Source organism: Bacillus sp. Au-Bac7 (assembly GCF_021341655.1).
Classification (GTDB): Bacteria; Bacillota; Bacilli; order Bacillales; family Cytobacillaceae; genus Niallia.
On the sequence record NZ_JAJTTG010000007.1, the window covers coordinates 57672 to 115342 of the forward strand.

The 57671-nt window shown below is 38.5% G+C and carries 54 protein-coding genes (2 of these 54 cut by a window edge); 40 read left to right on the forward strand and 14 right to left on the reverse strand.

Annotation, left to right across the window (positions count from 1 at the left end; genetic code table 11):
• From tuaE to LXM54_RS19250, 5 genes are all read left to right on the forward strand, one after another.
• On the forward strand, positions 1 to 277 hold the 3' portion of the coding sequence (gene tuaE, locus LXM54_RS19230; RefSeq protein ID WP_233316861.1) for a teichuronic acid biosynthesis protein TuaE. Its footprint begins 1190 nt before the window's first position; only the last 277 of its 1467 coding nucleotides appear in the window; its start codon lies off the left edge, out of view; the stop codon is at positions 275 to 277.
• Complete coding sequence (locus LXM54_RS19235; protein ID WP_233316862.1) at positions 267 to 938, forward strand: hypothetical protein; 672 nt, start codon at positions 267 to 269, stop codon at positions 936 to 938. The genes tuaE and LXM54_RS19235 overlap by 11 nt, the downstream gene beginning before the upstream one ends.
• A gap of 1 nt (position 939) precedes the next feature.
• Complete coding sequence (tuaG, locus tag LXM54_RS19240; protein WP_233316863.1) at positions 940 to 1698, forward strand: teichuronic acid biosynthesis protein TuaG; 759 nt, start codon at positions 940 to 942, stop codon at positions 1696 to 1698.
• 11 nt (positions 1699 to 1709) lie between these two features.
• A complete protein-coding gene (tuaH, locus tag LXM54_RS19245; protein WP_233316864.1) occupies positions 1710 to 2867 on the forward strand; it encodes a teichuronic acid biosynthesis protein TuaH in 1158 nt (385 codons plus the stop codon).
• A gap of 213 nt (positions 2868 to 3080) precedes the next feature.
• Entirely contained in the window at positions 3081 to 4469 is a 1389-nt protein-coding gene (locus LXM54_RS19250) for a protoporphyrinogen oxidase (protein WP_233316865.1), read from the forward strand.
• A 31-nt stretch (positions 4470 to 4500) separates the two neighbouring features.
• On the opposite strand, the gene LXM54_RS19255 is transcribed toward LXM54_RS19250, so the two are convergent.
• Positions 4501 to 5217 (reverse strand): tryptophan-rich sensory protein, encoded by a 717-nt coding sequence (locus LXM54_RS19255; protein ID WP_233316866.1) that lies wholly within the window; start codon positions 5215 to 5217, stop codon positions 4501 to 4503.
• Between the two features lie 234 nt (positions 5218 to 5451).
• On the opposite strand from LXM54_RS19255, the gene LXM54_RS19260 reads away from it, so the two are divergent.
• From LXM54_RS19260 to murB, 3 genes are all read left to right on the forward strand, one after another.
• Complete coding sequence (locus LXM54_RS19260) at positions 5452 to 7041, forward strand: histidine kinase N-terminal 7TM domain-containing diguanylate cyclase (protein WP_233316867.1); 1590 nt, start codon at positions 5452 to 5454, stop codon at positions 7039 to 7041.
• Positions 7042 to 7091: 50 nt separating this feature from the next.
• Entirely contained in the window at positions 7092 to 7913 is an 822-nt protein-coding gene (locus LXM54_RS19265; RefSeq protein WP_233316868.1) for an ABC transporter ATP-binding protein, read from the forward strand.
• A 147-nt stretch (positions 7914 to 8060) separates the two neighbouring features.
• Positions 8061 to 8975 carry a UDP-N-acetylmuramate dehydrogenase gene (gene murB / locus LXM54_RS19270; RefSeq protein ID WP_233316869.1) on the forward strand — a complete coding sequence of 305 codons (915 nt, stop codon included), beginning with the start codon at positions 8061 to 8063 and terminating at the stop codon, positions 8973 to 8975.
• A gap of 30 nt (positions 8976 to 9005) precedes the next feature.
• Here murB and LXM54_RS19275 read toward each other — a convergent pair whose 3' ends face one another.
• Positions 9006 to 9638 (reverse strand): VanZ family protein, encoded by a 633-nt coding sequence (locus tag LXM54_RS19275; RefSeq protein WP_233316936.1) that lies wholly within the window; start codon positions 9636 to 9638, stop codon positions 9006 to 9008.
• A gap of 240 nt (positions 9639 to 9878) precedes the next feature.
• Here LXM54_RS19275 and LXM54_RS19280 point away from each other — a divergent pair, with 240 nt between their 5' ends.
• Positions 9879 to 10778 (forward strand): aldo/keto reductase, encoded by a 900-nt coding sequence (locus tag LXM54_RS19280; RefSeq protein ID WP_233316937.1) that lies wholly within the window; start codon positions 9879 to 9881, stop codon positions 10776 to 10778.
• 293 nt (positions 10779 to 11071) lie between these two features.
• Complete coding sequence (gene ilvD, locus LXM54_RS19285; RefSeq protein ID WP_233316870.1) at positions 11072 to 12748, forward strand: dihydroxy-acid dehydratase; 1677 nt, start codon at positions 11072 to 11074, stop codon at positions 12746 to 12748.
• Positions 12749 to 12783: 35 nt separating this feature from the next.
• Here the strand turns inward: ilvD and LXM54_RS19290 are convergent, their stop codons facing one another.
• The 4 genes from LXM54_RS19290 to LXM54_RS19305 form a co-directional block, all read right to left on the reverse strand.
• Positions 12784 to 13797 (reverse strand): AI-2E family transporter, encoded by a 1014-nt coding sequence (locus LXM54_RS19290; RefSeq protein ID WP_233316871.1) that lies wholly within the window; start codon positions 13795 to 13797, stop codon positions 12784 to 12786.
• Between the two features lie 77 nt (positions 13798 to 13874).
• Complete coding sequence (locus LXM54_RS19295; RefSeq protein ID WP_233316872.1) at positions 13875 to 15101, reverse strand: cation:proton antiporter; 1227 nt, start codon at positions 15099 to 15101, stop codon at positions 13875 to 13877.
• The gene (locus LXM54_RS19300) at positions 15101 to 15607 is read right to left on the reverse strand and encodes a cation:proton antiporter regulatory subunit (RefSeq protein ID WP_233316873.1); all 507 of its coding nucleotides are present in this window, start codon (positions 15605 to 15607) and stop codon (positions 15101 to 15103) included. The genes LXM54_RS19295 and LXM54_RS19300 overlap by 1 nt, the downstream gene beginning before the upstream one ends.
• 21 nt (positions 15608 to 15628) lie before the next feature.
• Positions 15629 to 16192 carry a tyrosine-type recombinase/integrase gene (locus tag LXM54_RS19305; protein ID WP_233316874.1) on the reverse strand — a complete coding sequence of 188 codons (564 nt, stop codon included), beginning with the start codon at positions 16190 to 16192 and terminating at the stop codon, positions 15629 to 15631.
• 616 nt (positions 16193 to 16808) lie between these two features.
• Between LXM54_RS19305 and LXM54_RS19310 the strand changes: the two genes are divergently transcribed.
• The 6 genes from LXM54_RS19310 to LXM54_RS19335 all read left to right on the forward strand — a co-directional run bounded on the left by LXM54_RS19310 (position 16809) and on the right by LXM54_RS19335 (position 24687).
• On the forward strand, positions 16809 to 18116 hold the full coding sequence (locus LXM54_RS19310; RefSeq protein ID WP_233316875.1) for a hemolysin family protein: 1308 nt from the start codon (positions 16809 to 16811) through the stop codon (positions 18114 to 18116).
• A gap of 248 nt (positions 18117 to 18364) precedes the next feature.
• Positions 18365 to 19825, forward strand: a complete 1461-nt coding sequence (locus LXM54_RS19315; protein ID WP_233316876.1) for a PTS mannitol transporter subunit IICB — start codon at positions 18365 to 18367, stop codon at positions 19823 to 19825.
• A gap of 207 nt (positions 19826 to 20032) precedes the next feature.
• A complete protein-coding gene (locus tag LXM54_RS19320) occupies positions 20033 to 22147 on the forward strand; it encodes a BglG family transcription antiterminator (protein ID WP_233316877.1) in 2115 nt (704 codons plus the stop codon).
• Entirely contained in the window at positions 22135 to 22566 is a 432-nt protein-coding gene (locus tag LXM54_RS19325; RefSeq protein WP_233316878.1) for a PTS sugar transporter subunit IIA, read from the forward strand. The genes LXM54_RS19320 and LXM54_RS19325 overlap by 13 nt, the downstream gene beginning before the upstream one ends.
• Position 22567: 1 nt before the next feature.
• Entirely contained in the window at positions 22568 to 23716 is a 1149-nt protein-coding gene (locus tag LXM54_RS19330) for a mannitol-1-phosphate 5-dehydrogenase (protein WP_233316879.1), read from the forward strand.
• Positions 23717 to 23829: 113 nt separating this feature from the next.
• Positions 23830 to 24687: a glycosyltransferase family 8 protein gene (locus tag LXM54_RS19335; RefSeq protein WP_233316880.1), complete on the forward strand. Its 858-nt coding sequence runs from the start codon at positions 23830 to 23832 to the stop codon at positions 24685 to 24687.
• An 81-nt stretch (positions 24688 to 24768) separates the two neighbouring features.
• On the opposite strand, the gene LXM54_RS19340 is transcribed toward LXM54_RS19335, so the two are convergent.
• Complete coding sequence (locus LXM54_RS19340; protein ID WP_233316881.1) at positions 24769 to 24894, reverse strand: hypothetical protein; 126 nt, start codon at positions 24892 to 24894, stop codon at positions 24769 to 24771.
• A gap of 209 nt (positions 24895 to 25103) precedes the next feature.
• Between LXM54_RS19340 and LXM54_RS19345 the strand changes: the two genes are divergently transcribed.
• The 11 genes from LXM54_RS19345 (at position 25104) to LXM54_RS19395 (ending at position 37669) form a co-directional block, all read left to right on the forward strand.
• Positions 25104 to 27200 carry a transglycosylase domain-containing protein gene (locus LXM54_RS19345; RefSeq protein ID WP_233316938.1) on the forward strand — a complete coding sequence of 699 codons (2097 nt, stop codon included), beginning with the start codon at positions 25104 to 25106 and terminating at the stop codon, positions 27198 to 27200.
• Positions 27201 to 27623: 423 nt separating this feature from the next.
• The gene (gene qoxA / locus LXM54_RS19350) at positions 27624 to 28568 is read left to right on the forward strand and encodes a cytochrome aa3 quinol oxidase subunit II (RefSeq protein WP_233316882.1); all 945 of its coding nucleotides are present in this window, start codon (positions 27624 to 27626) and stop codon (positions 28566 to 28568) included.
• A complete protein-coding gene (gene qoxB / locus LXM54_RS19355; protein WP_233316883.1) occupies positions 28568 to 30523 on the forward strand; it encodes a cytochrome aa3 quinol oxidase subunit I in 1956 nt (651 codons plus the stop codon). Before qoxA ends, qoxB begins: the two co-directional genes overlap by 1 nt.
• Complete coding sequence (qoxC, locus tag LXM54_RS19360; RefSeq protein ID WP_245399827.1) at positions 30523 to 31122, forward strand: cytochrome aa3 quinol oxidase subunit III; 600 nt, start codon at positions 30523 to 30525, stop codon at positions 31120 to 31122. The genes qoxB and qoxC overlap by 1 nt, the downstream gene beginning before the upstream one ends.
• A gap of 3 nt (positions 31123 to 31125) precedes the next feature.
• Complete coding sequence (gene qoxD / locus LXM54_RS19365; RefSeq protein ID WP_233316884.1) at positions 31126 to 31425, forward strand: cytochrome aa3 quinol oxidase subunit IV; 300 nt, start codon at positions 31126 to 31128, stop codon at positions 31423 to 31425.
• A gap of 248 nt (positions 31426 to 31673) precedes the next feature.
• Positions 31674 to 32630, forward strand: a complete 957-nt coding sequence (locus LXM54_RS19370) for an ABC transporter permease (protein ID WP_233316885.1) — start codon at positions 31674 to 31676, stop codon at positions 32628 to 32630.
• Positions 32617 to 33573, forward strand: coding sequence for an iron chelate uptake ABC transporter family permease subunit (locus tag LXM54_RS19375; protein WP_233316886.1), 957 nt, complete (start codon positions 32617 to 32619; stop codon positions 33571 to 33573). The genes LXM54_RS19370 and LXM54_RS19375 overlap by 14 nt, the downstream gene beginning before the upstream one ends.
• Positions 33567 to 34325, forward strand: coding sequence for an iron ABC transporter ATP-binding protein (locus LXM54_RS19380; protein WP_233316887.1), 759 nt, complete (start codon positions 33567 to 33569; stop codon positions 34323 to 34325). Before LXM54_RS19375 ends, LXM54_RS19380 begins: the two co-directional genes overlap by 7 nt.
• A gap of 270 nt (positions 34326 to 34595) precedes the next feature.
• A complete protein-coding gene (locus LXM54_RS19385; protein ID WP_282581412.1) occupies positions 34596 to 35543 on the forward strand; it encodes a siderophore ABC transporter substrate-binding protein in 948 nt (315 codons plus the stop codon).
• A gap of 153 nt (positions 35544 to 35696) precedes the next feature.
• Positions 35697 to 36686 carry a Gfo/Idh/MocA family protein gene (locus LXM54_RS19390; RefSeq protein WP_233316888.1) on the forward strand — a complete coding sequence of 330 codons (990 nt, stop codon included), beginning with the start codon at positions 35697 to 35699 and terminating at the stop codon, positions 36684 to 36686.
• Positions 36687 to 36778: 92 nt separating this feature from the next.
• Positions 36779 to 37669 (forward strand): ROK family protein, encoded by an 891-nt coding sequence (locus LXM54_RS19395; RefSeq protein ID WP_233316889.1) that lies wholly within the window; start codon positions 36779 to 36781, stop codon positions 37667 to 37669.
• Positions 37670 to 37717: 48 nt separating this feature from the next.
• On the opposite strand, the gene LXM54_RS19400 is transcribed toward LXM54_RS19395, so the two are convergent.
• On the reverse strand, positions 37718 to 38161 hold the full coding sequence (locus tag LXM54_RS19400) for a GNAT family N-acetyltransferase (protein ID WP_233316890.1): 444 nt from the start codon (positions 38159 to 38161) through the stop codon (positions 37718 to 37720).
• Positions 38162 to 38336: 175 nt separating this feature from the next.
• Here LXM54_RS19400 and LXM54_RS19405 point away from each other — a divergent pair, with 175 nt between their 5' ends.
• From LXM54_RS19405 to LXM54_RS19420, 4 genes are all read left to right on the forward strand, one after another.
• Complete coding sequence (locus LXM54_RS19405) at positions 38337 to 39035, forward strand: response regulator transcription factor (protein ID WP_233316891.1); 699 nt, start codon at positions 38337 to 38339, stop codon at positions 39033 to 39035.
• Entirely contained in the window at positions 39025 to 40434 is a 1410-nt protein-coding gene (locus LXM54_RS19410) for a sensor histidine kinase (protein WP_233316892.1), read from the forward strand. Before LXM54_RS19405 ends, LXM54_RS19410 begins: the two co-directional genes overlap by 11 nt.
• 246 nt (positions 40435 to 40680) lie before the next feature.
• Positions 40681 to 42294 (forward strand): trypsin-like peptidase domain-containing protein, encoded by a 1614-nt coding sequence (locus LXM54_RS19415; RefSeq protein ID WP_325169587.1) that lies wholly within the window; start codon positions 40681 to 40683, stop codon positions 42292 to 42294.
• A gap of 181 nt (positions 42295 to 42475) precedes the next feature.
• A complete protein-coding gene (locus LXM54_RS19420; protein WP_233316893.1) occupies positions 42476 to 43372 on the forward strand; it encodes a peptidylprolyl isomerase in 897 nt (298 codons plus the stop codon).
• A 46-nt stretch (positions 43373 to 43418) separates the two neighbouring features.
• On the opposite strand, the gene def is transcribed toward LXM54_RS19420, so the two are convergent.
• Positions 43419 to 43994: a peptide deformylase gene (gene def, locus LXM54_RS19425; RefSeq protein WP_233316894.1), complete on the reverse strand. Its 576-nt coding sequence runs from the start codon at positions 43992 to 43994 to the stop codon at positions 43419 to 43421.
• 208 nt (positions 43995 to 44202) lie between these two features.
• Here def and LXM54_RS19430 point away from each other — a divergent pair, with 208 nt between their 5' ends.
• The 8 genes from LXM54_RS19430 to LXM54_RS19465 all read left to right on the forward strand — a co-directional run bounded on the left by LXM54_RS19430 (position 44203) and on the right by LXM54_RS19465 (position 51048).
• Positions 44203 to 44928 carry a hypothetical protein gene (locus tag LXM54_RS19430; RefSeq protein WP_233316895.1) on the forward strand — a complete coding sequence of 242 codons (726 nt, stop codon included), beginning with the start codon at positions 44203 to 44205 and terminating at the stop codon, positions 44926 to 44928.
• 461 nt (positions 44929 to 45389) lie between these two features.
• On the forward strand, positions 45390 to 45635 hold the full coding sequence (locus LXM54_RS19435) for a hypothetical protein (protein ID WP_233316896.1): 246 nt from the start codon (positions 45390 to 45392) through the stop codon (positions 45633 to 45635).
• 199 nt (positions 45636 to 45834) lie between these two features.
• On the forward strand, positions 45835 to 46377 hold the full coding sequence (locus LXM54_RS19440) for a helix-turn-helix domain-containing protein (protein ID WP_233316897.1): 543 nt from the start codon (positions 45835 to 45837) through the stop codon (positions 46375 to 46377).
• Positions 46378 to 46400: 23 nt separating this feature from the next.
• The gene (locus LXM54_RS19445) at positions 46401 to 47507 is read left to right on the forward strand and encodes an ABC transporter ATP-binding protein (RefSeq protein ID WP_233316898.1); all 1107 of its coding nucleotides are present in this window, start codon (positions 46401 to 46403) and stop codon (positions 47505 to 47507) included.
• On the forward strand, positions 47497 to 48300 hold the full coding sequence (locus LXM54_RS19450; protein WP_233316942.1) for an ABC transporter permease: 804 nt from the start codon (positions 47497 to 47499) through the stop codon (positions 48298 to 48300). Before LXM54_RS19445 ends, LXM54_RS19450 begins: the two co-directional genes overlap by 11 nt.
• Positions 48297 to 49100 carry an ABC transporter permease gene (locus tag LXM54_RS19455; protein ID WP_233316899.1) on the forward strand — a complete coding sequence of 268 codons (804 nt, stop codon included), beginning with the start codon at positions 48297 to 48299 and terminating at the stop codon, positions 49098 to 49100. Before LXM54_RS19450 ends, LXM54_RS19455 begins: the two co-directional genes overlap by 4 nt.
• The gene (locus LXM54_RS19460; protein ID WP_233316900.1) at positions 49097 to 50170 is read left to right on the forward strand and encodes an ABC transporter substrate-binding protein; all 1074 of its coding nucleotides are present in this window, start codon (positions 49097 to 49099) and stop codon (positions 50168 to 50170) included. Before LXM54_RS19455 ends, LXM54_RS19460 begins: the two co-directional genes overlap by 4 nt.
• Before the next feature lie 98 nt (positions 50171 to 50268).
• Positions 50269 to 51048, forward strand: coding sequence for a divergent polysaccharide deacetylase family protein (locus tag LXM54_RS19465; RefSeq protein ID WP_233316901.1), 780 nt, complete (start codon positions 50269 to 50271; stop codon positions 51046 to 51048).
• Between the two features lie 198 nt (positions 51049 to 51246).
• Here LXM54_RS19465 and LXM54_RS19470 read toward each other — a convergent pair whose 3' ends face one another.
• Positions 51247 to 52761 (reverse strand): mechanosensitive ion channel, encoded by a 1515-nt coding sequence (locus tag LXM54_RS19470; RefSeq protein WP_233316902.1) that lies wholly within the window; start codon positions 52759 to 52761, stop codon positions 51247 to 51249.
• Between the two features lie 152 nt (positions 52762 to 52913).
• Positions 52914 to 53570, reverse strand: a complete 657-nt coding sequence (locus LXM54_RS19475; protein ID WP_233316903.1) for a potassium channel family protein — start codon at positions 53568 to 53570, stop codon at positions 52914 to 52916.
• Positions 53571 to 53708: 138 nt separating this feature from the next.
• On the opposite strand from LXM54_RS19475, the gene LXM54_RS19480 reads away from it, so the two are divergent.
• A complete protein-coding gene (locus tag LXM54_RS19480) occupies positions 53709 to 54611 on the forward strand; it encodes a YegS/Rv2252/BmrU family lipid kinase (RefSeq protein ID WP_233316904.1) in 903 nt (300 codons plus the stop codon).
• A 33-nt stretch (positions 54612 to 54644) separates the two neighbouring features.
• Here the strand turns inward: LXM54_RS19480 and LXM54_RS19485 are convergent, their stop codons facing one another.
• From LXM54_RS19485 to mgtE, 3 genes are all read right to left on the reverse strand, one after another.
• Entirely contained in the window at positions 54645 to 55097 is a 453-nt protein-coding gene (locus LXM54_RS19485) for a Dps family protein (protein WP_233316905.1), read from the reverse strand.
• A gap of 294 nt (positions 55098 to 55391) precedes the next feature.
• Positions 55392 to 56552, reverse strand: coding sequence for an FtsW/RodA/SpoVE family cell cycle protein (locus LXM54_RS19490; RefSeq protein ID WP_233316906.1), 1161 nt, complete (start codon positions 56550 to 56552; stop codon positions 55392 to 55394).
• A gap of 171 nt (positions 56553 to 56723) precedes the next feature.
• Positions 56724 to 57671: the 3' portion of a magnesium transporter gene (mgtE, locus tag LXM54_RS19495; protein WP_233316907.1), read on the reverse strand. 411 nt of this gene lie beyond the right edge of the window; the window shows 948 of its 1359 coding nt (coding positions 412-1359); its start codon lies beyond the right edge, outside the window; it ends in the stop codon at positions 56724 to 56726.

A 57671-nucleotide genomic window follows, 5' to 3' on the forward strand; every position in this document is an offset into this window, starting at 1 on the left:
CGGGATTTTTATCCTTCTTGGTTACGTAGGGCTTATCCTTTCCCTGTTTATCCAATTGTACAGGATCTACAAAAAGGCAAACAGCAGGACATATAAAATGCTTTTAGAGGCAAGCATGCTTGGACTGGCAGCTTTTATGGCATCCAGTATCAGTCCCAGCACAGTCAGCAATTTGTATTTTCATTGGGTATTGATGGGCTTTATCATTTCTGTCCTGTCAGTGTTTAAAAAAAGAATTAAAGCAATGGATAAGGGGATTGTATCTCATGAAAGATAGCATAAAACGAATTGTTGGCCGACTGAAGAAATATATATGGGCAATTTTAATTATTTGCGTGGCAATGCCGATTCTTGGCTGGTTCATGCCCACAGGCAACGGACAGTCGGAATACACATCAGAAGCGATAATCAAACTAGGAAACTATGAAACCAGCTATTTAACAAATGCTGATCAGCTTGTTTCCTTGTTATCAAATGAAGCATCATTTAAACAAATCCTCCCGGATGTTTGGGAAGAGGAGGTAACTGATAAGCTCGCTGTCTCCTCTACGCCTAGTAAACTGCTTGTGCTTAGCCTTACAGGAAAAACAGAAGAGGAAGCATTAAACAATCTGACAACTATTGTTGATGGCTTTATGAAGCTTGATCAGTCTTCCTTTGAAGAAAAAAGCACAATTATTGAATCAAGCATTCAGGCATTAGAGACAGAAAATGCAAGCAGTGATACGATTGTTGACCAACAGCGGTTTCTTTATGAATTAAAGAACGAAAAGCTTGGTCTCGAGCAGGCTATCTTGATTAAGGATGTTTATGTAAAAGGGCAGATAGTGGAGGCTTCTGCAGAAGACAGAGTTATATTAGGGGCTTTATTAGGTATCATGGCGAGTATTTTAATATTAATCACTCCAGAGTTTATACGAGCACATTCCCGACAGTGAGGTGTCTTTCTTGAAAGAATTAGTTTCGGTAATTATGCCTTCATATAACAGCAAGGATTATATTTCGTTCAGCATTGAGTCTGTTTTAAAACAGACTTACCCTAATTGGGAGTTGATTATTGTCGATGATTGTTCGACAGATGGAACCCCTGATATGCTGGCAGAGTGGGCAAAAGCAGATGAGCGAATACATGTTATTAACAGGAAGGAAAACGGCGGAGCAGCTATGGCGCGAAATACAGCATTGGATTATTCGTCAGGGAGGTATATTGCCTTTTTAGACAGTGATGACAAGTGGAAGCCGAATAAACTGGAACTGCAGCTTCGTTTCATGGAAGAGAACAATTATGCCTTTACGTTTACATCGTATGAATATATTACAAAAGATGGAGAACAGCTGGAGAAGCAAGTTCACGCTCCGAGGATTATCTCCTATCAGGATATGCTGAAAAACACGATTGTCGGCTGTCTTACAGTCATCGTCGACAGAAGTATCATTGGTTCCTTCCACATGCCGAATATAAGAACTCGACAAGATTTGGCTACGTGGTTAAGTATCCTGAAAAAGGGACATAACGCTTATGGTATGAAAGAAATTCTGGCTGAATACCGTATCGGCAATGATTCTATTTCCAATAATAAGTGGAAATCAGCGCAAAAAACATGGTTTGTTTACCGGGAAATTGAGAGACTTAATCTCGCTAAAGCAGCATGGTGTTTTTCCCATTATGCTTACCATGCGATTAGAAAAAGGATATAAGGTGGTCAAAAATGAAATCAATCCATGTACTTGTAGCAACAGCAGAATGGGAGAATGACCAGTTGCGCTACAGAAGACATCGTTTGGCAGAATATTTGCAGAAACAAGAAAAAACAGCTGAAGTGATTTGGTTATGTCCTGGGAAATCTCTGGACAGCGAGGCAGTAGAAATACTTCCAAACGGTATTAAGCAATGGAAAGTTGCTGATTTGGGTGACAATAAGCTGCTTCGTTTCAGCCGCTTTATATCTATATTCTATAAGAAAAAACTAGAGAAACTGGTTGCTTATTTACAGGCAAAGCAAAGTGCGTATGATATCAACCTATGGTACACCTATCCTGCTTTTCCAATTCTTGCGGAGATGTTCCCTTGGAGAAAAATTGTATATGATTGCAGTGATTTATGGGCAGCATCCATTGATGGAAACAAATCTGCAGTAAATATGCTTAAGTATAAGATTATTCAATCAAGTGAGAGCAGGATTATCGAGAGTGCTCATACTGTTACATGCACCTCAGTCTATTTAGCTGAGCAAGTAAAAGATAAGCTGCCAATCCCAAAACAAAAAAAGGTCTATACGTATGAAAATGGGGTTGATTTTTCGCTGTTTCAGCATAATGAGAAAGCTGTGCACGTGTTAGCAGACAAGGGAAATGGACCTGTGCTAGGGTATATTGGCGGAATAAAACCGAAGCTGGACTTTGCTCTTATTCAAGAAGCAGCAGAGCAAAGAAAGGATTGGCAGTTTTTATTTGTTGGGCCTGACGGAACGAACCAAAGTGAAGAATTCCAGAAATTATTGAAGCTTCCGAATGTTACATGGACAGGAAGTGTACCGCCAACATTAGTTTCCCATTATATGAATTTAATTGATATAGGAATTATGCCGTATAAACCATCTACTTATAACAAAGCAATATTTCCGCTTAAGCTGTTCGAATTTCTTGCAGCAGGGAAGGCAGTTATTGGGACGAACTTGCCGTCAACCAAAAGATATGCTGAAAATGGCATCTATACACATCTTGAAGGAACCAGTGTTAGCAGCTTCCTAAAAGCATGCGAAGAGATCCGCATTAATAAAGCCGAGACAGAAACAGCAGAGAGAAGGATATCACTGGCAAAAACCAAAGATTGGAATATGATTTTCGCCCAAATGATGGAGCTATAAATAATTAAACAAAAAGGGAATGTAAGCAGCCGGCTTGCATTCCCTTTTCTTTATAGTTGCTGTGATGAGACTGGTAAGAGGATATAATGCTAAAATAGTTTTAGCAGCTTTATATAATTTGTGAACAAAAAGTCATTATATATCCGCTCTTTTTTAGTGGGAATAATGGCATAATACATCATATAGGAAAGATTATTTTAGGCGGTGTAATTATTGAAGACTATAGTCGTTGTCGGCGGAGGAATCACAGGATTGTCTGCCATGTACTATTTACAGAAATTAAAACGAGAACATAAGCTGGATATTAAGCTTATCCTGATTGAAGGGGAGATGTCGCTAGGCGGGAAAATTCACTCGATTCATAAAGGCGACTTCATCATGGAAACAGGCGCAGATTCAATTGTAGCACGAAATAAAAACGTTCTTCCCTTTGTACAGGAGCTTGGATTAGAAGAAGAGCTTGTCTATAATGCAACAGGGATTTCTTACATTCATACGAGAGATAAGCTTTTGGAAATCCCGAAGGACTCTGTATTCGGCATCCCTATGACATTAGAATCCTTGCTTTCGAGTGAGCTGATTTCCCAAAAAGGAAAGCTGGAAGCATTAAAGGATTTGTTAAGAACTAATAAGCATTTTACAAAGGAAACATCTATCGGCGAGTTTTTAGAGTACTTCTTAGGGAAAGAGATCGTCGAAAAGCAGATTACCCCTGTATTAGCAGGAGTATATTCTGGAGGTTTATATAACTTAACGATGGCATCAACGCTTCCATATTTACTTGAATACAAGGAGAAGTATGGCAGCATTATTCGAGGACTGGGCAAGAACAAAAGTCAATTCCAGTCTGCCTCTAATAAAAAATTCATCTCCTTCCAGAATGGACTTTCCACCATTATAAACCGGCTGGAGGAAGTGCTGGAAGATGTTGAATTTAAAAAGGGTAAAGCAGTTGAATCAATCAAGAAAGAGCAGGATGGCTACAGTATAAGTCTAGCAGAGGGTGAAGCTGTTCAGGCACAATTTATTGTGCTGGCAGCACCTCATCAAGCTGCAGAAAAAATCCTTGCTGAAAGCAGCCTTTCTACAGAGTTTGCTAAGCTTCAAAACTCTTCTAATATCACCATGTATCTTGCTTATGATATTCCAGATGAACAGCTGCCAAAGGACGGAACAGGCTTTATTGTGGCAGAGGACAGCGATTTGACTTGCAATGCCTGTACGTGGACAAGCAGAAAGTGGACACACACCTCCAAAAGCAGCAGTCTGTTGCTTAGACTTTTTTATAAGAAATCTAATCCTGCATATGAGCAGCTTAATTCATTGTCTGAAGAGGAACTGTTAAAGGTCGCTAAAAAGGATATTGAAAAAAGTCTCGGAATTACAGAAAAGCCAATCAGTTATGAAGTGACGAAGTGGAATGAGTTAATGCCGGTTTATTCCTTGCAGCATAAATCAGCAATAGATACGATAAATGCTAAGATGGCCGAGCTTTTTCCAAATGTATTATTAGCAGGAAGCTCCTATTATGGAGTTGGAATTGCAGCCTGCATCGCAAATGGAGAGGAAACAGCAGGGAAATTGACCAAGTCTCTACTTTAAAAAAAGGTGCTGGATGAACCAGCATCTTTCCTTATGTTCTTTTCTTTTTAAATGGTATAAACACAAGAATAAGCAGCAACAGTGAGATAAACAATGCCGAATAAGATACAGCTTGTGCAGATGACCAATTTTTGATTGCTATTGCAAGATAAGCCCAGATAATAACGAGGGAATATGCCCAATCCTTTTCAAAGATGCGAAAGAAAATCCCCAGAATACCGCCAATAGCTAACAGGGAAACGGTCCAAAGCGGGTCAGTGACATTTAAGCCGATATAAGTTACGTAATAGCTTATGTTAACAATAGAGGCTACGGATATCCACCCAATATAAATAGAAAAAGGGAAGATGTCGAATAAACGATTAGACGCAGCCTTTATTGCTTTATAAAGGAAAAGCAAGGTTAATAGCAAGAGCAGAATGACGGCTACTGACAAGGCAAATAGTTCATAATGCCAGACGAGTATCCAGCCGGCGTTTAGAATGCAGGTAAGCACGAATAGAATGCTGTTTGTTTTTGAATATATAAGTGCTCTGTGTTTGCGCATAAAGCCGCGCGCAAGCCAAATTGCTAATAGAATATAAATAAATCCCCAAATCATAAAAGCATAAGAAGCAGGAGTTACAAGCACTGCTAATTTATTTGATATTTCGCCAGTTGTTTGCCCGTTGATAGGAATGATATTGGCGAGGGCATTTACTCCTACCATCATCACATAGAACAATAGGCTCAGAATTATATAGGCCAAGACAATTCCTCCTTTTTTATATACTTATTCCACCCACAAAGAGAATATAATCCAAAAAAAGAAGAATACTCCAAGCAGATTGGGAGTATTCTTCTCCTTATCTATATGGATGATATAAAGAAAAAAACAGGGTATTATTTCCACTTTTATGTATTATCAAGTTTTAGTAGCAAGTTAGTTTACTTATTTAATATAATAAGTAAGGTCAAAATACCTGAATAGGGGCTAGTAAAAATGATGGACCAAATCATATTAACATATATTGTCATAATGACGGTTGGTGGGGTTTTACAGCTTGTATTGGCATTTATAGGCTATACCAATAGACATGTTTTTGCGGGAACTAGAACGTTTGCGTGGCTTTCGTTATTTTCAGCCATCTATGCATTCGGACATGCGCTCGAGCTTACGAGCAGTACAGGAAAAGGGATTATGTTTTGGGTTGTGTTTCAATACTTAGGAATGCCGTTTTCTGCTCCAGCGACCTTGATTCTTGTTTTGCAGTACATAGGCTTGGATAAGCATTTGAACAGAAAAACCTTGCTCTTGTATTATCTCATCCCTGTGCTCACCTTTCTTTTTATCGTAACAAATGATTTTCACCATTTATTTTATAAACAAGTTAATTTTGTGCAAAGTCATGGTGCTTTATTGTTAGATATGACAGTAGGCCAATGGTATGTAGTTCATGGAAGCTACACATTTGGCACTTTGTTTGTCGGAGCTAATATTTTAATTTGGTATTGGATTAAGTCGAAGACAAAGCATTGGAAACAGGTACTAACACTTTTAATCGGCATTTTATTGCCAATTACAACATCATTGCTCTACTTATTAGGATTAACACCATATGGCATTGATCCTGTACCGATTGTGATGGGTATCACAGGCTTGTTGTATCTATGGGCGATTATGTCTACACATATGCTGACAGTGGCTCCTGTTGCAAAAGATTATTTATTTGAAAGCATGAGGGACGCAGTCATTGTTCTTGATTTGTCTGGAAAAATAGTTGAATTCAATCCGCTTGCTTCCCTGCTGTTTCCTTCCTTGAAGAATGGAAAACAAATTGATGATATAATGGAAGACAGAGACCGACTTTTAGCATTTGGCGACAGAATAATAAATGATGATACTGTATATGAGATGGAATGGAAAGATAGTGGGAAATACTATCAAGTAAGGATATCGCCGATTCACAAACGAAATCATATTCTTGTGGGAACAGCGATTGTTATTATAGATATTACAGAACTAAAAGTAGTGCAGAAACAGCTGCGAGAATTGGCCTATAAAGATGGCCTTACAAAAATATATAACCGCACCTTTTTTATGGAGAAATCCAAGGAAGTGATAAGTCGGGACAGAGGTGCACAGGAGTATACATCATTGCTGCTTTTTGATGTAGATCATTTCAAAGGAATCAATGATACTTTTGGACATTTTGCTGGTGATGATGCGTTACGGCATATTGTGTCTGTCACACAAGGCCTGCTAAAAGAAGACATGCTATTCGGAAGATATGGGGGAGAAGAGTTTATTGTGCTACTCCCTGGATATTCCCTTGAATCAGCAGCTGAAATAGGCCATTCAATCAGAAGTTGCCTTGAAAATTCGAGTTTTTACTCTAAAGCAGAAAAGATTGCTATTACAGCAAGCTTTGGAGTTGCAGCAACGGAGAATATCTCTCATCCGGAGGCTGCTTTAAGCGAGCTTGTTGAAAAGGCCGATGTTGCTCTGTATGAAGCAAAAAGGAATGGCAGAAACAGAGTATATGTCGGGATTAATAGTGAATATGAGGAATACAGCTTTATATCGCATTAAAACGAACTAAATGACTTAACATACGAAATAGGCTAGGGGTGAAAGCGCAAATGAATATCCTTTCAGCGAAAGATGTGAAAATAGGTTATGATGATAAAATCATTGTCGAGCAGCTGAGCCTGGAAATTGAAACAGGTAAAATTACAACCATCATCGGACCGAATGGATGCGGAAAGTCAACGATATTAAAAGCGCTGGCTAGACTAAATAAGGTGAAGGCTGGAGCTGTTTACTTAGATGGTGAGGCTATTCAAAAGATTCCAACCAAAAAAATCGCTAAAAAGATGGCGGTTTTGCCCCAATCTCCAGATGCCCCAAGCGGATTAACGACTTATGACCTCGTTTCCTATGGACGATCTCCTCACCAAGTGGGATTTGGTCGGTTAGGGGAAAAAGATAAAGAAATAATTGATTGGGCACTTGAAGTGACAGGTCTAACTGAATGGAAGTATCAAGAGGTAGATACGTTATCAGGCGGCCAAAGACAAAGAGCGTGGATTGCAATGGCAATTGCCCAAGAAACAGAACTGCTTCTATTGGATGAGCCGACGACCTATCTTGATATGGCACATCAGCTTGAAGTGCTGCAATTGCTTAAAAAGCTCAATGAAGAGGAAAAGAGAACAATTGTAATGGTCATACATGATCTTAATCATGCTTCCCGTTTTTCTGATAAAATGATTGCCATGAAAAAAGGAAAGCTGAGAAAAGAAGGCACCCCGAATGAAGTCATGACAGCAGAAGTTTTAAAGGATGTCTTTCAAGTGGATGCAGAAATTGTTACAGATCCAAGGACAAATAAGCCGGCCTGTTTATCCTATGATTTGGTTGGTGCAGAAATGAGAAATACAGGGGTGCTGTCCCGAGGGTGATAGGCATAAAACAGCAAATTAACTCATATAATGTTACAAAAATATAAAATTCACATAAAAACAATAAGTGTTTTTGTTTCAAACAGTTAGAATGTTATACAATGGTAAATGGTAAAAGGATTGAAATATTAGCAGAAGGTTGAGATTATGAAAAATTATGATGTAAAAGAAAAGTTCTTGCAGATAATGACAGAAGATGAAGTTAAGATAGATGAGCCGCTAAGTCAATATACGTATACAAAAATAGGAGGGAAGGCAGATTACCTGCTTTTTCCGACTACGTTTGAACAACTACAGAATGCTTATAAAGTAGCATTAGAGGCTGGAATTCCCATCACGATTTTAGGGAATGGATCTAATGTCCTTATAAAGGATGGAGGAATTCGTGGTGTTGTGTTCAACTTGACGAAGCTTGTGACCATTCGGCTTGAAGGAGATAAAGTATTTGCTGAGAGCGGAGCAGCACTTATCGATACTTCCCGATTCGCGCTTGAGCATTCCTTAACTGGTCTTGAATTTGCTTGTGGAATTCCAGGCTCTATCGGCGGTGCGCTCTATATGAATGCAGGGGCTTACGGCGGTGAGATTGCAGATGTATTAGAGAGTGCAACTGTTCTGACTAGTGCCGGGGAAATCATCTCAGTACGTAAAGAGGATTTGGATTTAGGTTACCGCACAAGCAATATTGCCAAGAACCATTATGTTGTCTTAGAAGCGGTTTTTAAACTGCAACCAGGTAAACAGGAAGAAATTAAGGCGAAAATGGATGAACTGACATTTTTGCGAGAATCAAAACAGCCTCTTGAGTATCCTTCTTGCGGCAGTGTCTTTAAAAGACCTCCAGGCTACTTTGCAGGGAAACTGATACAGGACAGCAATCTTCAAGGAACAAAAATAGGCGGAGCGCAAGTTTCCACAAAGCACGCAGGCTTTATTGTCAATGTGGATAATGCAACTGCTGATGATTATATTTCTCTTATCAAACATGTTCAAAAGACAGTCAAAGAGAATTATGATGTTAACTTAGAAACAGAAGTTAGAATCATTGGGGAAGACAAATAAAAAATAACCACACTGAACTTTACAGTGTGGTTATTTTTTATTGATCACTTGAATGACAGGGATTTTCGGCGGATACTTAGTTGTGAATTTTTGGTGAATCTTAAATAGGATATATCCTAACATACTGCCTATAACATTTAAAAAAAAGTCATCTATATCTGCAGCCCGGTTTACGGTAAAGAAGTATTGTGTAACCTCAATGATAAGCGAAGTAACAGCCCCGAGAAATACAGTTGCAAGCCATTTGAAGCGTCTGCGGTAAATAGCCGGGAACAGCATGCCAAAAGGAATAAACATGATAATATTGCCAAGTGTATAAAGCATCCAAAATATTGGAGGCTTATTTTCATATTGATAAAGAATCTGCACATACGGAATCAAGTTAATATTCTCTCTATTGCCGGGTGGAGTGAAATGGAACGGATTCAATGTCACATACATAACCATTAATAAGTAGAGAAAAAAGATATTGACGATCCATTCTCTTTTTGCGGCAACAAATTGCTTTTTCTTTGAGCGATATATTCTGTAATAAATCCAAACTGGCACCAGCATTAGCAGGATTATTGGAAAATTGAGCGTTAATTCGATATCTGTCTGAATCCAAATAATAAATAACAGGGCCAGAAAAGTGAGTAAAATAATCTTTTTCGGTATGTACACTTTCAAAACTCAAAATCCTTTCGTGTTATAACTATATTATATATATATGGCCAGGCAAATTAAAGTAGAAGCCGTAAATGAAAGAAGCAGATTGCTTTACTATTTATCCAATGATTCCCATAATAAAAGAAAAGGGTCATATTCTTCATAGGAATCTAGTGATTTCCTGAACGAAGCCCGAATTTGGAAATAAGGAGATGGAACATTTTGAGTAGTAAAGTTCAAATTGGGAAAACATCAATGAACGTCACAAAGCTAGGGTATGGAGCAAACTCAGTTGGAGGGCATAATTTATTTCCAAACTTAAAAGATGAAACTGGTAAGGAAGTAGTGAATGCAGCCTTAGATGCAGGAGTAGACTTTATAGATACTGCGTTTATTTATGGGCTGGGGAAATCAGAGGAGCTAATCGGAGAAGTGCTCAAAGAACGGGGAATTAGAGATAAAGTGGTTATTGCCAGCAAAGCTGCCCATAAAGCAGTCGACGGCAAGATTGTTCTCGATAATAGCCGTCAATTTTTGCGAGATTCAGTAGAGGAAAGCTTAAAAAAACTGCAGACAGATTTTATTGATTTGTTTTATGTTCATTATCCAGATGGTGTTACTCCACTGGCCGAAGTGGCAGGCACTTTAAAGGAATTAAAGGATGAAGGTAAAATCGGAGCAGTCGGTGCATCTAACTTAAATGAAGAACAACTAAAGGAATTTAACAAGGATGGCTACTTGGAAGTATTTCAAGGAGAGTATTCGCTGTTAAAAAGGGAAGCAGAACATTCCTTTTTACCGTATTGTGCGGAAAATGGGATAAGCTTTGTCCCTTATTTTCCTTTGGCATCAGGGCTTTTGACAGGTAAATTCTCTAAAGATGCTAAATTTGATGATATTCGTGCAAAAGATCCGCTTTTCCAAGGAGATGCATTCCTTAAAAATCTCGAAAAAGTTGACCAGTTAAAAAAGCTGGCTGAAGAGAAAGGATTTGAAGCAACACATTTGGCACTTGCTTGGCTGTTAGAGCAGCAGGCAGTAGATGTCATTATTCCAGGAGCGAAAACGGTCGCTCAACTGCAAAACAACTTACGGACATTAGAAGTTACTTTAACAAATGAAGAGATAGCAAGTATCAGTAGAATCTTTTCTTGATAGATAAGGAGCATCCTTTACATAGGGTGCTCTTTTTGTTCCGGTTGATATTATTTCAAAATAGTAAAACTCGAAACAGAATAAGTCGGGGATATCCTCGTATTCTCCTTCATGTTAGTATATTTAACGCGTGGTGTAACGAAGGTCATAATTACTTGCTGGTTTTAAGCTGATATATTTTTTCTGAAAAACGTTGAGAAGAAATTATACCAATTTTTCTATGATAGTGTTACAATGATTTAAAGTTTAAATATACAGATAATTCGTTTTAATCGGAAAATGGAGGGGTAAAAGTGGCAGAGTTAAGAAGCAACATGATCAAAAAGGGGTTTGACCGCGCTCCGCACAGAAGCCTATTGCGTGCAGCTGGTGTAAAAGAAGAGGATTTTAATAAACCATTTATCGCTGTAGTGAATTCATATATTGATATTGTTCCAGGTCATGTCCATTTACAGGAGTTCGGAAAAATTGTAAAAGAAGCAATTAGAGAAGCAGGTGGCGTACCGTTTGAAATGAACACGATTGGTGTGGATGACGGTATTGCTATGGGGCATATTGGAATGAGATATTCGCTTCCGAGCCGAGAAATCATCGCAGACTCCATTGAAACAGTAGTTTCAGCTCACTGGTTTGATGGTATGGTATGTATCCCTAACTGTGACAAAATCACACCAGGAATGATGATGGCTGCAATGCGTCTAAACATTCCAACCGTGTTTGTCAGCGGCGGTCCTATGAAAGCAGGGGTTACTAGTGATGGCAGAAAGATTTCCCTATCATCCGTATTTGAAGGAGTAGGAGCATATCAATCAGGCAAGCTTGATGATAAAGGGTTGCTTGAATTAGAACAATTTGGCTGTCCGACTTGCGGTTCATGTTCAGGCATGTTTACAGCTAATTCTATGAACTGTTTAGCAGAAGCTTTAGGACTGGCATTGCCGGGTAATGGTACTATTTTGGCTGTGGCACCAGAGCGCAAAGAATTCGTGAAAAAATCTGCCAAGCAGCTTATGACTCTAATTGAAAAAGATATTAAGCCAAAAGATATCGTGACAGAAAAGGCAATTGATAATGCCTTTGCGTTGGACATGGCATTGGGCGGTTCAACAAACACTGTCTTGCATACATTGGCATTGGCTAATGAAGCAGGTATTGATTATCCGCTGGAAAGAATTAATGAAGTGGCAAACAGGGTGCCGCATCTGTCGAAATTGGCTCCATCCTCTGATGTGCATATTGAAGATTTGCATGAAGCAGGCGGAGTTTCAGCAGCGCTTAATGAGCTGTCGAAAAAAGAGGATGCTCTTCATTTAGATACATTAACTGTAACAGGCAGAACACTTGGTGAAAATATTGCTGGTTGTGAAGTGCAGAATTATGATGTTATCCGTCCAATTGATAACCCGCATACAGAAAAGGGCGGCTTGGCAGTATTGTTCGGCAACCTGGCTCCGGATGGCGCAATCATCAAAACAGGCGGTGTGCAAAACGGTATTACTAGACATGAAGGACCTGCAATTATATTTGAGTCACAAGAGGATGCTCTTGAAGGTATCTCTAAAGGCAAGGTGCAGGCTGGTCATGTTGTAATCATTCGCTATGAAGGACCGAAGGGTGGTCCGGGAATGCCGGAAATGCTTGCCCCGACATCACAGATTGTGGGCATGGGTCTTGGGCCGAAAGTGGCATTAGTAACCGATGGGCGTTTCTCTGGAGCATCCCGTGGTTTGTCAATCGGCCATGCTTCTCCGGAAGCTGCTGAAGGCGGTCCGCTGGCATTTGTTGAAGATGGTGATCACATCGTTATTGATATCGAAAACCGTTCAATGGATGTTATCGTTGATGATGTGGAATGGGAAAGACGGAAGTCAGAATGGAAAGGGTTCGAACCAAAAGTTAAAACAGGTTATCTTGCCCGTTATTCTAAATTGGTTACATCTGCAAGCACTGGCGGAATCATGAAAATCTAATAAAAAAAGTCGATGGCATATGCCATCGACTTTTTTTATTCTTCCTCCGTATGAATGCTTTGCACTTGAAGGATATCGAGCAGGAAGACAAATACCGGTATACCAAGAATTAATCCCCAGACTCCGAAGAAGTGCTCTGAGAAAATCAAGACAATAAATGTAAAGAATACAGGCAAGTCTGTTTTAGAAGACATTAGTTTAGGATTCAGAACATAGGCCTCTAATGCATGAATGATGCAAATGAAAACGATGAGGATAATGATATACATATAACCGCCAATCGTATAACCTATTGTCAAAAGTGGAATGAGAGATATGACAACCCCTGCAACTGGTATCAAACCGAAAAGGAAGACCATAATCGACAGACCGAGCAATTGCGGGAATCCTAAAATCCATAAACCGATTGTTGTTAAAATACAATTAACTAATGCAATAATGAATTGTGCTTCCAAAACTTTTCCGAAAGTCAGTACGAACTTCTTTCCGAAGAAAGCTATTTCGTTGTAAAAAGCAGCAATTTTGCTTGTTTTAAAGTTTTCTTTGTACTTAAGAAGTCTTGGTTTTTCCAGCAGAAAGAAAAAGCTTAAAATAATCGCGAGCAAAAACTGAATGCTGAAATGGCTGATTGTCGTAAAGTAAACGACGATAACCCCAAGTCCTTGTTCTAAATAACTGTCAATATCCCTAGCTTGAATTGCCTTTACAATATAATTCAAGACGGCATTATCGTGAGGCTGGGAATAGAAATCCATCAGCTGTCTGACCAACGCTGTAATTTCTTCGATAAGCATCGGCAAATACTTAATGAAGCCGTAAGATAGTAAGCTGATTGTTATGAGGTAAAGCAGGCTAACAATGATGTTTCGTTTAATCGGTATTTTTTTGGAGATGATTTTTTCCAGCCTATCCATTAGAAATGAAAGGATAAAGGTGAAAAGCATCAAATTGATCATGCTTCTTAAAAAGTAAATCCCTAAAATAAGCAACCCGAAAATGACGATGCGCTTTGCACTTTTATTTGCTATTAATTTGTTTACTAACTCCATTCTCCTTCTCCTGACCCTTATTGTTATACTTCTTTACCTTAATTCTACCTTATATGGGAGAATATCATAACAAAAACTTACGATATTTGACTGGTTTTTTTCTTTTTTGTGTCAACTTTTTTCCATTTGAAAATTTTGTTCAGTAAATTGAATATTTTCGTTGATTCCTTTGTGAGCAAAGGACCTAAAATGGCAAGTATTAACACGTAAAGAGCAGAGAATGGCTTCAGCATTGGCATAAGACCGCCGGCAATGCCTAAGTTAGCGACGATGATGGAGAATTCACCGCGGGAAACAATTGTTAAGCCGATATTGGCTGATGCTTTGTGGGACAAACCTGTTCTTCGTCCGGCAATCATACCTGCAATGAAGTTTCCGAAAATAGTCAGGATGACAGCACCAAGAGTAAACCAGACTGCACCGCCTAATTCGAATGGATCGATTGTCAAACCGAAGCTAAAGAAGAAGATAGCTCCGAAAAAGTCGCGGAACGGAACAACAAGTTGTTCTATGCGGTGGCTGTGTTCTGTTTCAGAGAAAACAAGCCCTAATAGCAATGCGCCAATTGCTTCTGCAACGTGAATTGTTTCTGAGAAGCCAGCAACAAAAAATAGTGCTGCAAAGATAACGATGATAAAGATTTCGTTTGAGGAAATATCAAGCAACTTATTTAATAAAGGTGCGCCTTTGCGAGCGATAATGAAAAATAGCAGCATATATCCTAGAGCAGTTCCGATGCTGATCAGCGTTCCACCAATTGATGTGGAGTCGCCCATAACGAGTCCGGAAATGACAGATAAATAAACAGCAAGGAAAATATCCTCGAACATGATTATTCCTAAGATAAGCTCTGTCTCTGCATTACCTGTTCTGCGCAAATCGACAAGAACCTTTGCGACTATTGCGCTAGAGGAAATAGTGATAATACCTGAAATGATTAGTACCTCGATTAGGTCATAACCATTCAAGAATCCGTATAAAAGACCTAATGAGAAGTTGATTACTATATATATCGTGCCGGCAGTGACAATAGAGCGACCTGATTTAATCAGCTTGCCAACGGAGAATTCCAGCCCTAAATAGAACAAGAGGAATAAAACTCCGATTCTGCCCATGAAGTTAATGATTTCGGCACTTTCAATGAATCTCAGGTCAATTATTCCGAAGTGGGGTGCATGGGGACCAACCAGCATGCCGACAATGATTAAAAATGGGATAATGGAGAACTTCAATTTGCCTGCCAATATGGCTGCAAGGGCAACTAGAAGCAGTGCGGTACCAACTTCAAAAACTAAGTGATCCATTAAGTGTCACCTCCAGTGCTTTTTGTCAGTTGCTCAAGTATTAATCTTTTTAAATGCTGTCTTTCACCGGAAATGACAAGTGTATCGCCTGCCTCAACTAATGTTTCAGGTCCAGGGCTTAACATCTTATCTGCTCCTTTTTTCATGATAGCAATAACATTTACATTGTAATTGTTGCGGATATCCATATCTCCGATTGTATGATTAGCAGCTCTCGATTCACGCTCTACTTTATACCATTCAATAATGAGGTCGTTAAATGCCATCTCAATCGTTTCAAGCGCTTTAGGTTTGTATGCTAAACCACCTAATATACCGGCGATTTGCCTCGACTCTAAATCGTTGAATGTCACGCTAGAAATGCTTTCCTCATGATCGTCATCATCAAAATGATAAACCTCTCGTCTGCCGTCATCGTGAATGACGATAACTACCTTATCGTTATTTTTGGTTACTAGTTCGAATTTTTTTCCAATGCCAGGGAGTTCAGTCTCTCTGATATTCATCTTTCTTTCCTCCTTAATAATTTATAGGTTTACATCAATACGAGGAGTGGTTACCTCTTCTTTGTTAATCCCAAGGAACTTGTATGTCTCTTGTTTTGTAGAATGGTTAAAGTGCCTCTGCAATAACGAAATGGCAACACCTCGCTTGTAAGCATGATAACCAAAGGTCTTTCGCATCGAGTTAGTACCGATATTGGAGCCGATGCCTAAAGCTTCTGCAGCCTGATGAATAATCCGGTATGCCTGCTGTCTGCTTAAATGATTTTTGGATTTCTTCGATTGGAATAAATAGCTTTCCGGTGGAAGCTGGCTCACTTGGATATAGTGAAGAATTTCCTTTTTAACCTTTTGGTTCAAATAAACCTTGCGTTCATCCCGAAGATCATCCTTTTTAATTGTGTAGAAATCGCGAATACCTGCCTCTTCGAGAAGATCAGAGATGCGGATATCCAGTAGCTCCGTAATCGTCAAACCAGTATTGATGCCAAGCAAAAACAGCAAGTAGTCCCGTTCAGACTGCTTCTTTAAATAGCGTTTCATACTGTTTATTTGCTTTAAGTCCTTTATTGCCTCTACAACTTCCATTTTCTTTTGCTCCTTTGGATTTAATGTAACTCAACATATAAAAAACATAGTATTGAGTAACATAACTCTATTATAGGTCATAATAGATGGTCAGTCAAATGTAAACGTTGTTCTGCTGTTAAAGCTAGAACTGCTGCTTCATATAAAGAGGTAGAAAAGGTTTTTTTCTTGAATATTATTTGTGTTCGACTATATAATTATTTCATTAAAGTAAAAAGTTTTTTGAGGGGGTGGAAGAAATGGGGCTGTGCAATTAAAGGTTGATTTCCTAATAACAAAACGAACTATTAATCATTACACGAACCTAGGTCTCTCCATCCATTTGCTAACAAGTTGCCGATTGCGATGAACTTGCTAAAAAAAGTTTCATCATTATATAGGAAGTGATCGAAGGAAAATAGCTTAATTCTAAAAGAGATCAAGGTATGAAATGAGCACAAAAACGGGTATGGCCGTAATATCCATTGAGGAAAAAGGGGAGAATGGCCGCCCGACATAAAAAGAAGGAAGTTAGAAATACTATTCACATGAGTGTATTTCCTTCTTTGCAGGCATTGCTGCTTTTAAGCTAATTTTCTTATAATATCAGGAGGTGTAAGCCTTTTTAGGCTGTTCATTGGAAATTTTTAATTTAATTTTATTCGCAATACTTATAGCTTTTACAGGATTTTTTGTTGCAACGGAGTTTGCGATCGTCAAAGTAAGAGGATCGAGGATAGATCAACTGGTTGCGGAAGGAAGAAAAGGAGCTTTAGCGGCGAAAAGGGTAACTACTCATCTGGATGAATACTTATCTGCGTGTCAGCTTGGTATTACAGTTACAGCGCTCGGATTAGGGTGGATTGGTGAGCCGACGGTGGAAGCAATCCTTCATCCGGTATTCGAAAAGCTTCATATATCTGGATCACTTTCGACAATCCTGTCTTTTGGGATAGCCTTTATATCTGTAACCTTTATACATGTTGTAGTTGGGGAGCTTGCTCCGAAAACAGTTGCTATCCAAAAAGCAGAAACGATTACCTTGCTTTTTGCTCCGCCAATTATTTGGTTCTACAGACTTCTGTACCCGTTTATTTGGCTTTTGAACGGATCTGCCCGTGTCTTGACTGGAATGTTTGGCCTAAAGCCTGCCTCAGAGCATGAGCTAGCCCATTCGGAGGAAGAACTCCGCATTTTAATGTCTGAAAGTTATAAGAGCGGTGAAATAAATAAAAATGAATTAAAATACGTGAACAATATTTTTGAATTCGATGAAAGAATAGCGAAGGAAATTATGGTTCCCCGTACAGAAATGGTCACAATCAGTGTAGACAATACTTTTGATGAAATCATGGACATTTTGGAAGAGGAAAACTATACTCGTTATCCATTAGTGAATGGTGATAAAGACAATGTTATTGGTCTAATCAACATTAGAGAATTCTTGACGGCAAGGATCCAAGAGAAGGAACAGATGGACCTGGAGAAATACATGAAGCCGATTATCCGCGTTATTGAGACAATACCTATTCGCGATTTGCTTATTAAAATGCAGAAGGAAAGAACCCATATGGCAATTTTGTTAGATGAATATGGCGGTACTTCTGGTATTGTTACAGCAGAGGATATATTAGAAGAAATCGTTGGTGATATCCGCGATGAGTTCGATGAAGATGAAGTTGCAGAAATTCGCAAGGTGAAAGAAAATCACTATATCTTAAGCGGTAAAGTACTAATCAGTGAAGTTAATGACCTGCTTGGCATTCATCTGTCAGAAGAAGAAGTTGATACAATTGGCGGCTGGTTCTTGACAAATAATTTTGAAGCGGTCGAAGGTGATGAAATTGAGGAAGAAGGTTTTATCTTCAAGCTGAAAAGTATTGAGGAACATCATATTCATTTCATTGAAGTATTTAAATCTGCTTTTGAAAAAGAAACAATTTAATAAAAAGAGGACTTCAGTGTGCATGAAGTCCTCTTTTTTTGCGGAAAATAACAGCAGATTGTAAGTTAACAGTTTAAAACAGTAAATAAATCCAATAATAGGTACTTTTTTAAACTAATAATTGGAAAAGAATCATTCTATTTAATTATGTCAACATTGTGTCCGTCAAAGTTATGCTTAGTTTAAATTGTAACGAAGCTGAAACCGCTTTATCATTAAGGTTAGAAAGAATAAGGGGTGAACAATTAATGTCTAACGAAAATAATAAAGGTTTTCGCGTTAAAATACAGCGTTTCGGAAGTCACTTGAGCGGAATGGTAATGCCGAATATCGGCGCATTTATCGCTTGGGGAATTATCACAGCACTTTTTATACCTAAAGGATATTTTCCTAATGAAGATTTGGCAAAATTAGTTGATCCTATGATTACGTACTTGCTGCCATTATTAATCGGTTATACTGGCGGTAAAATGGTATATGATGTCCGCGGGGGCGTTGTCGGTGCAATTGCAACGATGGGGGTTATCGTCGGTTCAGATATACCGATGTTCCTTGGGGCAATGGTTATGGGTCCTCTTGGCGGATATTTAATCAAAAAGGTTGACGATCTGTTCAGAGGTAAAGTAAAAGCAGGCTTTGAAATGTTAGTAAACAACTTCTCAGCAGGTATTCTAGGAGCAATTATTACTATTCTTGCATTTAAGTTTGTAGGACCTGTTGTTGAAGCGATCAGCCAAATGCTTTCAAACGGAGTGGAGTTCATCGTTGATGTTAATCTACTTCCACTTGCGAGCATTATTATTGAACCAGCTAAAGTATTGTTCTTGAACAATGCAATCAACCAAGGTATTCTTGGACCAATCGGTGTAGACCAAGCAAAAGAAGTAGGGAAATCAATCCTATTCTTATTAGAAGCAAACCCAGGACCAGGTCTTGGTGTCTTGTTGGCTTATAGCATTTTCGGTAAAGGCACATCTAGACAAACTGCACCAGGTGCAGCTATTATCCACTTCTTAGGTGGTATTCATGAGATTTACTTCCCTTACATCCTGATGAAGCCTGCAATGCTATTGGCAGTTATCGGTGGAGGAATGAGTGGTGTGTTCACATTCACATTATTCAATGCAGGACTTGTAGCAACACCATCACCAGGAAGCATTATTGCCATTATGGCATTGTCTCCAAAAGGTGAGCATTTAGGAGTATTAGCTGGTGTAATCGTTGCAGCCGTTGTTTCCTTTGTAATCGGTGCAATCGTATTGAAAACAAGCAAAGGCGAAGCAGAAGACATCAACGCTGCTGCTGATAAAATGCAAGAGCTTAAAGGTAAAAAGAGCACTGTTGCCGGTGCAGTTACTGGTGCAGCTACTGGTGCTGATGCTTCTGTTGAAGCTGCTGAAGCAACAAACAAAGCTGCAGACTTCGATTACCACAGTGTGAAGAAAATCATCTTTGCTTGTGATGCAGGAATGGGTTCAAGTGCAATGGGTGCTTCTATCATGCGTAATAAAGTGAAAAAAGCAGGCATTGAAGGTGTGGATGTAACAAATACATCGATTGCCAACCTTCCAAGTGATGCAGATCTTGTTATCACACATAAAGATTTAACAGATCGTGCAGTTGCGAAGCTTCCAGATGCACACCATGTGTCTGTAGAAAACTTTATGAACAGCCCTAAATATGATGAGATTATCAATAACTTGAAATAATGATAAAAGGAGTATCGCCTAAAATGGTGATGCTCTTATTTATGTTGTAAAAGGATTAAAAGTGGGTAATATAAACAAAATGATTTTTATGATCTAATATTTAATAATGGCAACATTGAGTGTGAAAAAAATGCTATAACAACTGTTTGAATCCAAGCAATTACTTACTTATAATTAAATTATGTCAAGAAAACAAGGTGATATGGCATGGTTATTTCTGCGAGAGAAAGACTGATTCTGCAATTTTTGCTTGAAGATATGAAAGAGGATGTCACCATTAAGCAGCTTGCTGACATTGTAAATGTGAGTGAGCGGACAATCCATCGCGACCTGAAGAATATTGAAGATGTTCTGCAGGCATTTCATTTGAAGTTGCAGAAAAAAGCAGGAGTGGGAGTAAAGGTAATCGGTACACAAGGTGATATTTATCAATTAAGGGTCACCATCCTAAAGCAGGATTTTACAGAATATACCCCAGATGAAAGGCTTATCGTCGCATTATGTACACTGTTAGACAATAAGGAGCCTGTGAAACTCTTTTCCCTTGCAAATGATATGGGTGTGACTACGGCAACGGTCAGTCATGACTTGGATAAGCTGGAGCCGATCATAAAAGAATACGACTTGCGGCTTGTGCGCAAACGAGGCTATGGAATCGAGCTGGAGGGTTCTGAAGATGCAAAAAGAAAGGCGATAACAAGTCTGATTTCAGAAAGATTTGATGTGCCGGAATTTTTGAAGATGGTCAGAGACAATATCCAAAAGAAATCCACCAACAAAATAGATTCCATTTCAGAACGGCTGTTAGGTCTCGTTCATAAGGAAAAGATTATCCTGATTGAGGGAATCATTGAAGATATTAATGAAGAGCTTCCTTACAGCCTGGCAGACAGTTCGTATGTAGGGCTGGTTGTCCATATTGCATTGGCGATGGAGCGTATCCAGCGGGGAGAAAATATCACTCTTCAGGAAGATTACTTAAGCGAGTTAAAGATAACAAAAGAGTTTGAATTCGCTCGTAAAATCGCCATGCGTCTGGAGCGGACCTTTGAGGTTGCAATACCAGATGAAGAAATTGGCTATATAACCATGCATTTGCGGGGAGCGAAAATTCGCTATGACAAGGATATAGGGATAAAGGATGAAAACATTGAGGTCGCTGTCATTGTACAGAGCTTAATAAAAAATGTGGAAAATTTGCTTCATACAAGATTATTAGATGAAACCTTATCTCAAGGGCTTTTAGCGCATCTCAAGCCAGCTTTATACAGGCTTAAACAAAAAATGAGAATTTCCAACCCGCTGCTAAGCGATATAAAATTGGACTATCATGACCTGTTTAAAGTTGTAAAAAAAGCAGCAGAATTAACATTACCTAAACTGCATATTCCAGATGAGGAAATTGGTTATTTAGTTCTTCATTTTGGGGCAGCGTTGAATTCCAAGCAGCTTACGACTAAATTAAGGGTTTTAATTATTTGTTCAAGTGGAATTGGTACATCAAAAATGCTTGCCACCAAAATCGGCAATGAAATACCAGGGCTGTCTGAAATAAAAACAGCATCTGTGTTTGAATTGAAAAACATTACCCTTGATGATTATGATGCCATTCTTTCTACTATCCCGATTGAGGAAATCAACAGAGATTATTTTGTGGTAAGTCCGATTTTAACGAATCAGGAACTCGAGATTGTCAAAAACTACTTACAGGAAAAAGGTGGACAATTAACAGAATCAGCTGATCCAGCTGTTGATGGGATGGAGATATTATCCTTAAGCTTTGAGCATTTTGATCAGTTAGGAAAGCGAGTCACAGTTCTTGCCAATCTGCTCAAAAGTTTCGAAGTGTGGGAAGCAGCTACTAATGCTGATTTATCTAGGTTATTACAAGATGGGCTGGAAAAGCTTAAGCAAAAAGATTCTATCACAGATGCTTCAGAAGTGTTACAGTCACTCCAGGCAAGAGAAAAGATAGGAGGCTTAGCCATTCCAGATACAACACTTGCTCTTTATCATACAAGAAGCAATTCAGTGGCGTTTCCATCTTTTAATATAATAAATACAACAAATGCTTTTGAATTAAAGGCGATGAATGGCGGAAGCGAAAAAGTTACAAGGATTTTGCTGCTCTTAGCACCATTCGATCTTGCTTCGTCCACTTTAGAATTGCTGAGCTTTATCAGTTCCCTTATAATCCAGTCGCAAACAAGCATCAGGATGTTTGAAAAGGGGTCAAAAGAAGAGTTGGCACATTTCATAAGCAACCAATACTTAAAAAACTATATTCATACAAATCAGGAGGCAACAAAATGTCTATATTAAAAAAAGAAAACATCATCTTAAACAGCAATGTATCTGAAAAAACGGAAGCTATTAAATTAGCTGGTCAAATCTTGGTAGATCAAGGCTATGTATCAGCAGATTATATTCCAGCGATGCTTCAAAGAGAAGAGATGTCGTCCACTTACATGGGGAACTTCCTAGCAATCCCTCACGGTACAGATGAAGCGAAAGCAGCTGTTCTTCAATCAGGTCTTTCTGTAGTGCAAGTCCCAAATGGTGTAGATTTTGGTGACGGCAATATTGTTAAATTGCTTGTTGGTATTGCAGGAAAAGATGGAGAGCATTTGGAAATCCTTTCTCAAATCGCTATCGTATGTTCTGAAGAAGAAAATGTAGAAAAGCTTGTACAAGCAAAATCAGAAGAGGAAATCATTTCAATTCTAAGCGAGGTTAACTAATATGAAAGCTATCCATTTTGGAGCAGGAAATATTGGGAGAGGCTTTATCGGTCTCTTGTTACATCAATCAAATTATGAAGTTCACTTTGTGGATGTAAATGAAAAAATTATTGATGAAATAAATCAAGAGGGAACATACCGAGTTCTCCTTGCGAACGATGCGAAGGATGAATTTACAGTTTCGAATATTAAAGGCATTAACAGTAAGGCGAACCCTCAGCTGGCTGTCGAGGAAATAGCTTCAGCTGATTTAGTAACAACTGCTATCGGTCCGAACATCCTTAAGTTCATTGCACCATTGATTGCAGACGGATTAAAAGCAAGAAAAGCAAATGATGGTTCATTCTTAAATATTATCGCATGTGAAAACATGATAGGCGGCAGCACAGAATTAAAAAAATTCGTGTTTGAGCACTTAAATGATGAAGAAAAGACTTGGGCTGAAGAATATATCGGATTCCCTGATTCTGCAGTGGATCGAATTGTTCCGAACCAGTCGAATGAAAAGCTGCTTGATGTTCTTGTAGAGCCATTTTTTGAGTGGGTTATTGATGAAACAAAAATTAAAGGCGAAAAGCCTGTAATTCCAGATGCGCATTTTGTTGAGAATCTGACTGCTTATATTGAAAGAAAACTTTTCACAGTTAATACTGGTCATGCTACTACAGCTTATTTAGGTAACAGAAAAGATTATAAAACTATATCTGAAACAATCGAACATAAAGATGTTGAGGAAAAAGTGCTGCAAGTATTGAGTGAGACTGGAAAAGTACTTGTTGAAAAATACAAGTTCGACAAGGATGAGCATCAAAAATATATCCAAAAAATTATTGGCAGATTTGCAAACCCTCATATCGTTGACGATGTGAAAAGGGTTGGACGTTCTCCGCTTCGTAAGCTAAGCCGTAATGACCGTCTGGTTGCACCGGCAATGGAATATATAGAATTGTTTAAAGAAAAGCCTGCTGGTTTAGTAGAAGTTATGGCATCGGCTCTGCTGTTTTTCTCTGGAGAAGACCAAGAGTCAGTTGAGTTGAAAGAATTAATTTTGGATAAAGGTGTGGAACAAGCATTCAGTGAAGTTTCCGGACTGCCTTTAGACAATCAATTAGTTGGTGCTGTCTCTGCTGCTTACAAAGAAATGCAATAAATTGTTTAGAAAGCTGTCCTTTAATGGGCGGCTTTATTTGTATTATTTTCCAACAGGTTTCACTGAATTTGGACAAGGGTAAATTATTAGCAAATAGAAAGGAGCGAGTAGTAATGAATTCTAGCAAGACTATCCATGTAGTTTCTTCAACAGATGATAATTATGTTCCCCATCTAGGAGTAATGTTTGTCTCACTTCTAGAAAACACACAAAAAAACAGAAAGGTGCAGCTGTATGTCCTTAATGGCGGCATAACGGAGAAGAACAAACAATGGCTGCAAAACACTGTGGCCCCGTACCAAACTTCCATACAATTCCTGGACGTCGATCCAAAACAATATGAAAATGCAGTCGAAAGCAGACATATCACAAAAGCCTCCTATTATCGTATTTCCATTCCTGATTTAATTTCAGAACCAGATATTGAAAAGGTGCTTTATATTGACAGCGACACTGTTGTGCTTGAAGATGTCTCTTCCATTTATGATCAGGATATTTCTCCAAACATAGCTGCGGCTGTAATAGATTGTGGACTTCATGACAGATTAGCAACACTCGGTGTCAGTGAGGAAGCCAATTATTTCAATGCTGGTATCATGCTTATCGACTTAAAAAACTGGCGTGAGAACCAAATTACAGAGAAAGCCTTTGAGTATATTAAGAATGCAACAGATGAGCAGCTAGAATACCATGACCAAGATATTCTTAATACATTGCTTTGCAATAAGTGGCTGGAGCTTCATCCAAAATGGAATGCTCAGGCGTATTTATTGTTAAAACAGAGGAGATTAGAGTTTATAGATGAAATTAAAAAGCAAGAAGCCTTTAGCAAACCTGCCATCGTTCATTTCTGCGGAGAGGAAAAACCGTGGCTTAAAGGCTATGTTCATCCATATAAAAAGACATACTATCATTTCTTAGCTAAAACAGCGTCTGGATTAGAGCAAGGGACAAGCGCTAAGAATTTTTAAAGGGAAAAAGCTGATAAATTCAGCTTTTTTTATATAGAAGAGGCCGAAACTTAAGTTTCGGCCTCTTTTAATGTCTTTTATTTAGTTAGGCATTCGTGATCTAGAGCGAGTACTTCCTTTAGATTGCTTCTTTTTATCCATCATCTTTTTTACGATAGGATAGATGACAGGAGCCCATTTAATGACTGTACGTATCATTTTTTTCATATCTATCACTCCTTTTTCTTATCTATTCCCTGCAATAAGTGTATATAAACAAGCCAAAATGAGGCAGAGTCCTGTATTTTGGCTATAATAAATATTGTATTTGCAGAAGAAAGAGCATATAGTTTTTATTAAATGAGATGCAACAATTTAAGACGGAAATACGTCTAAATAGAAAGTATAGAGAAATAAGCAAAGGAAAGGGTAAAATGATGGAGAAAATCAAATCCCTGCTGGAGATGTTCTGGCGGTTTTGGAAAAGAAGACATTTAACACAAATTCTTCTTTTAGCATTGTTATTATTTGTTCTAGTTTCTATATTATATTTTATGTATTTAGCAAGTCAGGCAAATGTAAGTACGTTGAAGGCTGGGCTTAGCCAAGCTACTGTTATTTATGATAAAGACGGCGACGAGGCAACGGAGATAAAGACAGAACGGACAGAAGGCATTGAGCTTAAGGATGTGCCGGACTATGTACCGGGTGCAGTCGTTTCTATTGAAGATGAGCGGTTCTACAGCCATAATGGCTTTGATTTGAAAGGGATAACGCGAGCGTTTTTTAAAAACCTGCTTGCTGGAAGTATAACAGGCGGGGGCAGCACGATCACCCAGCAGCTGACAAAAAATGCACTGTTATCTTCTGAACAAACATACAAACGAAAAGCAGAGGAATTGTTTTTGGCTGTGGAAATAGAGAAGCACTACAGCAAGGATGAAATTCTGCAGATGTATTTAAATCATGTTTATTTTGGCAGCGGTGCTTGGGGTATTGATCAAGCAGCCAAAAAATATTACAACAAGAATATCAAGGATGTTTCCATAAGCGAAGCAGCATTGCTTGCAGGGCTTTTACAGGCTCCATCTTCTCTTGATCCGTACAAAAATTATGATGGTGCCATTAAGCGAAGAAATGTAGTGTTAGGGAAAATGAAAGAAGAAAATGTCATTACAGAAGATGAATATAAGGATGCTGTCGCTGAAAAAATTGTTCTAGAGGACGGCGGAGGTTCGTTCATTGACAGAGATTATCCTTATTTTGTTGATTCCGTTATAAGTGAAGCAATTTCCGAGTATGGTCTTACTCAAGAGGAAATTCTGACTAGAGGGTATAAAATTTATACAGAAATGGACCAGAATCTCCAATCAACACTTGAAAAAACATTTGCAAACGATGCTCTTTTCCCATCGAGCAGTGATGGAACAAGCGCACAGGGTGGGGCTGTGCTGCTCGACCCCGAGACAGGCGGTATAAGAGGTCTTGTTGGAGGCAGAGGCAAACAAGTCTTCAGAGGATTAAACAGAGCTACACAAATTAAGGTGCAGCCTGGTTCGACAATGAAGCCGCTGGCAGTTTACACCCCCGCATTGGAACAGGGCTATAAGACAACCTCCATTTTGAAGGATGAGCCGTTTAAAAAGGGTAACTATGAGCCGCAAAACTTCTCGAAAACATATCAAGGAGAAGTGCCGATGTATGAGGCGTTAGAGAAGTCCTTAAATGTTCCTGCTGTTTGGCTTTTAGATAAAATTGGCATTGATAAAGGGCTGGATGCATTAAATAGATTCGGCATTCCATATGATGAGAAAGAAGATAAATATTTAGGTATTGCGCTTGGAGGAATGTATGAGGGAGTGTCGCCGCTGCAGATGGCAGAAGCGTACTCAACATTTCCGAATGATGGCGTTCGGATGGAAGGACATTTAATCACTAAAATCGTCGGACCGACAGGCAATGTGATTGCAGAGTATAAGTCGAAGTCGACTAAAGTAACATCAAAATCCGTCGCAGAGGATATGACCTCGATGCTGCTGGATGTTATAGATTCAGGAACAGGCCAAGGAGCAAAGGTTACAGGCTTTGAGATTGCTGGGAAAACAGGCTCGACTCAATTAGACAATGCTAATCTGTCTGGCACAAAGGATCAATGGTTTGTAGGCTATACACCAAATCTAGTTGGAGCGATGTGGCTTGGGTATGATAAAACAGATGAGCAGCATTATTTAAAGAGTAAAAGCTCTGGAGATGTTGTGCCGATTTTTAAAACGATTATGGATCAAGCAGTACAGTATGTAGAACCAGAAAATTTCTCTGTAATATCTGTAAGTGACCAGCTTGCTGGCAAGACTGAGCGAACACAGAAAGTAGAGGAAACAAAAGAAGCAATCAAGGAAAAAGCGAAAGAGATACAGACTACCATTGAAGAGAATTCTTCCAAATGGGGCCAAGTATTGGATGAAATGAAAGAGGATGCAGGCATCATCAGTGATAAGCTCAAGAATAAATGGAATGAAATAATGGGTCAATAAAATAAAGGAGGCTGGAACACAATGTTCCAGCCTCCTTTATATGATTTGTGCCAATTTTTAAAGGAAAAAAAGAGTATATATAATAGAAGCGTTTAGTTTGGCTAAAAATGGTTCAATATCCTTTTAAAAAAGTATATGTGACAAGTTTATGGACATAGATTTTCATAGCCACATCTGCTATAATTACTGAGTTGGTATCTTCTTGGAAAATGTTTGCTAGATTTAGGGGTAAATCAATTATGACAATTGGTAAATTTATCCTTACGATTTTTGTCACATTTACAGGCTTCGAGATATGATATCATCATACAGGTAGTAATAATAGATATTTTACCTATTTAAAATGAATGTTCTTTGTCTAAATCTTGAACATTCTGTGAATATTTTAACATTTAAAGTTAAATTGGAAGGAGATGCACTAAATTGAAGTCAAAAAAAGGCTTGTTATTATCACTTCTAGCGATTTTGCCAATTTTTGTACTGAGCGGCTGTGAAAGCATGGTTGTTTTTGATCCTAAGGGCCCTGTTGCTAAGAGCTTAATGGATTTGATCAACTGGTCGCTTATTTTTATGACAATTATCGTACTAGTTGTTTTTGGTTTGTTCGCGTACATTGTTTGGAAATACCGCGCTAAACCGGAAAACGAAGGCTATGAGCCGCCAGAGGAGCACGGAAGCACAGTGCTTGAAATTGTCTGGACAGTTATTCCTTTCTTAATTATCATTGCTTTGACTATCCCAACTGTTAAAACTATTTATGCAGTAGAGGATATTCCGAAGAATTATGAAGATCAAGAACCAGTTGTGATTAATGTAACATCTGCAGATTGGAAATGGATTTTCAGCTATCCGGAAGAAGGAATTGAAACTGTTAACTATGTAAAAATTCCTGCTGGTGTTCCGATTGAGTTCAAATTGACTTCTGCTGGAACAATGCAATCTTTCTGGGTTCCACAGCTTGCTGGGCAAAAGTACACAATGTATGGAGCTGAAACTGAGTTGTACTTAGTTGCAGATCATACAGGAGAATACTTAGGACAAAATACAAACTTCAACGGTAAAGGATATGCAGAGATGCAATTCAACGTAGAAGCTGAAACACAAGACGATTACGATGCTTGGGTTGATGAAGTTAAAGATACTGCACCTAAGTTGACAGAAGATAAATATAAAGAATTGTTGAAGCCGACTCATCTAGGGCGCATGACATTCTCTAATACTCATTTAGAGTGGATTGACCATGGAAAAGGCGGAACTTCTAACTACTACTTGAACCCTGAATTGTACAAAGTTCATGGTTATCAAGGTAAAATCTTCGATCATGAAGATGCAGACAGCGAAGAGAAAACTGATGGGGGTGAGCATTGATGGACATTAAATGGAATGAAATCCTTGTACAAGGAGATCCGTTGATCCTCGGTTCCCAAATCGGTATCGCATTGACGATGATTGGTGCTGTTGTTCTAATCACGTACTTGAAAAAATGGCGTTACCTTTGGGATGAGTGGATCACAACTGTCGATCATAAACGTATTGGTATAATGTACATCATTGTTGCGGTATTGATGTTCTTCCGCGGCGGTATTGATGGATTAATGATGAAAACACAAACAGCGGCACCAGACATGAAGTTCCTGGATGCACAGCACTATGATGAAGTATTTACAACACATGGTGTTATCATGATCTTGTTCATGGCGATGCCTGCTTTAATTGGTCTTATGAACGTTGTTATTCCGTTGCAAATCGGAGCGCGTGACGTTGCATTCCCGCAGCTGAACGCATTAAGCTTCTGGCTGACTTTCGCTGGAGCAATGCTTTTCAATATTTCTTTCGTAGTCGGTGGTTCACCAGATGCTGGTTGGACATCGTACTTCCCGCTTGCAGGTAAGGAGTTCACACCTGGGGTAGGTAACAACTATTACGCAATTGCCTTGCAGATTGCCGGGGCAGGTACATTGATGACAGGTATTAACTTTGTTGTCACAATCCTGAAAATGCGTACTAAAGGCATGACATTAATGAAAATGCCTATGTTTACATGGACTGCGTTATTGACAAACGTCCTAATCATTTTTGCATTCCCAATCCTTACAGTTGCATTAGCATTGATGACATTTGACCGTATGTTCGGTACACATTTCTTCACTGTTTCTGGCGGAGGAAATGCAATGCTTTGGAACAACTTATTCTGGCTATGGGGACATCCAGAAGTATATATTGTTGTCCTGCCGGCTTTCGGTATGTTCTCAGAAATTATTTCTACGTTCTCAAGAAAAACATTATATGGTTATAAATCTATGATTATTTCCATTGTTGGTATTGCGATTTTGAGTTTCGTTGTTTGGGTTCACCATTTCTACACAATGGGATCTGGACCTGTCGTTAACTCCGTATTCTCTATTACAACAATGCTGATTGCGGTTCCGACCGGGGTTAAGATTTTCAACTGGTTGTTTACCATGAGAAAAGGTCGTATCCAATTTACGACTGCAATGCTATGGTCACTTGCATTTATTCCAACCTTCACTATCGGTGGGGTAACAGGGGTTATGCTTGCAATGGCTGCAGCTGACTATCAATACCATAATACGTTATTCCTAGTGGCTCACTTCCATTATGTGTTGATTCCTGGGGTAGTATACGCAGTATTTGCTGGATTCTATTACTGGTGGCCAAAGATGTTCGGTCATGCATTGAACGAACGTCTTGGAAAATGGCATTTCTGGTTATTTAATATCGGTTTCAACGTAACATTCATGCCAATGTTCTTCCTTGGCCTTAAAGGTGCAGTTAGACGTTCTTACACGTTCTCTGCAGAATCAGGATTTGCACCGTTATTCGCAGTTTCAGCAGTAGGATCATTGATTCTAGCAGCTGGTTTCGCAGTATTAGTGTACAACATCTACTGGAGTGCACGTTATGCAAAACGCAATATCTCTACAGATCCATGGGATGCAAGAACATTAGAATGGCATACAGCTTCACCTGTACAGTTCTATAACTTTGCTCAACTGCCTGAAGTTAAAACATTAGATGCTTTCTGGCACATGAAGAAAAAAGATAAAGATGCGTTAGTTCTAAAAGAAGACGAGTTAGAAGAAATTCATATGCCAAGCAATTCAGGGCTTCCATTCATTATGTGTGTAATCTTTGGAGCTGCCGGATTCTTCATGGTATTTGAGTGGATTCCTCTAGCAGCAATTGCAGCTGCCTTTATATTCGTAGGCTTGCTTGTACGTTCCTTCGATTACGATGAAGGTTACCACGTAAAAGTCGACGAAGTTAAGAAAATTGAGCGTGCATGGAGGGGTGAAAAATAATGGCTAAAGTAGATACTTCTTTACCGTTGGAGTACCAAACGGAACAGAACCGTCTGAACATTTTCGGTTTCTGGATTTTCTTGGGTGCTGAAATAGTCTTATTTGCATCATTGTTCGCCGCACATGGCTCTCTATACAATGCATTCGCAGATGGACCTACTCCTAAAGATTTATTTATACTAAAAGACGTTATGATTGAAACATTGCTGCTGTTAACAAGTAGTTTCACATGCGGTATTGCTATCTGGTATATGCGCCGCAACAACTTGAAAGGCTTGTTAACATGGCTTGTTATTACATTGTTACTTGGTGCTGGTTTCGTATTCTTCGAGGTGACTGAGTTCATCCATTATGTTCATGAAGGTGCGAAAATGCAGACAAGCGCATATTTCTCAAGCTTCTTTGTACTGTTAGGAACACACGGACTTCACGTTTCTATCGGTATCGGCTGGGCAATTGCAGTTATTATTCAATTAGTTAAACGTGGATTGACACCTACGACTGCGCGTAAAACGTTTATTATCAGCTTATATTGGCACTTTTTAGACGTTGTGTGGATCTTTATCTTCACATTCGTTTATCTAGCAAGGATGGTGTAATAGATGGCGAAACATAATAGCAGTTTTCCGACAGGTCACGTAGCAGGATTTATCGTATCTATATTGCTGACTTTTGCAACAGTAGGTGCTGTAAGATATACAGATCTGCCTTTCGTGACAATCATGTGGATTATTGGTTCTTTAGCAGTTATCCAAGCACTTCTTCAGCTTTTCATGTTCATGCATTTAACTGAAGGTGAAGGCAAAATGCAAATGATTAATATCATTTATGCATTCTTCTGTGCGATTGTTGTTGCAGCAGGAACTATTTGGGTAATGACATCAGGACATGTTCATTACTAATTGATAAAAACCTCCGAGAAATCGGAGGTTTTTTTGTTGTTTTAAGCCTAGTACGAACGAACTAATTGAGAATAAAATGACTGGAAAATGGAAACTTGTTCAAGAAAAACCATTGACGATAATCAAAAAAATGATAAAATCAGTTTAAGAGCGTAAATGATAATGAAAATCATTTGAGAATTTTTTTTAGATAGAATTACTTTTTAAGGAGGCGAGTTGAGAGAGGTTTTTGACTCAATCTACCATCTATGAAGATAAGATATTTAGCCATCATGTTAATAGTGTTGTCAATCGCCTCCTTGTTTATAGGAGTTATTGATATTAATCCTTTGAGCATCTTTAAGCTGACAGAGGATCAAAAAGAAATATTATTAATCAGCAGGTTCCCCCGATTAATAAGCATTATTATTGCAGGTGTAAGCCTTAGCGTTTGCGGACTAATTATGCAGCAAATTACCAGAAATAAATTTGTGTCTCCAACAACAGCAGGCACGATGGACTGGGCAAGATTTGGCATTCTTATTGCGCTCATGATGTTCACAACTGCAACTCCGATTGTTAAAATGCTTGTTGCCTTCGTTTTTGCATTGCTTGGTACATTCCTGTTTATGCAAATACTGAATCGAATCAAATTTAAGGATGCCATTTTCATCCCGCTTGTCGGCTTGATGCTTGGAAACATCATCAGCTCCATTACAACATTCTTTTCTATGAAGAATGATCTTGTACAAAACATGTCATCATGGCTCCAAGGTGATTTTTCACTGATCATGGAAGGAAGATATGAGCTCCTGTACATAAGCATTCCTGTCGTCATTATCGCATACCTATATGCGAACAAATTCACAATCGCAGGCATGGGTGAAGAGTTCTCCACGAACTTAGGTCTTAACCATAAAAGGGTGGTAAATATTGGGTTGATTATTGTTGCCCTTGTTTCTTCAGTTGTACTGCTCACGGTCGGTATGATTCCATTTTTAGGGCTTATCATTCCTAATATAGTCTCTCTCTACAGAGGAGATAACTTGAAGAACAGCTTAACGCACACAGCATTACTTGGTGCAAACTTTGTGCTGATATGCGATATCCTTGGACGGATAATCATTTATCCTTATGAAATCTCGATAGGTGTAATGGTTGGCGTTATCGGGAGTGCCATATTCCTTTATTTATTGATAAGGAGAAGAACGTATGAATCAGCCTAAGAGAAAACTTTTACTTCTAGCGATAATAGCCGTTCTGCTTATTGCAGTATTCATGCTGATAAAGGTGAGCAGTGTGAATTGGGAATATGTTATACCAAGAAGAGCAATCAAAATATTAGCAATATGCCTGACAGGCGGATGTATCGCATTTTCATCCATGGTTTTCCAGACCATCACTAATAACCGAATCCTAACACCGAGTATTCTTGGTCTAGATTCTTTGTATTTATTTATCCAAACGTTTGTAGTTTTCTTTTTCGGTTCACAGAGCTTAACGATGTTGAACAGTAATGTTAACTTTCTGTTATCAGTCGGGCTGATGATTCTTTTCTCAGTTGCCCTTTACTACTTGTTCTTCCGAAAAGGAAGTCAGAATATCCTGCTGCTTCTCCTGATTGGGATTATTCTTGGCAGCTTCTTCTCAAGTCTGTCATCTTTTATGCAGATGCTGATAGATCCTAATGAGTTTTTGATTGTTCAAGACAAAATGTTTGCTAGCTTTAATAGTGTAAATACGGATATTTTGACAATATGTATTGTGATAATTGCAGTGATTGCTATTTACGTGTCACACTACAGCAAGTTTTTCGATGTAATGTCACTTGGAAAAGAGCAGGCAATCAATCTGGGAATTGATTATGATCGTGTTGTAAGAAATATGCTCGTTGTAGTTGCAATTCTGGTCAGTGTATCAACTGCTCTTGTCGGACCAATCACCTTCCTTGGATTGCTCGTCGTGAATCTTGCAAGAGAATTCCTTAGAACGTATAAACACAGCCAACTCATTGCAGGTTCCATCTTGTTAAGCATCATAGCCCTTGTTGGCGGTTTGCTCATAGTGGAAAGAGTGTTTACATTCTCGACAACAATCAGTGTTATCATCAACTTTGTCGGCGGAATTTATTTCATCTATTTATTGTTAAAGGAGAGAAGAGCATGGTAGAGGTCAAGAATGTCAGTAAACAATACAATGGAAAAAGCGTCCTTGAAAATGTGTCTCTTTCCATCGAAAAAGGAAAGATTACTTCCTTTATCGGCCCGAACGGTGCCGGGAAAAGCACATTGTTATCCATCATCAGCAGGCTGATTAAAGCTGACAACGGTGAAGTCCTGATTGATGGGCAAGATGTCTCCACTACAAAAAGCAATATTCTGGCAAAAAAGATTTCCATCCTCAAGCAGAGCAATCATATTAATATACGATTGACTGTTAAGGAACTAGTAAGTTTCGGAAGGTTTCCTTATTCACAAGGAAGACTGACGAAAGAGGATGAAACAGCCGTGGCAGAAGCAATTTCGTATATGGAGCTTGATGAAATTCAGCATAAATATTTGGATCAATTGAGCGGCGGTCAGAAACAGCGAGCATATATTGCGATGGTTATTGCACAGGATACAGAATACATCTTGCTCGATGAGCCGCTGAACAATCTGGATATGAAGCATTCTGTGCAAATCATGAAGGTTCTTAGAAGGCTTGTAAATGAGCTGGGAAAAACAGTTGTCATTGTAATTCATGATATTAATTTTGCCTCTGTTTATTCTGACAATATAGTGGCATTAAAGAATGGCAAACTAGTTAATAATGGTCCAGCAGACAGTATTATCAATCAAGCTGTTCTAAAGGATATCTATGAAATGGATATGCAGATTGAGGAGATTAACGATCATAAAATCTGTGTCTATTTCGCTTAAAATCATAAATTAATGACTGTAAAGCTAAGCGGAACTAATGGTAGATGTTCGATAAAAAGAAAGGAGGCAGTGTTTCTATGGAATACTTAAAAATAAGTCTCTTCGCCAGAAGAACCATAATAACACTACCATTAGCATTAGTACTTTTCTGTGTGACATTCTAGGAAAATGCACTAGGAAAATACTAATATCTCAATCATAGGATATTCTGTTTATCATTGCAATCAATTTAATTTAAATAATCTAAATATAATAATAGGGGTGTCTTAATTGAAGAAAAAACTATCTATATTATTCATAGCATTAGTTATGGCAGTATTAGCAGCTTGCGGCAATACTTCTACAAGCAGCAGTTCATCTGATAATGAAAAAGCAGCAGAACCAATTACAGTAAAACATGATTTAGGCGAAACAAAAGTTGATCCAAATCCAAAAAAAGTGGTTGTATTTGATATGGGTATCTTAGACACATTAGACAAACTTGGTGTAGAAGTAGCAGGTGTTCCACAAGACAGCCTTCCAGAGTATCTTTCAAAGTACAGTGACAGCAAATATACAAATGTCGGTGGACTTAAAGAGCCAGACTTAGAGGCAATAAGCGAATTGGCTCCAGATGTTATCTTTATTTCAGGCAGACAATCAGCAGCATATGAAGACTTAAGCGAAATTGCGCCAACTGTTTATGTGGGTGTTGATACGACTAAATATATGGAATCATTTAAGAGCAATATGGAACTAGTTGGACAAATCTTCGGTAAAGAAGATGCAGTAAAAGAAGAATTAGCAAATATTGATGAAACAATTTCAGCATTAAACGATAAAGCGAAGGCAGTAGAAGGTAAATCATTAGTAGTATTAGTAAATGACGGCAGTGTGAGTGCGTATGGATCTGGATCAAGATTCGGAATCATTCATGACGTATTTGGATTGGCTCAAGCAGATGAAAAAATTGAGGCTTCAACACATGGACAAAGCATTTCCTTTGAGTATATCGCAGAAAAGAACCCAGAATATCTATTTGTTGTAGATAGAGGCGCTGTTGTCGGCGGAGAATCCTCTGCAGAAAAAGTATTGGATAACGAGCTAGTTAACGGTACTGATGCAGCTAAAGACGGTCATATCATCTACTTAAATCCTAACTATTGGTACCTTTCTGGCGGTGGTTTGATTTCTACAGAAGAAATGGCGAAAGAAATCGATGCTGGTATTTCAAAATAATAATTTCTAAGATAGGAACCCGGTTTGCTTATAAGCAGAACGGGTTCTTTCATTTACAATTTATGAAAATGCTGCTATAGAGTTGCTTTTTCATAATTTTCGATAGAAAATATAAAAGAGAAAATATGTTTAAGATGGGCAAGGAGGATTTTCATGAGTATTCGATTTGGAATTATAGGAACAAACTGGATTACAGAATCATTTATTCAAGCAGCAAGTATGGTGGAGGAGTTCACTTTAGCTGCTGTGTATTCACGTTCAAAAGAAAAAGGTGAAGCATTTGCGCAAAAGTATAATGCAGAACATATATTCACAAGTCTGACTGAGATGGCAGAAAGTGATCAAGTCGATGCCGTATATATTGCAAGCCCCAACTCATTGCATGCGGAGCAGTCCATCCTTTTTTTAAAGAATAAAAAGCATGTTTTAACAGAAAAAGCATTCGCTTCGAATGTTAAGGAAGCGGAAATAATGATATCGGTTGCAAAAGAAAACAATGTGCTGCTCATGGAAGCTTTAAAGACAACCATGCTGCCTAATTTCAAGGTAATTCAAGAAAATATACATAAAATAGGGAAAGTTAGACGTGCTTTCGCAAGCTATTGTCAGTATTCTTCCCGCTATGACGCATACAAAGAAGGGAATATTCTTAATGCTTTCAAGCCGGAATTCTCTAATGGAGCATTAATGGATATCGGCGTGTACTGCATTTACCCAATGGTAGCCTTATTTGGAAAGCCTCAGTCTGTCAAAGCATCAAGCTATCTGCTTGAGAGCGGTGTCGATGGAGAAGGAAGCATCATTATGACCTATAAGGATATGGATATTGTGCTAATGTACTCTAAGATCACAAACTCCCTTATCCCATCAGAAATCCAAGGTGAGGATGGCAATATCTTAATAGATCAAATGAATACACCGCAAAAGATAGAGATAGCGTTCCGCAACGGGGAAAGAGAAGATGTTTCTGTTCAGCAAAAGGAAGAAGCTATGTATTACGAAGCGAAGGAGTTTATTGATACTATCCTTGCAGGGAAGACAGAATCGTCCATAAATTCCCTTGATTTATCCTTAGCTGTAATGGAAGTAATGGAAGAAGTAAGAAAACAAACAGGAATTGTGTTTCCTGCAGATAAAAAGTAAATCCTTGTTTAGACACTTAAAATAGCCTGGTGCTATTTTAAGAGAAAATATTGAAAGCGTTCTTACTGATTATGAAACGGGGGAGAAAATGCATGAAATTATTCGGTGCAGTGGAGGCTGGCGGAACAAAATTTGTATGTGCGGCGGGAACGGAGACAGGAGAAATTAAGGAACGTATCTCAATACCTACTACTACTCCAGAAGAAACGATGCCAGAGGTAATTGCTTTTTTTAAAAAACATAAAGTGGAAGCAATCGGCATCGGCTCTTTCGGACCAATTGATGTAGATAATAATAGTCCGACATATGGCAACATCACGACAACTCCTAAGCTTGCTTGGAGAGATTACCCATTACTAAATGCGCTTAAGAAGGAATTTTCCATTCCAATGGGCTTCAATACGGATGTAAACATTGCAGCCTTAGGAGAAGCAGTTCTTGGAGCAGCTAAGGGACTTGACAGCTGTCTCTATATAACTGTAGGAACCGGAATAGGTGCAGGAGCAATAGTTCAAGGAGAGCTACTCCAAGGTTTAACACATCCTGAAATGGGTCACATCCTAGTGAGGAGACATCCTGAAGATAACTATAAGGGAAGATGTCCTTATCATGGAGATTGCCTTGAAGGATTAGCTGCAGGACCTGCTATTGAAGAAAGATGGGGCAAAAAAGCAATAGAATTAAGCGATAATGACAAGGTCTGGGAAATAGAAGGATATTATATTGCTCAAGCACTTATGCAATATATATTAATACTGTCACCGAAAAAAATCATCCTCGGTGGCGGGGTTATGAACCAGGAGCATGTTTTGTCACATATTAACCGCAATCTCAAGGAGCTTTTGAATGGCTATATCGAATTTCCCCAAGTCTCCTCAGATATAGACAATTATATTGTGAGACCGGGCCTTGGCGACAATGCAGGTATAACAGGCGGAATACTGCTGGCAAGCCGTGTATGGAAAGAAAGCATAAATAAATAATGAACAGGAAAAGCCTCCAGGGAAAACCCTTTTCCCTGAGGCTTTTTATTATTTTATCTCAAGCTGGACGAGAACAGGGCCGCCTGCAGGTGTAAATGTCTTCGTTATTTCAAAACCCCATTTTTGGTAAAGCCGGACTGCTGGCGTATTCTTCGCAGCAGTGCATACATGAACTGGTTTCCCCCGTTTTTCCAACAGGCTGCTTAGAAGTCTTGAAGCTACGCCTTGCTGAAAATAGGCAGGGTGAACAATGAGTCTGCTGATGAGAAGGATATTCTCTGTTTCCTCGTAAGAAAGAACACCAACCAATTCTTTATTAACCTTCCAGCCGATAAACACTTCACAGCTGTTCTGAATATGAAAGAGGCTCTCCTTTAATGGAGGCAGATCATCATATTCAATAAGATCAGCCTCCACTTGATAGGAAAGCTTTTGTAATTTATGAATAGCTCCTGCAGCTAATTCATCTGCTTGATTTAAATGGATAAGCATAAACATCAGCTCCTTTGTTGTTTCCTTTTATTATAAAGCTTAAGCATAATTTTGAAATTATGAACAAATTATTGCTAACCCATTAACATTCATTTAAACCTGTTCAAGAACTGTTGCATAGAGGAAGGAAAGCAGGTTTAATAAATAAAAAAGCAAGAGGCGGAGGGCAGCAAATATGAAAGTTTTAGTTGTAGAAGATAATATTGGTGTTTGCTCTATGTTAGAGATGTTTTTTGGGAAAGAAGGATTCAATGGAGTATTTCTTCATGATGGATTAGAAGGATATAAACATTTTATAAATAATGAATATGATATGGTTATTTTGGATTGGATGCTGCCGGGAATGGACGGAATAACAGTTTGTCGGAAAATTAGAGAAGTGGACCAAAATGTGCCGATTATAATGTTAACAGCAAAGGATACAGAATCTGATCAAGTTCTTGGTCTTGAGATGGGCGCTGACGATTATGTCACTAAGCCGTTCAGTCCGTTGGCGCTGACTGCGAGAATGAAAGCAATAATCAGAAGACAGGTAAAGGATAAAAATAGTTTGGAAGAAGCGTTAGAAACGAGTATCATTAAGATTAATAAGGAAACACGGGAAGTATATATTTCAGACAAGCTTATTCCTAATCTTACTCCTAAAGAGTTTGACCTTCTATCGTTTTTTGCACAGCATCCAAAACAAGTGTTTTCAAGGGATCAAATCCTTGAACAAGTGTGGGGCTTTCAATTTTACGGAGATGATCGTACAGTAGATGTTCATATTAAAAGGCTGAGACGGAAAATCGGCCGTGATAATCAGCCATTCTTTCACACTGTGTGGGGAGTAGGCTATAAATACGATGAAACGGTGGTAATGAATGAGAATTAAGTATTTATACCAGCAGCTGATCAGCCATATCAGTGTCATAGTAGTTGCGTTTTTAGTTGTAAGCATTGCCTCCACTCATTTTGTAGAGAAGGTCGTGCTCACCATTAAAGGACAGGAGCTTTATGATTATGGCATCAACATCCTGACAGATATTCAAGGAAACCAAATGCAGACCTCCGCTCAGGAAACACTGCTGAATTACGCAGATGTGCTCAAAAGCAGGGGCGTAACATTCGGGATTTTTGATACACAGCAAAATGTCATTGCATCTGTCGGCAAAAGAATTAATATAACGGATGAAGAATGGAATGCCATTAAAGACGGAGAGAACAATAAAGTAATTAAAAGCAGTACACGACGGGGCAATCAAGAAGTTACCCTTGTTGCTATTCCTTATAGTGTGAACGGAGAGGTGGAAGGTGGAATATTGCTGACCGCTCCTTTAAGTGATTCGAAGCAGCTTATAAATGAAATAAATAAATATCTTGTGTATTCTGTGTTTTTTGCATTTGGAGTAGCATTGCTGTTAAGTATATTGTTGTCGAGAATTCACGTGAGAAGGATTAAAAAGCTGCAGGAAGCAACAAGTCTTGTTGCTGTTGGAGACTACAGTGTCAGAGTTCACTCCTCGAACTTTGATGAGATTGGCGAATTAGCGAGTGACTTTAATTCCATGGTTGATCGTCTGCGTATTTCAAAGGAAGAGATAGATGCCTTAGAAAATCGACGAAGACAGTTCATGTCAGATGTATCTCATGAATTGAAAACACCGCTAACAACCATCAGCGGTGTTATCGAAGGACTCAATAATAATATGATACCTGAAGCAGAAAAAGGAAAAGGGATTACTCTTGTGAGTCAGGAAACGAAAAGGCTTATTAGGCTTGTGAATGAGAATTTGGATTATGATAAAATTCGCTCCAACCAGATAGTGCTGATGAAGGAAACAATTCAGCTTGGAGAAGTTCTGGAGATTATTCAAGAACAGCTTTATACACAGGCAGTCGAGAAAAATTTGGCAATCAATGTCGATGTGGCGGATGATATTTATATTTATGCCGATTATGACAGACTGATTCAAATTATTATGAATATCACGAAGAATAGTATTCAGTTTACAGATGCCGGCGAAATTTGGTTAAGAGGCAGAACGGATGAAAGTTATACAATAATAGAAATCAAAGATACAGGTATTGGAATGGACCCAGCAGAAATTGAAAATATTTGGAAGAGGTTTTATAAGGCTGATATTTCAAGAACGAATAATCCATACGGAGAGTTTGGGTTAGGGTTATCGATTGTAAAACAGCTTGTACAGTTCCATAATGGGAAAATTGAAGTAAGCAGCCAAAAAGGAGCAGGAACGAGATTTACGATTTATTTTCCAATATTTAAATAGGAGAGATGCTTCTGATTATGCTGGGTAGTAAGGTTTATGCTTAGCGTAATCAGAGCTTTTTTACTATCTGCAGCAACAGTAGGTGGAAATTCTCTATTTCGTCCTTAATTTTTCTAGGTCTATTAAAACTTTGTTAATAATTTATTCATATATAAGTTTTATTATATAAACATGAAATCAAAACAATAATTAATTTCTTCTTATAGATGATGCATAGTTGGTAATTATTATAGGAGGTATAAAACGATGAATGAGTTTGAAAAAAACAAAGAGAATATGAACGGAGAACAGGACTTTGAAAGCAAAAATGAGAGTGTGAACGAAGAACAAAATGTTGAAATGCAAAAAGAGCTCACAAACAATGCTGAGTTTACGGCAAGAAAGGAAGAAGACAAAGCGAATGATGAAGCAGTTGATTTAAACAAGCTGGAAGAAAATCCAATAGTAAAATCAGAGAATCAGGAGGATGACAGCCAAAATACAGGTATGTCCGACTTCGATAAGGCAGATGCGATAGCTCGTGAATATGAAAAAATGGCAAGTGACGCCGAGGAGGAAAGACTTGCAGCCCAAAAGCAGATTCACGTTCAGCAAACAATGGCAGCAGCTGCAACAGCTGAAGAGCCTTCTGGCAAAAGAAGCAAGGAGCGGCCGTCAGCAGGCAGTCCTAAATGGAAAGGGTTCTTTTCCTTGCTGGCAGCCGGTGTTGTCGGGTCTGCATTGACATTTGTTGCTGTTCCACATACGAATTTGCTTGATGGGCAGTATGAAAAGCTGGAACAACAGGTAGAGGAATTAAGTAGTAAAGTTGGCAATAGCAGCTCTAGCTCTAATAATATAACAGCACAGACTACATCAGCCCAAACTTCTGACAGTTCAACGTCCATTGCAGATATGGTTGAGTCCTCTTCTAAGGCAATTGTTGGAATTGTGAATGTTCAGCAACAAACAACGAGCCAATTTTCCCAAAGTACGTCCACTGACGTCGAATCAGGGTCAGGCTCTGGAATCATCTTTAAAAAGGATGATAAATATGCGTACATTGCTACAAACAATCACGTGATAGAAGGTGCGAATTCATTAGAGATCTCACTGTATAACGGTGATAAGACAGAAGGGAAATTAATCGGTGCAGATGCCCTTACTGACTTGGCTGTTGTCAGAATTGATGCGAAGTATGCTACGGATGTAATTAATTTTGGGGATTCCACTACACTGCGCCCAGGTGATCAAGTTTGGGCAATCGGTAACCCACTTGGCCTTGATTTATCGAGAACAGTTACACAAGGTATTGTAAGTGCGGTGGACAGAAGTATTACTGTTAACACATCTGCTGGTGACTGGGAGTTTAACGTAATTCAGACAGATGCGGCGATAAACCCAGGGAACAGCGGAGGTGCCTTGATTAACTCTGCAGGCGAGGTTGTCGGCATCAACAGCTTGAAAATCTCAGAGGATGGAGTAGAGGGGCTTGGCTTTGCAATACCAAGTAATGATTTGCTTCCAATCGTCAATGAAATCATTGAAAATGGCGAGGTAGAGCGTCCATATATCGGTGTCGGACTGGCAAGCTTAGAAGAAGTTCCGCAGATGTACTTGCAGGACCTTCCTGACTCTGTAACAAAAGGAGTTATGGTAACAAATATTGATTCTAACTCTGCGGCAGCTAAAGCAGGTCTTGAAGTACAAGATGTAATTGTCTCCATAAACGGAACTGAACTAGAAGGGTCTTCTGACTTGAGAAAATATCTATATACGAAAGTGGATATCGGCGATAAAGTAAAAATGGTCGTATATCATGATGGCAGTAAGAAGACAGTAGAGCTGACTTTAACGAGCAACAGCAGCAGCACTAATTAAGAGGCTTGTTTCATACTAAAAATCCCATCTGGTAAAATTACTAAAAATCAGATGGGATTTCTATTTTTGTTAATATTTTTTTAATATTTTTATGGTATGATGTATTTTATGTGGCAGTGGAATTGTCATATCTATTATGATAGTTTTAGTTTATTAAAATATAGTTTAGAGAGGACACAGGATGAAAAACAAAAAGATCATTTTACCCATTTTAGCAGTAGTACTAATAGCGTTGATCGTTGTTGCTGTTATTCTAGTTCAGAAGAATAACACAGTAGCATCTATCGATGGAGAAAAAATCACGCAAGATGACTTAAACGAGGCGTTGAATAAGCAATACGGGACATCTATCCTTGAGACTTTAATTGCTAATAAAGTAGTTGATTTAGAAGCGGAAAAAGAAAAAGTTAAGGTAACGGATAAAGAACAAGAGGACGAGCTTAACGAGCTTATTGAATCTTCAGGCGGCGAAGATGCTTTCAATGCTGCATTAGAAGCGAACGGTGCATCTAAAGCAGATATCGAAGAAGAGCTGTTGCGCTATTTGAAAATCAAAAAATTGCTTGAGCCAAGAATCGAAGTTACGGATGATGAAATCCAGGCTTACTTTGATGAAAACAAAGCAAGCTTTGACACTCCTGAGCAAGTAGAAGCAAGTCATATTCTAGTTGCTGACGAAAAAACAGCAAAAGAAGTGAAGCAAAAGCTTGATGACGGTGAAGATTTCGCTGATCTTGCAAAAGAATACTCAACTGATACAGCAACAAAAGAAAACGGCGGTGAGCTAGGATACTTCTCATCTGGCCAAATGGTTGAAGAGTTTGAAAAAGCTGCTTTCGCTATGGATGTAGATGAAATCAGTGATCCAGTTGAAACAACAAACGGCTGGCACATCATTAAAGTAACAGGCCATAAAGATGCAGTAGAAGCTAAATTGGACGATCATAAAGATGAAATTAAAGATACAGTGTTCGAGAGCAAAATGAACACAGAATACAGCACATGGTTGGAAGAAGTAAAAGCTGACTACGACATCAAGAACAACTTGGATACTGCTAGCACAACAAGTGCAAGCTAATGAAAAAAGCGACTTTCCTGTAAAAGGGAAAGTCGCTTTTTTATGCTTAAAGAGGATTGATATCCATATCTGGAAGCTGAAATGGATTAGTGCTGTTAATATGGTCCGGAAACAATATACCGTTTAAATGATCGATTTCATGCTGAAATACAATTGCTTCATAGTCTTTCAGTTTAATTTTTACTTCTTTCCCGTTAATATCATAAGCCTTCACTGTAATTCTTTTAAAACGGGGCACATAGCCAATGACAGGTCTGTCAATAGAGAGACATCCTTCGCTGTCAGGCAGGTATATCATGCTTGCAGAGTGGCTGATGATTTTTGGATTGATTAGCATATGCTCAAAGTTATTGCCATTTTCACCTTTAATAAAGGCCGCAAACATCCTTTTGTTAAGCCCGATTTGATTTGCGGAGATGCCGACACCGGGACGAAGCTTATACTTTTTAGCAAGGCTAGGATCCTGGCTGTTTTTTAAGTATTGCAGCATGCACAGAAGCTCTTGCTTATCCTCCTCGGTTGGCGGCAGTGAAAGTTCAGGCATTTTCTCTCTGAGGATATCATCACCTTCTCTTACGATATCCTGCATCGTTATTACATATGATTGATTGTACTTGCTCATGTATTTAATCAACTCCATTATTGTCCTTTTATAGTCGAAAAACCATATAAGTAAAATAGCAAAAGAATGGATGGAAGTCTAATTCTAACTTACGGGATCATCATAAAAATAATGTCTGTTTTCTTCAAGTTAATTTACAATAAAAATTTACATAAATTATGAAACGAAGGAAAAGATAGGAGGGAAGGAAAATAAAGGAGGAAGCAATGTGAAAAAAATACTGGTAGTTGGATTGTTAACACTTAGTTTTATGATGCCTAGCTTTTTACATACAGCAAAAGCAGCTCCGGAGAACCCGCCGATAAACCATCAGGCGCCTGAGGAGGACCAAGCCTTCATTAAGAAGATGGCTGAGAGCTTAGGAATAAAAACAGACGGGAAAGACGGAGAAACGCTAAAAAAGGAAATTCATGAGGTTTTAATTAAAAAAGAGGCAAGTAAGCTTGGTATTAAAACAGACGGAAAAGACATGAAGCAAATTGCTGCAGAGGTTCATGAAAAAAGACTGCAGGATGAAGCTAAAAAGCTGGGAATCAGCACAGAGGGCAAAGATCCACGCACGTTGATGAAAGAGTTATACGAAGCAAAGATTAAGCAAAAGGCGAAGGAATTAAATATTAAGACAGAAGGTAAAACACTTGAGCAGCTCAGTAAAGAAGTCAGAGAACAATTAATACTGTCAGAGGCAAAAAAATTGAACATTAAAACAGAGGGTAAGGATTTAAGAGCTCTTGCAAATGAAGTCAGAGAAGTCCAGATTACAAATGCCGCTAAGGAGCTTGGCATTGAAACGAAGGATAAAACACCGAAAGAACTGTTGAAGGAAATGATGATTAGTTACCCAGAAGAAGTGAAAAAGCTTAAGCTGCTGCCATTTCATGAAGGACCTATGATGGGGCATCACCATCGAGGCAAAGAAGCACGAGAGAATTAAATAACGATATTCTACAATACAGAGCTATAGACGCTGCTTTAAAGAGCAGCGTCTTCTCTATGGTTTATAGTGGAAAATTGTATTTTTATGCAAAATTAAAACAAATGATAAATGTACTATAAACCGGCAGAGAATAAGCAGTTTTTTAATAAAGGGAGTATTTGGAAGGAGAAACAGTGAGTGATTTGCGTAGTTTAATGCTATTTATTGACTAAATATTAAGACTATTATACCTGTGTTCTATATATTGAAATGATATGAAATACCTATTAACAAATCAGATTATCAACCCTAATATCTATTTTTGTAAAAAATATGCATAAATGAATGTTATTTTCGTTAATGATTAGTATTCTTATTTTACAGGGGTCTGTCTTTCATTCATTTTTGGTTAGAGAAATGAACAGAAGTCAGCTTAGATAAATTATCGAATAAGGGAGAAGCATTAGGAGGAATACATTTTGAAACAATATTCCAAACTACGAATTACCGAAAAAGATCAGAATATATACAACGCTTTGTGTGATTTGTATAAGGAAAAGAACGAGGAAGCTGGAATAGGTCCTACCGAGATTGGGATAAGAGTTGGCAGGGATTCGTATGATGCTTCTGCTTACTGTAATGCTTCACTTAAAAAGCTTATACATTTCGGGAAAATAGAAAAAGTGGAGAATGGAAAGTATAGACCGTTAATGGAGGAAGAATAAGTTTCTATTCAATGTGGGAGGATTTTGCGAAAGCAAAGTCCTCCATTTTTTTATATGTTGGATGTTTTTTTAAAATAGGATTGCAGTCCATTCAAATTATTGTATAATGAACGGAGTAAAATTAAACTTAAAGTTTAGTTTCAGTAAACTTTTATGACTTTGAGTTTACTATTTCTAAACAAAAAAGTAGGTTAAAAATATGGAAATAGGTAAAAAGATAAAGAACTTGCGTTTGAAAAAGGGTCTGACCCAGGAAGAGCTTGGGGAAAGGACAGATTTAAGCAAAGGTTATATATCACAGCTCGAACGAGATTTAAGCTCTCCTTCTATTGAAACATTCTTTGATATTTTGGAAGTGCTAGGCTGTTCTCCAAAAGAATTTTTTGATGATGAAGAGAGGAAGCAGAAGGTTGTTTATACAGAAGAGGATGTAACAGACTTTTTTGATGAAGAAAAAGGCTATCATATTCAATGGCTAGTACCGGAATCCAATGAAAAGGAAATGGAGCCAATAAAGCTTAGCTTTAGTAAAAAAGGTGAATTTAAAAAGTTTGAGCCTTCCCTGTCTGAAACATATGCCTTCGTTTTGGAAGGGGAAGTGCTGTTAAAGCTCGGAAAACAAGAATACAGAGCAAGACAAGGGGAGTCCATCTATTTCCATGCGACAGAGGAGCACCAGTTCTTTAACATCGCTGATGGTAAGTCCTCACTGCTGCTTGTAGCAACTGATTCTTACTTATAAATTTAGGAGAAAAGGAGAATATCATGCCAGGTGAATCTATTATAAGGTTTGAAAATGTAACAAAAGCCTATGACCAAAATACGACTGTGCTAGAGAATGTCAGCTTTGAAATAGAACGAGGCAAATTCTATACACTGCTTGGACCTTCAGGCTGCGGAAAAACAACAATTCTGCGCCTTATCGCAGGCTTTATGGAGCCGACTGAGGGGAATATTTACTTTAATGATAAAGTTATCAATAAAATTCCAGCGAATAAACGACAAGTAAATACGGTGTTTCAAGATTATGCGTTATTTCCTCATTTAAATGTTTTTGAAAATGTTGCCTTCGGTTTGCGCATTAAAAAGCTGAAAAAGCAGGAAATAGAGAAGCGAGTAAAGGACGCATTACGGTTTGTCAATTTAGATTCCTATGAGAATAGGGAAATAAGTGAAATGTCAGGTGGCCAAAAGCAGCGTGTGGCCATTGCGAGAGCTATTGTAAATGAACCGGAAATAATTCTTCTTGATGAGCCTCTTTCTGCATTGGATTTAAAGCTGCGCACAGAAATGCAGTATGAGCTGAGAGAACTTCAGCAAAGGCTTGGGATTACGTTTATCTTTGTCACACATGACCAGGAAGAGGCATTAGCAATGTCAGATGAAATATTTGTCTTAAATAAAGGCAAAATCGAACAAAGCGGCACACCTACGGATATTTATGATGAGCCGATTAATCGTTTTGTCGCTGATTTTATTGGAGAATCCAATATAGTCTCAGCGAGAATGGAGAAAGACTTTGTCGTTCATTTTGCAAGCAAAACATTTGAATGTGTCGACCAAGGCTTTAACCATAATGAAGCGGTGGAGGTTGTTATCCGTCCAGAGGATTTAAACATTACTTCACCAGATGCAGGAAAGCTTAAAGTAAAGGTAGATTCCCAGCTGTTTAGGGGAGTTCATTATGAAATTTGCGGATATGATGAGGATGGCAATGAGTGGCTTGTTCATTCCACTAAAAAAGTTGTTGTAGGGGAAGAAATTGGTCTTGATTTTGAAAAAGAGGCAATTCATGTCATGAGAATAGGAGAAACAGAAGAAGAGTTTGACAGACGCCTTGAGGCATATGAAGGTGCAAATGATGAAAAATAAGGCAAATTGGTATACGATTCCCTACTACTTATGGATTGCGTTGTTTGTAATTGCTCCTGTGGTGCTGATTGTTTATTATTCTTTTTTTGATATTGAAGATCAGCTGACATTCAGTAACTACGAAAAGTTTTTTACACCTGTTTACTTGAAAATGACGTTAAACTCCTTTTGGTATGCGTTTTTGATCACTTTTTTCTCCTTGATTATCGCTTATCCAACAGCATATATATTAACGAAGACTAAGCATAAGCAATTATGGCTGCTCCTTATTATACTGCCTTCATGGATTAACCTGCTTTTAAAGGCTTACGCATTTTTAGGGATTTTCGGAACATATGGTGCAGCAAACGAGGTGCTGGACTTCTTAGGAATTGGTAAACAGCAAATTCTGTTTACAGATTTCAGCTTCCTGTTTGTCAGTGTGTATATCTTTATTCCGTTTATGATATTACCAATCTTTAATGCACTAGAAAAGTTGAATCCTAGTCTTGTAGATGCGTCAAAAGATTTAGGTGCATCGAGCTGGACGACGTTCTCAAAGGTAATATTTCCATTAACAATAGATGGGGTCAAGTCAGGCTGCCAGGCTGTTTTTATTCCAGCATTATCTCTGTTTATGATTACAAGATTGATTGCCGGCAACAGAGTCATCACGCTTGGAACAGCCATTGAACAGCATTTCTTAATCACACAAGACTGGGGAATGGGTTCTACAATAGCTGTTTTCCTGATTATTATCATGATTGTGATTATGATGCTAACAGGTAGCAAGAAAGAGAGGGGGATAAGATGAATAAATTATCGAAAGTATCTGTACTATATTTAGTTTTCATTTTTATTCTTCTATATGCCCCAATCTTTTATTTGATTTTTTATTCCTTTAACAGCGGTGGTACAATGCATGATTTCCAAAGCTTCACTTGGAAGTGGTACAAAGAGCTGTTTCAAGACACAAGGCTGCTTGTGATTGTACTGAACACGATAATTGTCGCACTGCTGTCAGCATCGATTGCGACCATTATCGGTGTGTTTGGAGCAATCAGTCTTTCCATGATGAGAAGAAAACGATTAAGGAATACGGTGTTGTCCTTAAATAATGTTTTGATTGTAAGTCCTGATGTTATCATTGGTGCATCGTTTCTGATTTTCTTTACTATTTTAGGAATAAAACTCGGTTTTGTATCTGTTCTCTTGTCGCATATTGCCTTTTCTATTCCGATAGTGGTAATAATGGTGCTGCCAAAGCTTCAGGAAATGAGCCCAACCTTAATGGATGCAGCTTTTGACCTTGGCGCAGGCTGGAAGGAAGTTCTGTCGAAGGTTATTCTGCCATATATTGCTCCAGGTATCTATGCTGGATTTTTTATGGCGCTAACCTATTCTTTGGACGATTTTGCAGTTACCTTCTTTGTGACAGGCAATGGTTTTTCTACTTTATCTGTAGAAATATATTCATTGGCAAGAAGAGGAATTTCGCTTAATATCAACGCACTTTCTGCCTTGCTATTCTTTATTACACTGCTGCTTGTCATCGGCTACTATTTCGTTGCGAAGCGAACAGTCAGAAGGCATAAACCGGGGGTGAGCAAATGAAGGGGCTAATAAGAGGGCTGACAGCAGCTCTCATCTTATCAGCTATCCTAATGGCAGTTGTTCATCAAGTGAACAGCAGCAGAGGGTATGCGGGTGGAAATACGATAACGGTCTATAACTGGGGAGATTATATCGATGCGGACCTTATCGATAAGTTTGAAAAAGAGACAGGAATAAAGGTTATATATGAGACATTTGATTCAAATGAAGCGATGATGACTAAAATAGAACAGGGCGGCACGAATTATGATATTGCCATCCCTTCTGAATATATGATTGATAAAATGAAAGAGGAGAATCTCCTTCTCCCGATTGATCATACAAAGTTACCGAATCTCAAAAATATTGACAGCAGATTCATGAATTTATCATTTGATCCGGATAATAAATATTCCATCCCTTATTTTTGGGGAACAGTAGGTATAGTGTATAATCCCGAAATGCTCGGAGGGAAAAAGATAACTTCCTGGAATGACTTATGGGATAGTGACTTGAAAAACCAAATCATGCTTATAGATGGAGCAAGAGAAATAATGGGGATGAGCCTTAACAGCTTAAACTATTCTCTTAATGACAAAGATCATAAGCATTTGCGGGAAGCGAAGGAGAAGCTGGATACGCTGACTCCTAATGTTAAAGCAATAGTTGGGGACGAAATTCGTATGCTTATAGAAAACGAAGAAGCAGCGATTGGCGTACTATGGTCAGGCATGGCAGCTGAAATCATGTGGGAAAATGAAGAGGTAGAATATGTGGTTCCACAGGAAGGCTCTAATCTTTGGTTTGATAATATGGTTATTCCGAAAACAGCAAAAAATATTGATGGTGCTCATCAGTTTATCAATTTTATGCTTGATGCAAAAAATGCAGCACAAAACACAGAGTATGTTGGCTATTCGACGCCAAATAAAGCGGCAATGCAATACTTGCCGGAAGAAATTACTTCTGATAAACGCTTTTATTTAGATGAGGAAATGACATCGAAACTTGAGGTGTATGAGAATCTTGGGCAGCGGTCTTTAGCTGAGTATAATGATCTGTTCCTGGAATTCAAAATGCATCGCAAATAGTGACTTGGCTTTATGCCAAGTCATTTTTTTATGGAAGTAAATAAGTGGATGAAGTCTGGATTAGAAGAAAATACTAAGGAAAAAAGCGAGGTGTTTTTATGAGAAAAACATTATTACTTTTTTGTTTGCTCACCTTTTCCTGTGTGACTGCATATGCGGAGGGTGAAAAGCAGCAGGCAAAAAAAGAGCTTGCGATTGTCATTGATGATTTCGGCAACAATATGAAGGGAACAGAAGAGATGCTGAATCTGCCTGTGCCAATCACTGCGGCAATTATGCCATTTATGCCGACGAGCAAAGAGGATGCCATTAAAGCTCACAAAAAGGGGCATGATGTTATCATTCATATGCCGTTAGAGCCTAAGCAAGGTAAAAAAAGCTGGCTTGGTCCTGGAGCAATCACAACGAATTTAAGCGATGAAGAAATTAGAAAAAGAGTTGTCTCCGCCATTGAAAGTATTCCCTATGCAGTTGGGATGAATCATCATATGGGTTCAAAGGCTACAGAGGATGAAAGAGTGATGAGGATAATATTAGAAGAGTGTAAAAAACACGATTTATTTTATCTCGACAGCAAAACGACAGGGAAGAGCGTCGTAAAAAAACTGGCAGAGGAATTGCAAGTGCCTTATTTGGAGAACAATATGTTCTTCGATCACATTTATTCTAACCAGCATATCCAAAAGCAGGCAACAAGTCTTGTTAAGAACCTTAATAAGAAGGACGAGTATATTGCAATCGGCCATGTAGGCATTTCCGGTCCTGCTGTTGTATCTGTGCTGAAACAATATATTCCGTTATACCAAAAAGATGCCGAAATCGTGCCGTTGTCCACATTGGTAGACGGTTATGAATTGCTTGATACAGACTTGCCGTAAGAATAAGCAGCGGAGCAGCTGACCATCACGCTATGCAAAATTCACGCATATAACGCTGAAAAGCTGCGCCGTTTAGTTAAGCATAAACTATGAAATTGGTTTCATATCAACTAATAACTTATAAGAAATGACGGTTTTTTCAGATGATTGAAAAAAACTCCGCAAGCAAATTGCGGAGTTTCTTTACATATAAGCTTATTACATACTGCTGTCATCTTGATTCTTATTGATTCCTGATTCATCCATTTTTGCATCAAGCTTTCTTAATCTCTTAGCAGCAAAATCTTTTCCGCCAAGACCGAAGGCTAGTCCGAATGCAAGAGCTAGACCACCAAGGATAAGAGTGAATGCAGCTGTAACAATAGAAGAAGCAACACCTAATTGATCTAATGCCATAAAGATTGTAATGGCAATAATAGAGTACTTCGCTATGGAAGGAAGCAGTCTAAATGCCGCTCCATGAAGTAGTCCTGCAAGTGTGTTTTTCACAAGAACTCCGAGCCACAAACCTACACCAATAATTACAACAGCGGCAATGACTTGCGGCAAGTAAGCCACAACAGCCGTTGATAATGTAACTAAGAACTCAAGGCCGAGCAGATTTAATGCTTGGACTGCCATCAAGAAAACAACTAAAATTTGTGCAATTGAACCAATCAGGTTGGCAATGCTTGTAGAAGGTGCAATTCCTATCTTATGGACATAAGAATCGATTCCTAAGCCAGATAATAGGGATGAGACGATTTGTTTAATCCATTTACCAATCCATACGCCCAGCAATACAAGGAAGATTGCCACAGCAATGTTTGGAATCATTGTCAGTACATCATTCAGCATGCTTACTGCAGGCTGGGAGATTCCGTCTATATCCAGTTTCTCTAATGCAGAAATAACGACAGGAATCATAATGAAGATAAATACGATATTACCTACTATAGTAGATAGGGATGTTTTTTCAAATAACTTCGCCATTCCAAAGCGGTTAGCCAATGATTCTAAACCGACGCTTTGCAGGAAGCTTGTAATGATTGTGCGGACGATTTTTGCTGCAAAATAACCGACTAAAACAATCAACGCTGCTGCAAGAAGCTTAGGCAGGAATGCAAGAATATTTTGAAGCATGTTAGCAAATGGTTCTGAAACCCCGTATAAATCAAGTGCGCCTAAAACCGCAGGCAAGAAAAGAAGTAGTACAAAATAAAAGACGATATTCGCAATCTTGTCTATCAGGTTAGGCTGCTGTTGATTGTTGTCTAGTAATTTCCATTTGTTAAGTTTCTCATGGACTTTCAATGTGTTCCCTGACTTTTTAATCAAGTACTTTAAGCCAGAAGCAACCAGCCATGCAACCAATAGAATGATGGCAGCTTTTAGAATATTAGGGATTGCTCCAAAAATAGATGAGAGCATTGATACTAATGGTGATGTAATAACAGTTAAATTCAAGATGTTAAAGAAGAGACTGAATACATACACAAGTAGAATGTAAAATATTATTTTACTGATAATTTTTTCAGAAGAGTACTTTTTTGGTTTTCCTTCAGGAAAAATTTTATCATCGAGCTTTGTTTTCTGAAGTCCTTTATAAATGGCTTTCTCAATGATTTTTGCGATAATCCAACCGAGGATTAATACGACCACTGCCAAGAGAAAATCTGGCAATCTGTCTAAGTAGTTGTTCCATCCATTCCAATTTCCACTGTTATTTATCATATTATTCCTCCTTGTCATGACTTATTGTCCTTATTACCCGTCAGATTTGAGAATAAACTAAAAAGTTAGAAGGAAGGTTAGCTGAAATTGGAGTGGAACAGAGAAGGTCTGCATTCTAGCTGCATAAAAAAAAGCGGATTTTCTCCGCTTGCTTATAATCCATCTTCTTCGAATCGGTAAATATCTTCATTGCTGCCGATGACAATCAGTGTATCGCCTTTATAAATTTTCTCTTCGGCAGAAGGGGAGACGATTGTATCGCCCTTTCGTTGAATGCCGATTATCGTACAGCCGAAATTGGCTCGAACATTTAATTCAAGAAGTGTTTGCTGGTGTACTTTCTCTGTGGCAGCTAATTCTACAATGCCGTGTTTATCTGACAGCTCAATATAATCAATCATTTTTTCAGAGATAACATGATGGGCGATTCTTTTAGCCATATCCCTTTCTGGATGGATGACTCGGTCTGCTCCTATCTTTTCTAGGACTCTTTTATGATAAGTATCTGCTGCTTTAACCCAAACTTGCTTCATGCCCATTTCTTTTAAAATCAAGGTTGTAAGTACGCTCGACTCAATGTCATCTCCCAAAGCAACAAAAGCATGATCCATGTTGCGGATTCCAAGAGTTGTCAGCGTTGCCTCGCTCATATTGTTGACCTGTACACAGTGCGTGGCAAACGGGCGGTATTTTTCGACCCTTTCCAGGCTTTGATCAATTGCCAATACCTCTGTTCCAGCCTCATGAAATTCTTTAACTAGACTCCCGCCAAAATTCCCTAGTCCAATCACGACAAATTGTTTTTTCACATAAGTTCCTCCGCTGCTTTTGTATTTGGACTATATTTTATCATAATGCTAGATATTTCCAAAGTTATGCAGAGACAAGTTAGCTTTTATGTACTTTATGGGTAAAGGGTATAAAAAGAAGGAGGATGCATAGAAACTATGAAATATAAAAATGCCCTTTTTATTTATAATGGCAATGCAGGCAAAAAGGAAACGGATGTACAGCTTCAAAGCTGTTTACCTGTGTTTGCAAATGAAATAGATCAATTGCATGTTTTTAAAACGAGCCGGCCAAAGCATGCTGCAGAAATATGCAGAGAGTATGGAGAGAAGGTAGATCTTGTAATTGTTCTTGGTGGAGATGGAACTATCCACGAATGCATAAATGGACTGGCCGGCTTACAGAAACGACCTGTGCTGACTGTCTTGCCAGGGGGGACATGCAATGATTTCAGCCGGACTTTAAATATACAGCAAAATTTGCAAAAAGCAGCCAAGGAGCTTGTTTCTAATGGAGAAGAAGAAGCTGTTGATATTGTTCAAACTGATTCTGCTTACTTCTTGAATTTTTGGGGGATAGGCATTGTTGCTGAAACATCAAATAATATTAGGGAAGAGGAGAAAAACGTTCTTGGAAAGGCGAGTTATGTTCTAAGTGCTATTAGAACCATCCAAAACACAGAGCCGAAAGAGCTTGTCATGAATATAGACGGCAAGGAAATACGTGAAAAGGCTGTTTTGGCAATAGTAGTGAATGGTAACTATATTGGGGGGAAACGATTGCCATTCTCCATTTCCTATAATGATGGAATGGTTGATGTTTTCCTTGTCAGGAATACAAATTTTCAGCTAGTAAAAGAGTTAAATGACTTGCGGAAAATTGACTTCGAAACAGATAAGGCGTTTATGGAGGAGGTTGTGTATATAAGAGGGAAACATATTAAAATAAGCTCTGAGCATTTTGTGGATGTGGATATGGATGGCGAGGTTTACACAAAAACACCAAGTGAACTGAAGGTTCTTCCTGGACATATTAAAATGCTGAAGCCAAAGTTAACATGAGAAAAGGCATCCTTTGAAAGGATGCCTTATTTTTTATTCAGATAAGTATGCTGTAAGCATCCATAGATGCTTCTCGATTTTTTCTGTTAATCCAATTGCGATATCATGTGTCACAGTATCGTCAAGTTCGTCAGCATGTCCCGCTAATGCTCTAAGTTGTGTATTGATGTGGCTGTAATCTTCTACAAGAGATTTCACCATTTCAGTTGCTGATAATTTTTCTGTGCTTTCTGATAGTGTAGAAGTTTCCATAAATTCTTTTAATGTGGAAACAGGCTTTCCACCGATTGCCAATAAACGTTCTGCAAGTTCATCTACAACTTCTGCCGCTTCGTCGTAGAGCTCTTCAAATTTTTCATGTAATGTAAAGAAGAAAGGTCCTTTTACATACCAGTGATGCTGGTGAAGTTTTGTGTAAAGCACGCTCCAGTTTGCTACTTGTACATTTAATTCTTTTTGTAATTCAACTTTAGTTTGTAATCCCATTTTGATTAGCTCCCTTCGATTTATCATACTTTAATTATAACAAGTTTTAATTTAAAATCAATACTTAATTATAATTATTTTAATTTAGTTTTGATTTCAATTTACTGATGATTCTTTCTACTACTATCATATACAGGAAACATGTGGAAAACTAGTGTAAAACACATAAGTTCAAATAACTTTCAAATATCACCATTATTTTCTGCAGCTGTTAGAAAACTATACCCGGTTGCTGCTAGGATTTAAACAAGCAAAAAAGCAGCAATGAATGATTTGCTGCTTTTTTGCTTTCTATTATATGGAAAGAGAGGGAGAGAACATATAGCTGCGATGATGATAGCGAATGCTGAAGATTAGCCCCATTGCCATCATATTCGTCATTAGCGAGCTTCCTCCATAGCTGATAAAGGGAAGCGGAATACCTGTAATAGGAAGGAGCTGGATTGTCATCCCAATGTTCTCAAATACATGGAACGCAATCATGCTAATAACACCGACACATATATAAATGCTGTAAGGATCATTAGATAGAAAGGCAGTTCTGATTAAATGATATATAAGCAGGAAATATAGAATAATTAGGATGCTTCCACCCACAAAGCCATATTCCTCTCCAATAATAGTAAACACAAAATCTGTATGCCTTTCGGGGATATAAACCTCAACGTTCCCATAGCCCTTTCCTGAAATAAGACCTGAGCCTATTGCCTGCAGAGACCAGACGAGCTGGAGACCGGAATCTCCTGCTTCAACAGGATCAAGCCATGAGTCAATTCTGGCAAACTGATACTGGTCGATGCTTAAGTATTTAGCGAGAAGGCTTCTGCCGAAAACAGCTAAATACATCACAAGCGCCCCGAAGGAAATAATGGAGCTGTATAACGGAATAATGATCTTCCAGGTAATGCCTGAAACAAGAACCATCCCTGCGACGATGGCAATTAAAACTAATGTCGTTCCAAAGTCTTGTACAATAACAAGTCCTATTGGAATTCCTGCCGTAAGGCCTATTTTACATAAAAGGATAAGGTCTGTTTTTAATGAAGTATAAACTGTCTTTTCATGATGGTCATGGATAACCTTTGATAATGCCATAATCGTGAATACTTTCATATATTCCGAAGGCTGGATGCTGCCAACAGATGGGATGACATACCAGCTTTGAGCGCCGTTTCGTTCTGGAGTGAAATCGGTGATCGGTGCAAAAACGAGTCCTAGAAGAAGGGCGATTCCGATTCCGTATAAAATCCACGTCAGCTTCCTCAACTGGTCATTATCAAAGCAAGTAATAACAGCGATAGCGACCGAGCCGATCACATACCACATAATTTGTGAGGGCAGATAATCTTTGTCTGCACTGTATATCGACACACAGCTTGTCAAACAAAACAGCAGCAGCAGCAAACATAATGTCCAATCAACTTTATCTGAAACACTGTTGTTTCTTCCTCTCATAAGCAAAACTCCTTATAAATAACTGGAAATGAATTGCAATTATTAAGACGGTTACAAGGGACTAATAGTTTCCATTTTTTTATATTGGCAAAAAATATTTAACTTTTGCTTAAGTGAAAAAAATAACGCCTCATTAGAAATTGGGAAGTCATTCTAATGAAGCGTCTGGCTTTACATAATATGTTTGAGGAAGGCACTTGCGATGCCAAAATAAATAAACAAAGAAAAAATATCATTTAATGTAGTAATAAGTGGACCTGAAGCTACTGCCGGATCAATCTTAAAGCGATACAAAATCAGCGGAATGATTGTACCAGACAGTGTGCCGATAATAAGTGTAAAGAAAAGGGAGCATCCAACCACAAATCCTAAGACAGGATCTCCTTGCCATACATATGCTATTAATGTGATGATTATGCCACATGTTGCTCCAATTATAAGGCCGACAAGCAATTCCCTGAAAATTACCTTAGTAACAATCTTTTTATTAATTGTATTAGAAATTAATCCGCGAACGATAACCGCAAGCGATTGTGTGCCAGTATTACCGGTCATTCCGGAAATCATCGGCATGAAAAAGGACAACGCTACAGCTTTACTGAGAATATCCTCATAAGAACTGATAATGCTGCCTGACACTATGCCGATAAACAGGAGCAAAATAAGCCAAGGCAGTCTGCGATATGCTGCAACATGAGCTTTCGTATCGAAGTCTATATCCTTACCGCCGGCAGATAATTTTTGAATATCTTCATCAGCTTCCTGGATAACAACGTCAATAATATCATCGACGGTAACAATACCCATCAGCATGTTTTCATCATCAACAACAGGAATGGCTAAGAAATCATATTTCTGGATGATATGAGCAACTTGCTCTTGGTCCTCAGCAACAGAAACACTGATTACCCGCTCATACATAATGTCCCTGATTTTATCCTGCGGCTCTGCAATTAATAAATCCCGGTAAGATACTACTCCAACTAATTTCCGTTTTTGATCAATGACATAAAGATAGCTTAATGTTTCTGCAAAATCAGCAAAGCTCTTAAGCTTATCGACTGCTTCTCTTGTCGAATAATAATCGCGTATCCAAACAAAGCGGTTCGTCATTAGTCG

Coding starts and splice junctions, on each gene's coding strand:
- LXM54_RS19405 (WP_233316891.1), top strand. CDS start 38,337: ATGAAAGTTTTAGTTGTAGAAGATAATATTGGTGTTTGCTCTATGTTA.
- LXM54_RS19440 (WP_233316897.1), top strand. CDS start 45,835: ATGGAAATAGGTAAAAAGATAAAGAACTTGCGTTTGAAAAAGGGTCTG.
- LXM54_RS19235 (WP_233316862.1), top strand. CDS start 267: ATGAAAGATAGCATAAAACGAATTGTTGGCCGACTGAAGAAATATATA.
- LXM54_RS19335 (WP_233316880.1), top strand. CDS start 23,830: ATGAATTCTAGCAAGACTATCCATGTAGTTTCTTCAACAGATGATAAT.
- LXM54_RS19455 (WP_233316899.1), top strand. CDS start 48,297: ATGAATAAATTATCGAAAGTATCTGTACTATATTTAGTTTTCATTTTT.
- LXM54_RS19320 (WP_233316877.1), top strand. CDS start 20,033: ATGGTTATTTCTGCGAGAGAAAGACTGATTCTGCAATTTTTGCTTGAA.
- LXM54_RS19470 (WP_233316902.1), bottom strand. CDS start 52,761: ATGATAAATAACAGTGGAAATTGGAATGGATGGAACAACTACTTAGAC.
- LXM54_RS19290 (WP_233316871.1), bottom strand. CDS start 13,797: ATGGAGTTAGTAAACAAATTAATAGCAAATAAAAGTGCAAAGCGCATC.
- LXM54_RS19305 (WP_233316874.1), bottom strand. CDS start 16,192: ATGGAAGTTGTAGAGGCAATAAAGGACTTAAAGCAAATAAACAGTATG.
- LXM54_RS19420 (WP_233316893.1), top strand. CDS start 42,476: ATGAAAAACAAAAAGATCATTTTACCCATTTTAGCAGTAGTACTAATA.
- LXM54_RS19380 (WP_233316887.1), top strand. CDS start 33,567: ATGGTAGAGGTCAAGAATGTCAGTAAACAATACAATGGAAAAAGCGTC.
- LXM54_RS19395 (WP_233316889.1), top strand. CDS start 36,779: ATGAAATTATTCGGTGCAGTGGAGGCTGGCGGAACAAAATTTGTATGT.
- qoxB (WP_233316883.1), top strand. CDS start 28,568: ATGGACATTAAATGGAATGAAATCCTTGTACAAGGAGATCCGTTGATC.
- LXM54_RS19345 (WP_233316938.1), top strand. CDS start 25,104: ATGGAGAAAATCAAATCCCTGCTGGAGATGTTCTGGCGGTTTTGGAAA.
- LXM54_RS19265 (WP_233316868.1), top strand. CDS start 7,092: ATGAATATCCTTTCAGCGAAAGATGTGAAAATAGGTTATGATGATAAA.
- murB (WP_233316869.1), top strand. CDS start 8,061: ATGAAAAATTATGATGTAAAAGAAAAGTTCTTGCAGATAATGACAGAA.
- LXM54_RS19260 (WP_233316867.1), top strand. CDS start 5,452: ATGATGGACCAAATCATATTAACATATATTGTCATAATGACGGTTGGT.
- LXM54_RS19280 (WP_233316937.1), top strand. CDS start 9,879: ATGAACGTCACAAAGCTAGGGTATGGAGCAAACTCAGTTGGAGGGCAT.
- def (WP_233316894.1), bottom strand. CDS start 43,994: ATGAGCAAGTACAATCAATCATATGTAATAACGATGCAGGATATCGTA.
- LXM54_RS19445 (WP_233316898.1), top strand. CDS start 46,401: ATGCCAGGTGAATCTATTATAAGGTTTGAAAATGTAACAAAAGCCTAT.
- LXM54_RS19450 (WP_233316942.1), top strand. CDS start 47,497: ATGAAAAATAAGGCAAATTGGTATACGATTCCCTACTACTTATGGATT.
- tuaH (WP_233316864.1), top strand. CDS start 1,710: ATGAAATCAATCCATGTACTTGTAGCAACAGCAGAATGGGAGAATGAC.
- LXM54_RS19465 (WP_233316901.1), top strand. CDS start 50,269: ATGAGAAAAACATTATTACTTTTTTGTTTGCTCACCTTTTCCTGTGTG.
- LXM54_RS19315 (WP_233316876.1), top strand. CDS start 18,365: ATGTCTAACGAAAATAATAAAGGTTTTCGCGTTAAAATACAGCGTTTC.
- LXM54_RS19480 (WP_233316904.1), top strand. CDS start 53,709: ATGAAATATAAAAATGCCCTTTTTATTTATAATGGCAATGCAGGCAAA.
- LXM54_RS19410 (WP_233316892.1), top strand. CDS start 39,025: ATGAGAATTAAGTATTTATACCAGCAGCTGATCAGCCATATCAGTGTC.
- LXM54_RS19400 (WP_233316890.1), bottom strand. CDS start 38,161: ATGCTTATCCATTTAAATCAAGCAGATGAATTAGCTGCAGGAGCTATT.
- LXM54_RS19340 (WP_233316881.1), bottom strand. CDS start 24,894: ATGAAAAAAATGATACGTACAGTCATTAAATGGGCTCCTGTCATCTAT.
- LXM54_RS19485 (WP_233316905.1), bottom strand. CDS start 55,097: ATGGGATTACAAACTAAAGTTGAATTACAAAAAGAATTAAATGTACAA.
- LXM54_RS19390 (WP_233316888.1), top strand. CDS start 35,697: ATGAGTATTCGATTTGGAATTATAGGAACAAACTGGATTACAGAATCA.
- LXM54_RS19460 (WP_233316900.1), top strand. CDS start 49,097: ATGAAGGGGCTAATAAGAGGGCTGACAGCAGCTCTCATCTTATCAGCT.
- LXM54_RS19370 (WP_233316885.1), top strand. CDS start 31,674: ATGAAGATAAGATATTTAGCCATCATGTTAATAGTGTTGTCAATCGCC.
- qoxC (WP_245399827.1), top strand. CDS start 30,523: ATGGCTAAAGTAGATACTTCTTTACCGTTGGAGTACCAAACGGAACAG.
- LXM54_RS19415 (WP_325169587.1), top strand. CDS start 40,681: ATGAATGAGTTTGAAAAAAACAAAGAGAATATGAACGGAGAACAGGAC.
- LXM54_RS19325 (WP_233316878.1), top strand. CDS start 22,135: ATGTCTATATTAAAAAAAGAAAACATCATCTTAAACAGCAATGTATCT.
- LXM54_RS19375 (WP_233316886.1), top strand. CDS start 32,617: ATGAATCAGCCTAAGAGAAAACTTTTACTTCTAGCGATAATAGCCGTT.
- LXM54_RS19295 (WP_233316872.1), bottom strand. CDS start 15,101: ATGGATCACTTAGTTTTTGAAGTTGGTACCGCACTGCTTCTAGTTGCC.
- LXM54_RS19330 (WP_233316879.1), top strand. CDS start 22,568: ATGAAAGCTATCCATTTTGGAGCAGGAAATATTGGGAGAGGCTTTATC.
- LXM54_RS19490 (WP_233316906.1), bottom strand. CDS start 56,552: ATGAGAGGAAGAAACAACAGTGTTTCAGATAAAGTTGATTGGACATTA.
- LXM54_RS19300 (WP_233316873.1), bottom strand. CDS start 15,607: ATGAATATCAGAGAGACTGAACTCCCTGGCATTGGAAAAAAATTCGAA.
- qoxD (WP_233316884.1), top strand. CDS start 31,126: ATGGCGAAACATAATAGCAGTTTTCCGACAGGTCACGTAGCAGGATTT.